The sequence below is a fragment of the Kitasatospora albolonga genome (genome assembly GCF_039535905.1).
Lineage (GTDB): Bacteria > Actinomycetota > Actinomycetes > Streptomycetales > Streptomycetaceae > Kitasatospora > Kitasatospora albolonga.
The window spans coordinates 1-57,671 of sequence record NZ_BAAAYB010000155.1; the positions used below are offsets into that span (position 1 = coordinate 1).

The window sequence follows — 57,671 nt, forward strand, 5'->3', positions numbered from 1 at the left end:
GGGAGCGGGCGTTGTCGTTGAGCACGACGACGACCCGTCGCTGCGGGGCGGCACCGAGGTCGTCGAGCGCTTCCAGGGCCGGACCGCCGGTGAGGGCGCCGTCGCCGACGACGGCGACCACCGCCCGCCCCGGTTCGCCGCTCAGCGCGCGGGCCCCGGCGATGCCCACGGCGTACGAGAGGGCGGTCGAGGCGTGGCCGCCCTCGATCACGTCGTGTACCGACTCGGCACGGCTGGGGTAGCCGGAGAGCCCACCTGCCCGGCGCAGGGTGCCGAACTCGTGCTGACGGCCCGTCAGCATCTTGTGGACGTAGGCCTGATGGCCGGTGTCGAACAGCAGGGTGTCGTACGGGGAGCTGAAGACCCGGTGCAGGGCGATGGTCAGTTCCACCGCGCCGAGGTTGGAACCCAGGTGTCCTCCGACGGCGGTGACCCGGTCGATCAGCAGGGTGCGGATCTGCTCGGCCAGCAGCGGGAGGACACCGGGGGCGAGGTCCTTGAGGTCGTCGGGGCCGTTCAGCCCGGCGAGCGGGTCCGGCAACCGACGGTCCGGCAGCCTGGTGAGGGTGGTGGGCGCGGTCACGGCTGCGGGTCCCTTCCTGGTGCGGCGGCCGGAGGGCGAGGCCTTCCCCGGCGGTGCTCACAGCCTCCGTCGGGTGATCAGGGCGGACAGGGCGCGGAGCTCCGCCGAGTCCTCGTCCGAGGGCAGTACGGAGTCGAGCGTGTCGAGGGCGCTCAGCAGGTGCCGTCGGGCCCGGTCCTGGGCCCACATCCGGCCGCCGGCCTCCTCGAGTACCTGGGTCGCCCGCTCCACCTCGGCCGCGCTGAGCGGACGGTCGACCGAGTAGAGCGCGCGCAGCCGGCGCGCGGGCTCGGTCGTCATCGCCAGCGTGGCGACCACCGGCAGGGACTTCTTGCGCACCCGCAGGTCGGCACCGACGGGCTTTCCGGTGACCGCCGGGTCGCCCCAGATGCCCAGCAGGTCGTCCACCAGCTGGAAGGCCAGGCCGAGTTGACGGCCGAACGAGTCGAAGGCCGCGACGACTCCGGGAGGCGCGCCGCCACTGAGGGCACCCAGCGCGCAGGACGCCCCGAGCAACGCGCCGGTCTTGGCCTCGGCCATCGTCAGGCAGTCGTCCACGGAGACCGTCGCGCGCCGTTCGAAGGAGCAGTCCAGATGCTGCCCCTCGCAGAGCTGGGCCACCGCGACGCCCAGTCGGCGCAACGACTCGGCCAGTTGCGGATGCTCGTGCCGGGCGAGCACCCGGGGCGTCATCGCCAGCATGGCGTCACCGGCCATGATGGCGTCGGCCGTCCCGAACGCCTTCCAGGCGGTGGGCCGGTGACGCCTCGTCTCGTCCCGGTCCACCACGTCGTCGTGGACCAGGGAGAAGTTGTGCGCCAGTTCCACGGCCGCGGCTGCGGGGACCGCGTCCTCCAGCCTTCCCCCCACGGCCTTCGCGGCCGCCAGGGCCAGGGCGGGACGGAGGGCCTTTCCGGAACCGGTCGCCCGTTCCACGCCCTCCGCGTCCCACCACCCCAACTGGTATCCGGAGACCAGGAGCATCCTCGGGGGCAGCTCGCCGAGCGAGGAGCGCAGGAGGTTGTCGGCGAGATCACGGGCCCGGTCCAGGAGGAAGCCGGTCCGATTCTCGTGCTGGTCGGTCCAAGTCGTGGCCATCACAGTTCCCTTCCCGTCGTTGTCGGTGCCCTGGTGGCAGGTGTGCTCCCACCGGTGCGAGCCCGTCGCCCGCCGCGCCGCCGGTCGGCGACGGCAGGGAGGCGAGGGGCCGACGGCGGACCCGAGGGTGCCGTCGGCCCCTGCCGTGCTCGCCGGTCGACGCCGGCGGCCGGTCAGATCCGGTCGGCGGCGATCAGCAGGTACTGGAAGCTGCCGTCCTTGTAGGAGCTGAGGAAGGCGTCCTCGATGCCGGTGGTGACCGAGGAGTGGGTGCGCAGCTCCCAGTAGGGGATGGTGGCGGGGGTGAGGTTCTCCACGTGCACCGGGACGAGACGGTTGGCGGCCATCGCGGCGAAGTACTCGGAGCGGGCGTGGATGTTGCACTCGTAGTGCGCGTTGATGGTGGAGACCGCCTTGGAGGGCTGTCCGTAGACGTCGTTGTAGCAGCCGGTGATGGTCACGTAGCGGCCGCCGCGGGCGAGCAGCGCCGAGTGTGCGGCGAACAGGTCCTTGAGGTCCACGTACATGGTGGACTCGTTGTTCCAGATGGCCTGGTAGGCCCCGGGGGTGAAGCCGGTGTCGAGCATGTTGCCGACGTGGTAGCGGACCTTGTCGTCGATGCCGAGCTCGCGGGCGCGGCGGTTGGCGAAGTCGACCTGCTTGGAGGAGAGGGAGATGCCGTCGGCGTGGCAGCCGAAGGCCTGGTGGGCGAGGACGGAGGTGCCGCCGCGGCCGCAGCCGGCGTCCAGGATCCGCTGTTCCGGCTTGACCTCGCCGAGGTGGTGGATCAGCAGGTGGGCCTGGGCGGTCTCCAGGCGGTGCATCTCGTTGATGATCGCCTGGTCCCGGTCCGTCTCCGGGGTCTCCAGGACCGACCAGTCGACGTCCCCGACGCCGTAGTGGTGGTGGTAGAGGCCGTCGACGTCGCCCAGGCGCAGGTTGACGGGGCGCTCCTCGGCGTTCCAGTAGGCGGCGATGTCCTGCTGGTAGCGGCTGTGCGGGGTGACGGTGGTCATGAGGTGGTGTTCCCTTCGGTGCCGTGGGTGAGAGGAGAGGGGCGGAGGTCGGTCCGGGGAGGTGGCAGAGGTGGTGGCCGAGCCGGCGACGGCGTCGGTGATCGTCGGACGTTTGGCAGGAGTCGGCCGACGCGCGGTCAGGTACTCCCAGGGGGACGGGACCCGCCCGTCGGTCTTCCGACCGAACCCCGCCGGGGCGGGATCCCCGCGGCGGTGGTTCCACCTCGGCTCATCGGGCCGGTTCCACGTGCGCCCCACCCGGGTCGAGCGCAGGAGTTCCGTGCTGCTCGCCCGGGGACTGCGGGCCGCAGTGGATCCAGTAACCCACCGCCTCCGCCCGCCGGGTACGGACGGACGGGGCCGCGCTTGTTGAACCCGTTCCGGTGTTGAACGCGGTCCGCGAGGCCTCCGCCCGCCGGAGGAAATGCCGCCGGTATTCCCGGGTGGTGTGGCGTGCGCGAATCCGGCTCGGTGTGATGATCATTCGGATTTCGTTTTCGCGCTCCGCCGGATTCGCCTGGGCGACTGCCGATGCCGACTCGGCTGTCCCATGATTTCGGCGGTGCCATATGCGCCAATGATCACCAAATCTGGCATATGCAGAACGAATGGGACAAGAATGCTGAACCGGAACACCCGCTCCGGAGTTGCCGGGTTTCCTCCCTCGAGGCCACGCAGTCGCGGCACCGGTACGACGGCCCCATCGCCGTACGACGGCCTCGCTCCCGGCTCCGTGAGCGGTCCTGCCGCCGCCTTCGACCTCGCCATCGCCGTCCACGACCAGGACGCCGAGAACGTCGCGGACGTCATTCGGCGGCTCCGGGCCTCGGCCCATGCCGGCCATGCGGCCGGCTGCTGCGAACAGCAACTGAACATCCTGCTCACCGACGCGCTCACCCAGGCCGGTGTCCAGGCGAAGGACATGGCTGGCACGATGCCGGCGGCACTCCTGGCCGAGCGCATCGAGCAGTACCTCACCGTCCTGGCCTACCCTCCGGAGACCGACCGGGCCGTGACGGGCCTGGTCTCCGGTGACCTCGATCCGCTGCGGCAGCTGCGGGGTACCTGCGGGCTGCTCGCGAGGGCGGTGTCCGCCGTGGGGCTCGGTCTGGTGGTGTGGTCACCGTCGCGCCACCGGGGGCTGCTGGAGGCCGAACGGGCCCGCTTCATCCGCCAGTTGTGAGGGGAGGTCGGACCTGATCGGTCCGCGGCGGCGGGCCGGTGCCCCGCCCGGCCGAGGTCGGCGTTGTGGGCCGGGGACCACCTCTACACTCCTCGCCCCTGCCGGCCCGCGGTGGTCAGTGGGCCAAGCGCAGAGTGGCGCCCGGGGTGGTGCGGTAGGCGGCACGGTAGGCGCTCGCGAAGTGACTGGAGTGGGCGAAGCCCCAGCGCATGGCGATCTCGGTGACGGTGGTGCGGCGGGGGTCGGCCGCGAGCAGTTGGCGATGGGCGGCGGCCAACCTGATGCGGCGCAGGTGCGCCAGTGGCGTGGTGTCCAGGTGTCTGCGGAAGGCGTACTGCAGTGCCCTGGGGGTGACGTGGGCCGCGGCAGCGAGCTGGGCGAGTGACAGGTCCTGGTCCGCGTGGGACTCCATGAACGCGATGGCCCGGCGGACGGTGGCCGGAGTGGCGTCGATGCTGTCGGCCGGGCGGCGGGCGTCGCGGGCCGCGTGCGGCAGGGCGGACAGGGCGACCGCGGCCAGATGGCGGGCGGCCGTGCCCACCAGGAGCTCGTGCGCGTCGGCGCCAGGTGCGTCGAGCACGTGGTCGCGCACGTACGCGATGGCACCGGCCAGCCGCCGCCCGGCGGCCGCGTCGACCGGCCGGTCGCCGGTCAGCCGGACCGGGCCGTCGCCCGGGGCGGTCGGTGCGACGTCGTCCAGCAGCGTGGTGTCGAAGAGCACGAGCGTGTATTGGGCGGCCCTGACCTCGCCGCGGTACGGCTGGTCGGGTGGGGCGACCAGGAAGGCGTCCCCGGGGCCGTACACCTCCTGGCGCCCGCCGGACCGGACCTCCAGCGTCCCGCTGTCCATGCCGGCGAGGCAGATCCGGCCCAACTCCCGTGCGTCGTAAGCCATCGGGTACCCGATGGCGAGCCGGTCCACCGTCATCGGGCCGACCGCTCGCCGGTCGATCCGCACCCTGCCGTTCTCGACCGGCCCACCGATCCGCATCGGGGTGTAGGCCAGCGACAGGAACGCCTCGGTCTCCTCCGGATCCACGCTGTCGAAGCGCAGGGACTGACCCACCATCATCAACCGCCAACGAGCTCGTGCTTCCTCGGGTCGCTCCTTCGTTGCGCCTGGCCACGTCGAGCAAGCGGAATGTAACAGAAGGTGCCGGTCCGGGGCGGCGGCCGGCGGGGCAGGGGCACCGTCGACAGGAGCGCCGTGTTGACGGGGGTCGGGTTCGCCCCTGCCCGGAACGGCCCTTCGCGTGCCTTGTCCTCCGGGCTGATAGGGATATATGCGTGCTGGTCCGTGCGAGGGGAAGATTTCGTGCCTGCGTACTGGGTGCCAGGGTCGGATGGCGATTCCTGGTGTCATTTTCCGTGGACGCCCATGGGTGGAGAAAGCCGGATTCTGACACGGCTCTGTGCCGCGCGGCTGGTGGCTCGACGCCTCTTTGTGCCCGCGAAAGGGCGGCCGAGGTTCCGTTTCCGTCCAATTCCTGGAGAAGGAAAAGAATGACGAAATCGCGTACGTCCGTCGCCCGCGCGTCCCGGAGCCGGCGGGCCGCGCTCGTCTGCGCCGTCGCGTCGCTCACCCTCGCGGGCACCGGCGGGACCGCCTACGGCTTCTGGTGGTCCGGGCCCCCGGCCGGCGTTCCGGGGCAGGGTGGTCACCGGGCGGCCGTGCCGCCGCCGATCAAGATCATGCCGATGGGGGACTCCATCACGGAGGGCTGGGGCACCACGGACTGGGGCGGCTACCGCAAGCCCCTGCTGCCGTTGCTGCACCGCGCGGGGTACGACGTCGACTTCGTGGGATCGCGGCGCAGGGCCGAGAACACCGACAGCGGAGACCCCGACCACGAGGGGACTTCCAGCATCCGGATCGAGGCCCTGGACGCCAATGTGAACAGGGACAATCTGGTCGGCAGAGCCGCACCCGACTACGTGCTCCTGCACATCGGCACCAACAACATGACGACGGGGTCCGACGGAGTCGCGGGGCTGCTGAAGACCCTGATCGGGGACGTTCGGAAGCAGGCGCCGAATGCCAAGATCCTGGTGGCGTCCATCATTCCGTACACGCACCTCGGCTGGCGGCCGACGGAGAGACCGAAGTACAACGCCGAGCTGAAGACGACCGTCGAGGCACTGGCGCAGACCGACAAATCCATCATCTACGTCGACATGTCCAATGCCGTCGACCCCGCCACGGACCTTCCCGACGCGCTGCACCCGAACGCGAACGGCTACGCGAAGATGGCGAAGGTCTGGGCCGACGCACTCGCACCGGTGCTGCCCGCACCCTCCGGCGGCCCCATCCTCCAGGACAATCCGCACTTCCAGACCGTCCGCGCGGTCCCCGCCGCGCCGAGCGCGCTCGGCGTCAACCTCTGGTCCAACCAGGGCTCGGCCATCACCCGGGCCGAGCCCGGTTCCGACCTCAACGCGGTGGCGCCGACGGTCGGCAAGGGCATCAGCACGACCTTCACCACCAAGCCCGACGCCCCGGTGACCGTGACCTACCGGGTCAAGAGGAGCGCCGGCCAGGCACCGGGCTGCACCAGCTCGGTCGACCAGCTCCGCCTCCAGCCTTCCGCCGGCCCCGCGCAGGACGTCACGGCGACCAGCGACTGGACCGACCACTCGTTCACCTTCACCCCGACCTCCACCCAGGGAAGTCTGAACATCACCGCCCTGGGCGGCGCGAGCGGAGCCTGCGGTCCCCTCGTCACCAGCGTGATCGCCCGTCAGGACACCACGCCGTCGCCCACTCCTACGCCGTCGCCTACGCCGACTCCCACGCCGTCGCCTACGCCTACTCCCACGCCGTCGCCTACGCCGACTCCCACGCCGTCCCCAACTCCGAAGCCGACCCCTTCGCCCACGTCGCCCCAGCCCGTGAAGCCTGTCGTCGCCCCCACCGCAGCCCCGGACGGCGGCTCCCGGCACACTGACGCGCACACCCCGGCGGCCAGGGACAAGTACAAGGCGCAGTCCGCCGGTGGTGCACTGGCGGTCACCGGCACGTCCGCCGGGCTCGCGGCCGGAGTCAGCGGTTCCCTGATCGCTCTGGGTGCTGTTCTGGTCCGGCGTTCCCGGCGGAGGAACGAGACGAACGACCACGGCGCGTAGCCCTCGGCAGAGGAGCGCGGCGCCGTCTGCGCGCCGTCCGGGCTGGTGCCAGCGCATGGCAACCGGCCCGGACGGCGCGGGTGGTCGACCCGGCTACGCCGGCTCGGGTTCGAGGCGGGCGCGGGAGCGCAGGAGGGTGCCGTAGCGGGGGGCGTGGAGGTACCAGTCGGCGATTCCGGTGACGAGGTGCTGGTGGGTCCCGTTGCCGGGTGTGTGGGGTGCGGGGTCAGCTGGTGCCGGTGGCGGGTTGTGTGCTGGTGCGCCGAGCGGGTGGCCCGGCCGGGCCGCGAGGACGGAAGCGGCCCCGCAGGCCCGTGGCGCCGGCGACCACCGTCACGCTCCTTCCGCCGTACGGTGGCTCGCGGCGGCGACCATCCCGCTGTGGACCGTCACCGTCCTGACCCGTCGTCAGGGCAGCAGGTGGGACGCGCATTCGGCGAGGGCGGGGTCGTCGTGGGTCCGGACGGCGGGCAGCCAGCCGTGGCCGCTGGGGATCTCCGGGAGGAGGACCCGGAACCAGCGGTCGTTCCCGACGCCGGTCTCGTCCGCGACGCGGTCGCCGTGGTAGACGACGCAGTCGGCGGTCAGGACGTCCCGGTGCCAGACCCGGTGCTCCGTCACCACGTTGGAGGCGTCGTACTTCCGGAGCGGGTCGCGCGCCAGACCCAGACTGCACGACCTGAGCCGCTCGCTCTGCTGCTGGCAGGCCGTCTCGATGTTGAAGACGGTCACGGGAGCACTGGCGACGGTGGTGGGCCCGTCCGCCCGCTCCCACGGTGCCAGCAGAGCCACTGCCAGACCGGCTGCCACCGCGGCGGCGAGGCCGATCAGCGGCAGCCGCCGACGCCACCGGCCGGCACCGCCACGGCCGGTCCGGGCGGCGGCCCGGACCCGGGGGAGCAGTGCTTCGGCACTGTGCCAGCTGCGTTGGGCCGGATCCGCGACCAGACAGTCCGCGAGCACTCCGAGCCACCGCTCCGGGACCTGTCGGTCGAGCCTGAGCGGAGCCTGCCCGGCCGCGTACTCGTGCAGAGCGGTCTGCCGGGCGGCCGGGGTCGCGCCCGGGAAGGGCAGCGAGCCGCCGGTGAGCAGCTGATGGGCCGTCACCCCGAACGCCCAGACGTCCAGACCTGTCCGGACGGTGACCCCGCGCTCGCCGAGCGGTTCCGTCCACCGCTCCGGCGGCAGGTAGTCCGGCGAGCCGACCGGCGGGGCGTAGCCGTGGGTGCCCTCGATCCGGGCGGCCAGGCCGAAGTCCGCGAGGCGGACCGAACCGTCCCGCGCGAGCAGGATGTTGGCGGGTTTGAGGTCGCCGTGCACCCAGCCCGACCGGTGCAGGTGCGCCAGTGCCTCGCAGACCTCCACGAGGATCCGTCCGGCCTCGGGCAGCCCCGGGTCCCCGCCCTCCTCGGTCCGCGCGGTACGAGCGGCCAGCGCCTCCGACAGGCTGGTCGCGGCACGCTCCATCACCAGTACCACGGCGCCGTCCAGCACGGGGTGGTCGGGATCGGAGACGACGACGGTGTCGAGCAGCCGGATCAGCCCCGGGTGGGCCGCCTCCCGGCCGAACTCCACCTCGCGGGTCGCGGTCTCCGACAGCTGTCGGGCCTGCCGGGGGGCCATGCCCTGCGTCGAGAAGACCTTCAGAGCGGCCTCGGCCGGCATGCCGGTCCCCTCCGCGCCGCGCCAGCGCGCGGCGTGCACGGTGGCCCAACTCCCGGCCCCGATCAGCTCGGTGACCTCCCAGTCCCCGATCCGGTAGCCGGCCGGCACGGCCTCCTCGGTGCACTTCCTCTCCGTGATCATGCCGCTCTCCCCTGCGGGGCGATCGACTCCGGTCCACCGGCGAAGTCCGCCGGAACGGTCGGGCACGGGCCGGCCAGCAGCCCGAGGTGCGCCTCGTGGACCAGGCCGAACCGCAGTGCCGCGTTCACCAGGCCCTCCCTGCGCCAGTCCAGCCGTTGTCCGGCGTCTCCCGGCCGCTTGATCCGCAGTTTGTGACGCGCGAGGTAGTCCAGGTGGAAGCTGACGGCCTGCTCGGTGAGCCGGCCCGCGGCCGGGTGGCGCTGCAGCCGCTCCGCGACCTGCCGCGCGGTCGGGATCGCGGCCGTGGACTCGTCCCGCAACCGGGCCTCGCAGAGAGCGGTCAGCACCAGGAAGTACACCGCCGACTCGTCCAGCGAGAACGGTGTCAGTGTCGCGGCCCCGTCGAGCCCCGCGTCGGCACCGCCTTCGAGGTAGGCGTGGGCGGGCGCGAACACCTGGAACGCCACTGGCTCGGTCCGGGTGGGCAGCACGACCCGGGCGAACTCGAACGGCACCGGGGCCCGCAACCGTCGGGGCGCCACCCGGAAGTACTCGCCGGCTCCCTCGGGGTTCTCCACCAGGTAGCTCTGACCGCTCGTCAGATTGCTCAACTGCCAGTAGTCCTCGGTGGCGCGGAGTTCTCCGGCGAGCCGGGGCACGGCCGGGTCGGCCAGCTCGATGTCGACCGGACAGCCCGGGGCGCCCCGGCCGAACCGGACCGTCCGTCCCGGAGCCACCTCCACCGTCACGGGCGTGCGCCCGTACTGCCCTGGCACGTGTACGAGCACGCTGGCCACAGCCCCTCCAAATTTCCGCCGGATGAACCCGAAATGCCAGGTCAGGGCATAGGTGCCGGCTGATCCCTGCTCGGGAGGCGCGACGGTACCACCGGTGGTCCGCGGTCAGGAAGGTCAATCCGGTGCGGCGAATGGTTCGGGCTCGGCCGATTGGTGCGGCTCTTGGCGTGTCCCCCGCCACACCCGTGAGGTGCCGTCGATCGGCGGGGTGGGAACCCCGTCGTCCGGCGGGGGTCGGGCGGGGCGCGAAAGGCCCGTTCCCGGAGAGCGGGTGCTCTCCGGGAACGGGCGGGCAACGACGGGATCCGGGGTTCAGCAGTTGGGGATGTCGGTGCCGTTGTTGTCCTTGGCGACGTCATTGCCCCAGCGGCTCAGGTACAGGGCCGAGACGTACTGGTTCTGCCACGGGCTGCCGGTGTCCAGGTCGGTGCGCAGCCACCAGTGGTTGTAGTCCGAGCCGTTGCGCGCCTCCGGACCCCACACCCGGCAGTACACGAAGTTCGTCCCCGCGTTCAACGTCCCCGTCCGCGCGCCACTGCCGGCCTGGGCGTAGCCCGGCGCCGCGGCGAAGGTGTCCACCCAGAACTTCCCACCACCGGTGGAACCCCCGCCCCCACCCGCACAGTTGGGGATGTCGGTGCCGTTGTTGTCCTTGGCGACGTCGTTGCCCCAGCGGCTCAGGTAGAGGGCCGAGACGTACTGGTTCTGCCACGGGCTGCCGGTGTCCAGGTCGGTGCGCAGCCACCAGTGGTTGTAGTCCGAGCCGTTGCGCGCCTCCGGACCCCACACCCGGCAGTACACGAAGTTCGTCCCCGCGTTCAACGTCCCCGACTGCCCACCACCACCCGGCTGCTGGAACCCCGGAGCAGCCGCGAACGTGTCCACCCAGAACTTCCCACCACCGGTGGAACCCCCGCCGCCGCCACCGCCGCCACCGCCGCCGCCACCACCGCCGCCACCACCGTTGTCCGGCGGGGTCGGGCTCGCGCCGGAGGACAGCTTGGCAGCGTACCCCCGGTCACCGATCAGGTTCTCCATGTTGACGGTGGAGGTCTGCCAGGTGCGCGGCACGCTGCTCCAGCGGGCCCGCTGGTTCGGGTCGGGGTTGGTCGGGTCGTTGCCCCGGCCCTCCGCGCTCGGGTCGGCCACGATCACGCCGTTGCCGTAGTCGGTGTAGCCGACGATCGTGACGAAGTGCGTGAGGTCGGCGCCCGGCAGCGGGTCCGGGTAGTTGGTGGGCTTCGCCACGCCCTGGTTCAGCTTGGTCCGCGTGACGATGATGTTGGCGACCAGCGGGTGCCCGTTGTCGATGCTGTGCACCAGGTCGTTCTTGAAGTCCGCCCGCGAAGCCGGCCCCGGCGGGTAGGACATCATCCGGTAGTCGTAGTCGGCCGCCCGCCGGTAGTCCGGAGCGTAGCGGTTGAGCGCGTTGACCACCCGGGTGATGTCCCTGGTCCCGTTGTCCGTGGTGCCCATGTCCCGGGCGTACGTGGTCTGGCTGTGCGGGGTGTCCCCCAGCCACCCCTTGAAGGCCATCTGCACGGCGGCCGGAGCGCACCAGCTCGGCGTCTCCTGTCCGTACCAGGTGTACGGCACCACCGACGTGCCGGGCGTGCCACCCCCGTTGTCGGGCGGCAACTGTGCCTGCGCCGCCGGTGTGCCCATCAGTACCGCCGCGCCGGCCATCAGGGCGGTGGTGCCCACCGCCAGCGCTCTGCGGAGTCTTCCTCGCACGAGGACGTCCCTTCGTTCACGATCCGGTTCTCCGTTCCGGCCGTTCAGACCGTCGGGGCCATGAACTCTCGAACGACCGGATTCCCTGCGGCAGTTGATCCGCCGGGTGTCGGATCCCGAGCATGGGGCACCGGCGGGTGAAGGGGTATCTACGACCTCCTAGGGAGGTGGCGGCCGCCCCTCTATGACCTGGTAGGTACCGGGCCGGGAGGCGGTCGGGTTTGCTGACCACCGACACCGGGAGCGGGGTCCCCCGACGGACCGGACGGAAGCGGCTCCGGCGTCCGGCGCTGCCCCGGTGGTGGCAGCGCCGTCACCTTCAGGAGAGAGAACCATGGAACGGACACATCGCGGCAGGGGCCTGCAGGCCGCCACCGGAAACGTACCGGCCGATCCGCGTCGACGGATTCGAGGGATGAGCCCGACGGCATCGATGCCCGAGGGCCTGCGAGGCCTGCTGCGGCTGGCACTGCTCCCGCTCCTCGCGATCGCCCTGCTGCTGCCCGTGCTGGTGGCCGGCCCGGCCCACGCTCAGATCCCACCGAGTGAGGGCGGATCCGCTCCGGGCGGACCGATCAGCCGGAGCGAGGTGCTCGCCAGGGCGGAGGGGTGGTACGCGTACGAGAAGAGCCTCAAGTACGACTCGGACCAGTGCTACCTCACCGGGATCGGGACGATCCGCAACGACTGGCAGGGGGTCGGTGGTTGCGAGCAGCGGGGGTACTACCGCACCGACTGCTCGGGCTTCGTCTCGATGGCGCTGAACCTCGGCCACAGCTACGCGGTGGTGGAACAGGGCTCGTCGCTGACGCACCCGTCACTACTGACCAGGATCGACAAGTCCGACCTCCTGCCCGGTGACCCGCTGGTGCACCTCGACTCCGTGCACGACAAGCGGCACGTGCAGCTCTTCGACATGTGGACCGACGGCTCGAAGAGCAGCTACTGGGCCTACGACTTCGGGGCGACACCGATCAAGCACAAGGTCTACTCGTGGGACGGCTCCTGGTTCACCCCGTACCGCTACAACAAGATCGTCAATGACACCACGGTCCACTTCCTGCCGCCGGGCAGCTCCGTGCCGCCGGACGTGGACGTCCGCAACATCCGCTACTCCGTGATGAAGAACGACGACATCGTGCAGGTCGGCGGCGGTTCCTCGGGCGCCGGTGGGAAGTTCTGGGTGGACACGTTCGCGGCTGCTCCGGGGTTCCAGCAGCCGGGTGGTGGTGGGCAGTCGGGGACGTTGAACGCGGGGACGAACTACGTGTACTGCCGGGTGTGGGGTCCGGAGGCGCGCAACGGCTCGGACTACAACCACTGGTGGCTGCGCACCGACCTGGACACCGGCAGCCCGTGGCAGAACCAGTATGTCTCGGCCCTCTACCTGAGCCGCTGGGGCAATGATGTCGCCAAGGACAACAACGGCACCGACATCCCCAACTGTGCGGGTGGGGGCGGGGGTTCCACCGGTGGTGGGAAGTTCTGGGTGGACACGTTCGCGGCTGCTCCGGGCTACGCCCAGGCCGGCGGTGGCGCGCGGACGGGGACGTTGAACGCGGGGACGAACTACGTGTACTGCCGGGTGTGGGGTCCGGAGGCGCGCAACGGCTCGGACTACAACCACTGGTGGCTGCGCACCGACCTGGACACCGGCAGCCCGTGGCAGAACCAGTACGTCTCGGCCCTGTACCTGAGCCGCTGGGGCAATGACGTCGCCAAGGACAACAACGGCACCGACATCCCCACCTGCTGAACCCCGCCGAACAGCGCTGACCAAGCGTCAAGGACCGCGGCGGCCCCGATCCAACGACGGTGGCTGCCGCGGTCGCAGCGCGCCGATCGACGACGCGGTGAGGGCTACCGATCCGCGCCGGACTTGGCGAGGTTGGCGGGCGGTACCGGTGACCGTTCCGGCGCGGGTGTCCCTCGGCGCTGTCGGCACCGGCCGCGGTGGGTTGCCCGCCCGCATCCCGGGCCGTCACGCCGTGGTTGCGCCGGTCGGAGCAGTGGAGCGGTCGGTCCCGCGACCGCCGGGTGGGAACGGTCGTTGGTGCGGACGTGATGACCGACTCTGAATCCGCTGCCCTGGCTTCGGCCGGGGTGGTCGGGCGGATCGCCGCCTTCGACCTCGCGCTGGCCGTCCTCGAACAGGACGGCCCGGCGGTCGCCCGTGTCATCGGGCGGCTGCGGACGTGCGGGCAGGCCGAGCAGGCGGCGCACTGCTGCGAACTGCACCTGAACGCATTGCTGACCCGCGCGCTCCAGCAGGCGGGGGTGCCGGCGGGGGCGGTCGCCACGTCCATGCCGGCCGAGGCCCTGGCAGAACGCATCTCCACACTGCTGGACTTCCTGTACTACCCGGTGGAGACCGAAGAGGTCGTCGCGGCCTTCGTCGCCGGTGACCTCGGGCCGCTGCGGGGCTTGCGGGGCACGCCCGGCCTGGTGGCCCGGGCTGTCGCGGCGGTGGGTCTCGGCCTGGTCGTCCGGTCGCAGTCCAGGTTGAAGGCTCTGCTGGAGGCCGACCGGGCTCGGCACGTCCGTCACCAGGAGTAGAACGGCCAGTGCCCGCCGGGCCGGTCCGCCAGGTCCATGCGCCTGCGTCAGCAGGAGCTCACGCCGGTCGTGGGTCAGACGCCGTGACAACCCGGCGCGCTCCCACGGCACGGTCTTGAGCCGGGGCCGCAACGTCACCCACCCCCCTTCGCACTCGACTCCGTTGGGCTTCGCCGCTCCGCGGGACCTGCGCCGACGTGACGCCGGGGACGGCGTCGTACCGGCTCCCGGGACAGCGCGGCGCGACGTCCGCCGCCCGCCGCGACACTGTCCCGCCACCGAGATCGCCGGCCGACGACTCCTGAGCGGAGCGTCGGCCCGCCCGGGGGATCCGGCCGGGCCGCGGAGCCCCCGGATGCAGGAGTGCCGCGTCGCCGTCGTGCTCGTTGAGACTCCCGTGAACGCCGATCCGCCGCTCGCTCCGTGGGAGCAGAACCGATCCGCCCTCGCCCGTGCAGGTGGAGCATGAGGAGCGGGAGCCTGTTGCGAGCCGCAGGCCGACCCAGGTCCGAGGCGGGCTGCGCCGTGCCGGTGATGCTGCGCCTGGTGCCCTCCCCGGGGGAGCGCGTACGACTTCCCGGTCACCTGCGCTACGCCGCGGCCGACCCCTACGCGGTCCGGCTCGACTGCTGGGCCGGACCGGGGGCCGAGGCGGTCCGGTGGACCTTCGCCCGGGAACTGCTGGCCACGGGTCTGCGCGAGCGGTCCGGCGTCGGGCGGGTGACGGTTTCGCCGCCCACCGCCGTCCACCCGGAGCACCTCGTGATCGTACTCAGGGGCTCCGCGTCCACTGCGGCCCTGCTGGTACCCGCAGCGGTGGTGCGGGAATTCCTCGCCGTGACGGAGCGTCTGGTGCCCACCGGTACGGAACACCGGTACGCGAAGCGCGCGTTGCGGCTGCTGCTGGGGCCGAGCCGGTCCGTCATCGACCGGACGCGGCCCTGCGGCTGGGCGGGGCGCCGCCGAGCGCGGGCAGGTTCCACCACGACGGGCGCCGCCGCGGGCCACCACCCCTCCGACGAGGTCGCGCCGTCCGCGGGCCGGCACCGGGGGAGGTGAGCCGGGCCGGGGTGCCCGCGCGGGCCCACCGGTCGGCGGGCACCCCGGCCCGGCCCGCGGACGGCAGTACGGCGTGGGCGCCGCTTCGTGGAGCGAGCGTGTGCGCGCCGACGGCGCTCTCCCCGGCACGCCCGCAGCGCCATCGCGCGAACGGTCGTCAGGGAAGCGGGCGGACGGCGTCGAGGCAGGCGGTGACCACGACCTCGACGCGGGTGCCGTCCAGGCCGGGGCGGCGGCCGAGGCCGTGGGTGACGCGGGCGCGGACGGCGCGGGCGGTGGCGGCGGCCTGGTGGCCGGGCCGGACCGCGAGCCAGACCTCGACCGTGGCGGGTTCGGTCGGGCGCAGGCGTACCCCGGCGGCGGTGCCGGGCCGGGAGGTCAGACGGTCGGTCAGGCGGGGGCTGAGGTAGGCCACGCCGGGGAGGCCCGCGACCCAGCCGGCGATGTCGGCTTCGAGCGCGCGGCGTTCGTCGGGGGTCATGAGGCACCGTCACTCTCGGGGAGGAGGTCCCGGACCGTGACGTCGACCCGGCGCAGTTCGAGGCCGAGGCGGACGGCGGCGGCCTCGGTCACGGCGGACCGGACCAGGGCGGCCGTCTCCGGGAGGGGGCGGCTGAGGTCGGCGAAGACCTCGACCGCCGCGAACAGCGGGCCGGGCGCCAACCGGCGTGAGGAGAAGGTGAGTTGGCCGCGCTGCTGCGGCGCGTCAAGGGGGGCGATGCGGCAGCTGCCCGCGCACACACCGGGGAGCGCGTCGACGGCGGAGCGCAGCACGGCCGCCGCCGCCGAGCCGGTGACCCAGTCGTCGCCGTCCGGGTCGAGCGGGACGAGCGGGCCCGGGCGCAGTTCGGTCCGGACCGCGGTCATCAGCCGTTCGAGGAAGGCCGGTTCGTCGGGGAGGTGCAGGTCCTCGTCGAGCGCCGCACGCACCGTCAGCTCCAGACCCTGCCGGGCGTCGAGGGCGGCCGCGCAGTCGGGGCAGTCCTCGTGCCCGGGGGCGGGACGGCCGTTCTCCCAGAGCAGGGCCAGGTCGGCGCCGCAGGTCAGGGTCTCGGAGCCGGCCGCGTCGGAGTCGGCCGGGTCGAGGTCCGCCGGATCGGCGCCGGCCGTCGCGGCGTCGCGGCCGTCGGGGTGGTCGGCGTCGTCTAGCGCCATGGTGCCATCGCCTCCGTCAACTGTCGGCGGGCCCGGAAGATCCGCCCGCGTACTGCCGGTTCACCGATCCCCGTCACCTCGGCGATCTCGTCGTAGGTCATGCCGTGCAGTTCGCGCAGCACCCAGCATGCCCGCTGCTCCGGGGTGAGGGTGGCCAGCGCGGCGCGCAGACCGTCCACCGAGGCGTGCGACTCGGCCGCCCGCTCCGGCAGGTCGGCCGGGTCGGTGCTGGCCGGTTCCCGCGCCTCGTCCAGCGGCACCTCGGTGCGGCGGGCCCGCAGCGCGTTCAGGCAGCGGTTGGTGACGATGCGGTAGAGCCACGTGCCGAAGGCGGAGTCGCCGCGGAAGTCGGGCAGCTTGCGCCAGACCGCCAGACAGGCCTCCTGCACCTCGTCCTCGGCGGCCTGCCGGTCGTCGAGCATCCGGGTGGCGAGGGCCAGCATCCGCGGGGTGTGACGGCGCATCAGTTCGGCGAAGGACTCCTGGTCGCCGTCCCCGGCCCGGGCGGCCAGCACCTGGTCCGGCAGCGCGGCGAGGGAGGGCCCGGGTCGGGCCTGAGGGGTCGGTGGGGACTCGGGCATGGCGGATCCGTCGCTCCGGGAGGTGGTCGTCGCGGCAGGCGGGCGGGGCGTCGGCCGCCCCATCCGGGCAAACGCCCACCGGCGTCAGCGGACACGGGTGGACGGCGTCTGCTCCTCCTCCTCGTCCTCGTCCGGGAGGTGGACGTCGACCACGTTGATGTTCACCTCCACCACCTGGAGGCCCGTCATGCGCTCGACGGCGCCGATCACCTCCTCCCGGACCTCGGCGGCGAGGTCGGCGATGGCGACGCCGTACTCGACCACCAGGTCGAGGTCGACGGCGGCCTGCTTCTCCCCGACCTCCACCTTGACGCCCCGGGTGACGCCGTTGGAGCGCCCGCCCGGGACCCGGTCGCGCACCGCGCCCAGGGCGCGGGTGAGGCCGCCGCCGAAGGAGTGGACGCCGTCCACCTCCCGCGCGGCCATGCCGGCGATCTTGCCGACCACCTGGTCGGCGATGGCGGTACGGCCTCGCTCACCCGACGGCGGAACCGGCCGAACCTGCGGTGCGGACTCGGCGGGGCGGACGTCCTTGCGGGCGGTGGTCTCGGTGACGGACACGGTGGCCTCCGGTGCTCGTGGTGGTGGGTCGCCGTCTTGGACAGCGGGCGGCGCGGATTCCTCACGCGGGGCGCGGGAGGAATCCCGCGCTCCGCCCGTCCGGGGGAGCCGGAGGCCGGGTCCGTTCGAAAGGTTCGGAGCGACCGCGTGAGGAATCAGCGTCCGCCGGTGTCGAACCAGGCACCGGAGCGCGCACGGCGCACCCCGTGGAAGGAGAGCACCGCCATGACGACCCTGCTGCCCGTCGTTCGGGTCGACCACGTCCACCAGGGCTGCGCCGGCCCCTGTGAGCAGTTCCACTGCGCGGTCGAGCGCCGCGACGGCGGCCTGTACCTCGCCCCCTGCGGTGACCTCGACGTCCTGACGCTGCCCCAGCTCGCCGACCCCCTGTGCCTGATCGGGCCGGGGACGGCGTGGGTGCGGCTGGACCTGTCCGGGGTGGGCTTCATGGACAGCAGCGGCCTCCGGCTCCTCACCCGGGTGCGCGAACGCTGTGCCCGGGCCGGAGCCCGGCTGGAGGTCTGCGGGCTGCGTCCCGGACACCGCCGACTGCTGGCCCTGCTCGACTACACCCTGCCCGGCCAACGGCCGGCCGACGCGCCGCCGGAGCCGACGCGGCCCCGGAGCTGACGCACCATCGGAGGAGGAACCGCCGTGTCCCACACCCACACCGGCCTGATCGCCGGCCTCGCCCTCGGCCTCGTTGCGGCGTTCGGCGGCTTCACCGCCTTCCTGCTGGTCGCCGCCCTCGGCACCCTCGGTCTGCTGCTCGGCAGGTGGGCCGACGGCGGCCCCGGCCCCGCCGAACTCCTCCACCGGGGGGAGCGGCGATGAGCACCAGGTCCACCTTCGCCCCGCCCCGGGAACGCGGCGGACTCCGGATCACCGACCGGGCGCTGTCACGGATCGCCACCCGGGCCGCCGCAGGATCGGCGGCGTCCGGCGCTGTGACCTCCCGTGGCCGGGTCCGCCGCCACCGGGCCGGCGCCGACGCGGCGCTCCGACTCGTCCTCCGCTACCCGGGACCGCTGGCGCGGGAGGCCGGGCAGGCCGTCCGGGCGGCGGAGCGGGCCGCCGACGCCCAGGCCGGCGTCCGGCTGCGCCGCACCCGGGTCCGGGTGGTGTCCCTGGAGCCGCAGGACGGGGCACCCGGGCTGCCGCCCGGACCCGTCGCTTCGGCCGGGCACCCCACCGCACCCGCCAGGGCCCGCCGCGCCGCGCACCGGTGGACCGCCCGCCGGATCCCCGCCGCCGTGCTGTCCACCGTCGGGCTCCTCGCGGCGACTGCCTGGTGGTCGGCCCGGGTACGGGGCGTGCCCCACCCGGCCGCCGTGCAGCGGGTCCTGGACCAGCTCGCCTCGGCGCGGGTGGGCGGCCTCCCGGTGCTGGCCGCCGCCGTGGCGGCCGGGATCCTCGGGCTCTGGCTGGTGCTGCTGGCCGTGACCGGCCGTCGGCCGTCCGGCTGGCGGCTGCCCGCGGCGCGCGGCACGGCGGTGGTCGAGGTCGACCGGAGGCTGGTCGAGCGCGAGGTGCGGCAGGCGGTCGGAGCGCCCGGCCGGTTCCGGGTCAGGGCCGCCCGGACGGTGCGGATCACCGTCCGGGCCCCGGTCCCCGCCGACACCGTACGGGCGGCCGCCCGGGACGCCTACGCCCGCCTCGGCTTCGACGGCCCGCCGCGGACCGTCGTCCGCGTACCCCGGCCCACCGGCCCGGCCGCCCGTACCGGCACCCGCGACCACAGCACGGAGGAATGATGCGACGCACCGTCAACCGCGCGGCCCTGGCCCTGGCCGGACTGGCCCTGCTGGCCGCCTCCGGAACGATCCTGTCGGCCGCGGCCGGTCTCCTGTCCACAGGCGCCGAGCCGTCCTGGCTGCCGCGCACCCCCGACTCCCCGCTGCTCACCCCACAGCTGGCGAACGAGCTGTCAGTGGAACGGAGTTGGGACCATCCGGTGGCCCTCGCGATCGCCGCCGCCGGGCTGCTCTGCCTCGTCCTGCTGCTCGCCCAGCTCCTCTCCCGCACCCCGTCGACCCTGCGCCTGCGCACCGGCGGACCGGGCACGGGGGACCTGCGCACCACCGCGCTCACCGAGGCGGTCCGAGCCCGTGCCCTGCTCGTCCCGGGCGTGGCCGATGGCGTCGCGCGGCTCACCCGCGGCCGTCGCCCGGCCCTCGAACTCACCGTCAGGCTGGCCGGGCCGACCGCACCGGCCGCCACCGTCGACCCACTGCTGGCCGTCCTCGCCGAGGCGGCCGACAGCACCGGGCTGCCCCTTCGGCTGCGGTTGCGCCTCGCCCCGGCCCGCATCGGACGGCGGCACCTGCGGTGACTCACGGCTGACGGATGATCAGGACCGGCCGGAACCGGTACCGCTGGGCGCAGGACCGGTGCGGGCGCCCGCTGCGGGATCGGACACCGGGCTCGTGGTGGACGCGGCCGAGCACGCCCTCGGCGGTCCCGGCCGTCGGAACCGGCCGCGCCGTCGGGACCGGTCACATCGGGTACGGAGGACCGAACGGGCGGCTTCCGCACCGCTGCGGCGCGCCGTTCGGGGACCGGGCCGCCTCGGGCGCGAGGGTGGGCACGTGCTGAGGCCCACGCGATGATGCTCGTGCTGTTGCTGTTGCTGCTCTCCCTCGCGACGGTCGAGATCGTCTGGCTCGGGTCGCAGGGACGGCACCGTGGAGCGCGTCAGGTGCTGCGTGACGGCTCGAAGCCGGTGCTGCCCGCCCGCCACCGCCGGGATCGCCACGGTCCCGACGCCGACGGGGAGTTCGGGGGGACCGTCCGGCCGGGGAAGGAGACCGTGCGGGTGGACGCGTGGCGTGTTGCGGGCTCCGGCTCCGTAGGGCTCGGCCACACTGGGCGCCACTACCGGTGATCCGACCCGAGGAGGGTCCGCATGGCCGTTGCCGTCCGCCTGGCACAGCGCCCCGCGGCCGACGAGTTGCTCGGACGCAGCCCGCTCGCCGCGCTGGTGGGCGTCCTGCTGGACGAACGCGTCCCGCTGGACTGGGCCTTCACGGCACCGCTGTTGATCGCTCGGCGGTTGGGGACGGACGGCCTGGACGTCCGGCGGATCGCCGCGTGCGACCCGGGGCGGTTCGCCTCGCTGTGCAGGGCCGACCCGGCGGTCCACAGCCAGCCGGCCGCCATGGCCAGGAAGGTGCAGCACCTCTGCAAGGCCCTGGTCGCGCGCTACGACGGTGAGGTCACCGGGCTCTGGGCCGGCGCCCGGAGCGGGGCCGAGGTCTACGACCGCCTCCTCGCCCTGCCCGGGTTCGGCCCGCAGAAGTCGCGGGTGTTCGTGGCGCTGCTCGGAAAGCGCTACGGGATCAGGCCCGAGGGCTGGCGTGAGGCGGCCGGCGTGTACGGCGAGGACGGCGTCCGCCTCTCGGCCGCCGACGTCACCGGACCGGAGTCCCTGGCAGCGGTCATCGCCGCCAGGTCGGCGATGCGGGACGGCGCGAGGCGGGCGAGGGCGGCGGCCACGGCTCGCTGAGCCGGAGGACGGGGCGAGGTGTCTCCCGGTCGGGCCGGTGTCCCGGACGTGGGCCGACCGGGGTTCACACCTTCGTGTGCATCCCGCCCGGTGGGGCCGACGGCGGGCCGGGGGGCCACGCGTTTCCGTCCGGCCCACGGGCCGGGGTCCGTCGGCGGACGCGTGGTGCGGCCGGATGACGTAACGGCCCGTCAACCACCCGGCGGTTGCCCGGGCGCGAGCGGGCCGATCTGGGGTACAAGTGTCCGGCCCGGCCTCCAGCGGGGCCGCCGTCCGCCCGTCGTGGAAGTGTGCCAGTGCGTCGAGAACCCGTGGTCCAGTCGCTCGCCGCGGCGCTGGTGGCGCCGTACCCGCCCGAAGTCGAGGCCCACCTCGAGTACGTGGCGGCGGACCCGTACGCGGTCCGGCTCGTGCTCGGCACCCGGTGTGCCCTGAACGAACCGCCGGTGACCTGGGTGTTCGCCCGGCAGCTGCTGCTCGACGGGCTGGATACCGTTGCCGGCCTCGGCGACGTGCGAGTGTGGCCGCGGACTCCGGAGCGGACGGCGTTGGAACTCCGGTCGGCGGACTGCTGCGCCGTCGTCGACATCGAGACCGCCGGCATCCGGGCCTTCCTGGGCCGCAGCCTCCGCCGCGTCCCGTCCGGCGCCGAGGGCCGCCTGATCGACTGGCAGGCGGTCGTCGCCGAACTGCTGGGCCGCCGCGCCTGATCCGGGCCGCCGCGGCCGGTGCGGGCACCGTCCGGAGTGCGTGTCGGGGGCGAATGCCGGGACGACCGACGGGTGTCCCTCCGCACCGGTCGTCCCGATGTGCCGCCCTCCGGCCGCCGCCCTGTGCCGTGGGGGCGGTCAGCCGACCGGGCCGGGAGAACCGGCCCGGAGGCACTCGCGCTGCTCAACGATTCCGCGTGGTCGAGGTCACGGCGGAAGGCCGGCCGGACTCCGTTCGGACGCGGTGGGGGCGGCCGTTCGCAGTAATTCCGCGATATTTGCGCCGAATGCCCCCGATCCCTCTTCCGGGTCGAGGGCATTCGGCTGCCGTCCATTTCGGTGCGGGCTCAATGAGCGTCCGTCAGATGGGCGAAAAGAATGACATTGCTGGTGTATTCGTGCTCGGCCCGGTCGAATCGTCCGCCGCAGGTGATGACGCGCAGTTCGGCGGCCTGGGTGGGGCCGTAGACCAGCGCGTTCGGAAAGGACTTCCGGGGGAAGGTGCGGACCTCGTCCACGGTGAACACCGCCGTGCTGCCGTCCAGCCGGGTGACCTCCACCAGCGCTCCCGCCTTCACGGTGGACAGCGCCCAGAAGACCGCCGGGCCGTCGAGCGTGTCCACGTGCCCGGCCACCACTGCGGCGCCCTGGGCACCCGGGGTCGCGGAGTCCCGCAGCCAGCCCGCCGTGCCCGGCATCGAGTACGGCGGCAGCTCCGGACGCCCCTTGTCGTCCGAACCGAGGGCCAGCAGCGGCGCCGCCACCCCGATCGCGGCGATGGTGAGCCGGATCGGCGTGGACGGGGCGAGCGGGGCGTGGCCGCCGCCCGGTGTCGGCCGGCCGTCGCCCGTCGAAGGGGTGGCCTTCCGAGGCGTGGTGGGGCCGGCTTCCGGTCGTGGGGCGCCCGTGCCCGGAGCGGCCGAGGGTCGGTCCGCGGTACGTGCGCCGTCGCGGAGCACGGCGCCGACCAAGGCGGTCAGGAGCAGTGCGCAGGACAGGGCGGCCATGGCCGGCCGGACGCGGCGCGACCGCCCGTCAGGCACCGTTCACGGTGCGGCCCCGCCGCCGCCTGACGAGCCGCACCACGGCCGTCCCGGCCGCCCCGCCGGTCAGCGCGAGCGCCCCGTACCCGGCCAGGCCGGGCTCCGGCCGCCCCCTCCCGTCCTTGAAGCCGCCGCCGGCGGCGGGGGCCGCCGGGTCCGCGACGGTGACGGTGCCGACCGCGACCGGATGGCCTTGGCAGGTGGCGGTGACGGGGTAGGTGCCCGGGGCCGCGCCGACCGGGAGGGTGAGCTGGCCGCCGGTGCCGCCCGGCGGGAGCTGTACGGGGTCGGGGAGCACCGGCGAGGTGACGGTGGTGCCGGGGCAGGCGGTGCCGGTGTTGATCTGTACGGTCCCGCCGGGGCGGGTGACGGGCGGGTCGACGGTCATCGGCGCGGGGGACGCCACGACGGGCGAGGCACCCGGGTCGGCCGGGTCGGCCGGATCACCCGGGTCGGCGGGGTCGCCCGGGTCGTCGGTTCCGACGGGTGCGACCTGGGCCGGGCCGCCCTGCGCCGGGCCGGTGGCCGTGGCACTGGGGCTCGGCTTCGGTGGCCGGGGCTTCGGGGTCTCCCCGCACTGGGCGGGGTGGACCGCGCACCAGCCCGGCGGCATTCCGTCCCTCGGTGCCGCGAATGCCGTACCGCCCGTTCCCAGAAATGCTGCCGTTACCGCTGCACCCGCTAGTCCCATGGCGATCTTCGCCATCACATCGGTTCCTTTCACAGCCGAAGGCCGGGTCTGACCCGAAGTCACACCCGGCTCCGGCGCGAACAATTACGAAAATGGTGACGGAGAACGGCCTGCCGAGAAACTCGGCGCCTCCGGCCGAAGGACGAGTGGCACCCGCCTGGACTTACCGTTCAACCCGCTCGGCGCAGCATTCGCACACATCCCGTCGTGGACGGTCGGCCGACGGAGCGTCGGGAGAGCTGGGAGCGCGGTCGGCTGAGCCGTGCGGGTGGAGTTGCCACGACGCATCAGATCATGATCGGACGAATCGCCTCCGAGGCGCTACCCCTGGTCATGACGTGGTCCGTCATGACCGGGTTGATGCCTTTTCAGGTGCTGTCAGAGAGGATCACGGCGCCGGGCGGGCTGCGCCGCGGTGCGGACCTTCGGGTAGTGATGCCTCGAAAGGGAACCTGCATGCAGAGGTGGAGAGCGGCCACGTGGAGGGCACTGACCCCACGTCGGATCGCGATGGGGACGACGATCGTCGTCCTGTTGAGTTCGACGGCGGCCGGCCTGGCCTACGCCGCGCCGGTCACGATCGGTGCCAACGCCGCGGTCGTCCGGGACGGATCGGGCGAGTTCACCCTCTCCGACGGGCCGGGCCTGGACAGCGATCCGGCCAACGGCATCGTCCGGACCAATGACACGATCTCCTACCAGGTCGAGATCCAGGCCCTGCGCGGGACGGCCGAGCGGCCGCGGTTCACCGTGCAGGCGCCGCCGAACACCAAGTGGACGGTACTCCCGGACAAGTGCACCGGCGCCGGGTCGGGCATCAGTGCCGGCGGACTGCTCACCTGTGTGCTGCCCGACATGACCGCGCAGACCCAGCAGGTCCCGCTGGTCCTCCAGGTGCTGGGCACCGCGAAGAACGGCGACAAGCTCAACATCTCGGTCAACGCGACGGCCGACAACTCCGACAGCGCGACGGGCACCACGGCCCAGTCGCAGGAGACCACGGTCAGCGCGCTGCCGAAGTACAACCTGATCAAGGACGGCAAGTACGCCTACACCGACCGGCCGGCGGTGGGGCCGAACGGCGAGGCGGGCCGGGTCCAGACCATGCCCATCGTGGTGGAGGCCAGGACCGTCGACCCGAGCCGGGGCGACTTCAGCAAGCTCGGGCAGGAGACCCTGGTCTCCCCGATGACCTTCACGGACGACCTCAGCAAGCTGCTGAACGGCGACCCGACCACGGGCGCCCGGCTGTACACCTGGGACGCGGCGAACCCGGCCTGCGGCACCAACGACGCCACCATCAGCAACGCGCCGTACGGCCGCACGGGCATGGGCGACGCCACCAACAGCACGGCGAACAGCGGCACCTACTCCTGTGTCCAGGGCGCGCCGGGCCAGAACGTCCAGGTCACCATCACCGGTGCCAACAGCACCCCGGACAGCTACCCCTCGAAGGGCGCGGGCGGGGCCGACCTGGCCAAGAACTCGGGGGTGATCAGCGCCGGTTTCCTGCGGATCTGGATCCCGCAGACCGAGATCGACGCCACCACGGCGAAGTTCGGCGGCAGCGCCCTGCTGACCGACACCTACACCGACTTCTCGCCGACCTCCACCAGCGGCCAGACCAACTACGGCACGGGCGGCTCCGAGCCGTTGGAGGACAACTCGCAGCAGATCGGTGTCAACGGCACCGGCACCTTCGGCAAGGAGTACGAGTCCTTCAACGGCGGCCCGCCCGGTACCGCGCCGAAGAAGAAGGACAACAACGCGCTGGTGACCCCCGGCACGATGGTCCGCTCGCACATCTTCATCAACAGCCCCGACAACGCGGACAACCCCAACTTCATCGCCTGCGACGTCTTCGGCGACGGCAACCAGCACATCAGCAAGGCCCCGGCGGGCAACGGGCTGAACGCGACCGGGCAGTACGCGGCAGCAGTCCCGGGCACCCCGGCCGTCACCATCGAGTACGCCGCGTACCAGAACACCGTGCCGGCCACCGCGCTCGCCCGGCGGCTCGACCCGACCGGTGCAGGCGCCCAGCTGAGGCAGACCTGCGAGGATGCGGACGGGCCGTGGTTCGACAGCCCGGAGAAGGTCGCGGGCGGTGTGGCCGCGGTGGGCAAGGTGCGGTTCAAGACCTCGCTGGCCGCAGGAGCCGGCCGTGACTTCTACACCTTCCTGACGGTCAACGACAGCGGTCTGAGCAAGGGTCAGATCGTCCGCAACGCGGGCGTGTTCAAGCCGCTGAGCGGCACCTGGACCCGCGACACCCGGTCGGCCTACGCCCCGGCCGTGGGCGGCGTGATCGACCCCAACAAGAACTACGCCAGCGGCAACCTCGCCGATCACCTGATCATCACTCCCGTGCTCGCACGGGTCGACAAGAAGACGGTCGACCCCGGGGCGGACGCCACGAACACCCCCGACCAGCAGCGTCAGGTCCTCAAGGGGCAGACCTTCACCTTCGGTCTGTACCCGTCGCTGAAGTCGAACGCGGCGGTGCCCAACGCGCAGGACGTGACGATCGTCGACACCCTGCCGAAGGGCTTCACCTACGTCGCGGGCAGCGCGTCGGTCGCCGAGCAGTCCGCGGTCAAGAACGCGGACGGCAGCACCACGATCACCTGGGTGCTGCCGGCCCAGCAGGCCAACGCCGTCATGCTGCCGATCACCTACAAGGTCTCGACGGACGCGGACGCGCCCGAGGGGTCGTACCTGAACACGGTGAAGATCTCGGCCCCGGACGACACCAGCGACGAGGCCCTGCGGACCGCCAAGCGCTCGCTGGCCATCGTCGCCGGCACCGGCGTCACGGTGGTCAAGAGCACCGACACCCCGAAGGTCCCCCGGGACACCGACCTGCCGTGGAAGCTGACCTACAGCAACCCGCAGACCCTCGCCCTCCGCGGCGTCGACATCATCGACGAGCTGCCGTGGGTCGGCGACGGGCGGACACCGGCGACCAAGTTCTCCGGGACGCTCGCCTTCAAGTCGCTCACCCCGGTGCCGGACGACCCGCAGGTCACGCTGGAGTTCACGGCGGCGACCCACGGGACGATCAACCCCGACCCGGCCCACGCCACCAACAAGCCCGGCGGCGCCACCAAGTGGTGCACCCGGACCGACTTCGGTCAGGCCGGCTGCCCGGCCAACGACACCGCCGTCACGGCCGTCAAGGTCAGCGACCCGCGGGTGCTCGCCCCGGGCAAGTCGCGTGACCTGGCGCTGGTGCTGACGCCGAAGGGCAACGTCGGCAAGGACATCTACACCAACAACTTCAGCCTCCACGCGCGGGACCTGGTCTTCCCGGTCATCTCCAACGACGTCCCGATCGAGGTCCCGGACGAGCCGACGCCGACTCCGACTCCCACGCCGGAGCCGAGCCCGACGCCGACTCCGACTCCCACGCCGGAGCCGACCCCGACCCCGACTCCGACTCCGGAGCCGAGCCCGACTCCGACTCCGACTCCGGAGCCGAGCCCGACTCCGACTCCGACTCCCACGCCGGAGCCGACCCCGACTCCGACTCCCACTCCGGAGCCGACGCCGACTCCGACTCCGACCCCGACTCCGACCCCGACTCCGACTCCGACCCCGACTCCGGAGCCGACCCCGACGCCGACGCCGAGCCCGTCTCCGAGCCCGAGCCCGAGCCCGTCTCCGAGCCCGAGCCCGAGCCCGTCTCCGAGCCCGAGCCCGAGCCCGAGCCCGTCTCCGAGCCCGAGCCCGAGCCCGTCCCCGAGCCCGAGCCCGTCGCCGAGCCCGAGCCCGTCTCCGAGCCCGAGCCCGTCGCCGAGCCCGAGCCCGTCTCCGAGCCCGAGCCCGTCGCCGAGCCCGAGCCCGTCTCCGAGCCCGAGCCCGAGCCCGAGCCCGAGCCCGTCTCCGAGCCCGAGCCCGTCGCCGAGCCCGAGCCCGTCGCCGTCCCCGTCGGTGACGCCGTCCCCGAGCCCGACGCCGAGCGTGCCGCCGCGTCCGCCGCGTCCGCCGCTCCCCGACACCGGTGTCCCCGCGTTCTGGACGGCGCTGACCGCCATGTCGCTGCTCGCCGGTGGATGGGCGGCCTTCACGGTCAGCCGCAAGCGCAAGAACCAGGAGGGCTAAGCACCTGACCCTAGGGCCGGGGCGGGACCACGAGATCCGTGGTCCCGCCCCGGTCGTCTGCTTTCCGGGGCCTGCAGCATGGTTGATGACGCTTGTTCAGCTGTGGCCCAGGGGCATCCACCACGTTCAGGTCTGGGCTTGGCGCTCGAGCTCCTCGCATCACGCCCCTACTCCCGCTGTACAAAAGGAAGTTGACGGCCCCGGGTGCCATGTCGTTCGCGGCGCGGTCGGCGCCGGTGGCGGCGATGATGCGCCGGGCCGATTCCGCCTGGGCATCCGTCAGGTCGGGGCGGCCGGGCAGCAGGTGGAGTCTGGTGGCCTGCGTTGGCGTGGCCCGTTGCAGGGTGAGGGCGATCAGCACGGTGGCCTTGCCCTCCCTGAGGTCGTCGATGACACGCTTTCCGGTCACCGCAGGGTCGCCGAAGACGCCGAGGAGGTCGTCCCGGAGCTGGAAGGCCTCACCGAGGGGGATCGCGAAGTCCGAGAGGGAGCGCAGGAGGGCGTGGTCGGCTCCGGCGAGGGCGGCGCCGAGTTGGAGTGGCCGCTCGACGGTGTACTTGGCGGTCTTGTAGCGGACGATGGTCATCGCGGTGTCGATGCTGGGGTCGGTACTTCCGCCGTGGGTCAGGTCGAGGTACTGGCCGAGGGTGAGCTCGGTGCGCATCGCGTGCAGCAGCTCCTGTGACCAGAACATGGCCAGGTCTCCGACGAGGATCGTCGCTCCTTCGCCGAACCGGTCGGCGGCCGGTGTGCCGGGCGGGTGCTGGGATGAGTGAAGGGCTTGGACGGTGGGCCGGTTGCGGCGCGTTGCGGAGTGGTCCATCACGTCGTCGTGGATGAGGCAGAAGGCGTGGAAGAGCTCGAGGGACGCAGCGAGGTGGAGTGCGGCCGCGGGGCCGCCCGGAGCGCCCGCGGCGTGCCAGCCGAGCATCGCCAGCAAGGGGCGCAACCGCTTTCCCCCGGCCGTCAGGAAGTCCTGGAGCGGCCGTACCAGGTCGGGCAGCCGCCCGCCTTCGGTGATCGTGCGCGCCTTCTCGGCCAGGAAGGCGGTCAGGGTCTCCTCCACGGCGACGCGCAGAGAGGGGAGGTCGAGCTCGTGGGAGGGCGGGGGGACGGGCATGGGCAGAGCCACGACGGCCTCCGTGCCGGGTGGAGTTGCCGGGTGCCGGACCAGTGGCCGGTCAGGTCTTGTGTCGGCGCAGGGCTTGGTCGAGGCGGTGCGCGGCTCGTTGTCCGCTGAGGAGGCTGGAGTTGGTGTCGGAGACCGCGAAGTAGTCGCCGGCGAGTTGGACGGGCGAGCTCGGGTCGATGGCGCGGGTGAAGTCCCTCAGCCGGTGGAAATCGCCCGGGCGCGGCGCGATCAGGGCCGTGTCCCACCGTTGGACGTGGCACACGGCCTGGTGGCGGCGGATGTGTGCGGCCATGGCGGGGGCCACCGATTCGATGTCGGAGAGTGCCTTCGCAGCGACGACGTCGTCCGCGAGTGTGCGGTGGCGGTGGATCCAGTCGCGCCGGTAGAGCGCGGAGACGATGCCGGCGCCCTCGGGCGCGCGGTTGGGGGCGAGGCGGTGGTTGACCACGATGGCGGCGAGGTCCGGGTTCTCCCTCGTGGGCACCATCACGAACGTCGCCCGTTCCGCAGGCGGCCGTGTCAGCCCGAAGAAGACGCTGACGGCGGGCTCGTGGCGGACCCCGTCCAGGTAGCGCCGCTGCTCTTCGGGCAGATCGGGGTGGATCGCCGGCACCGCGGCAGCCGGGACGGCGAGGACGACACCGGCTACGCTGCGGGTGCGGCGCTCGCCCCCGGAGGTCTCCCAGGCCACCTCCAAGCCCTTGCGAGTACGCGCCACCGCGTGCACCTCGGCGCCCAGGACGACGTCGAGGCGTTCGGCGAGCAGCCGGGGCAGGTCGTCGATCCGGCGGTCCATGTTGAAGGTGTCGCTGCCCAGGGCGGACTGGAGCGGAGGGAAGACGGTGGCGGCGGAGAGCCGGTCGGGGTGGTGGAAGTACCAGGCCGAGACCAGGGGGTCGACGAAGTAGTCGAACAGCTCGCGGTTGAGGTGGCGCCGGCCGTACTCGGTCACCGTGCCCGTGTCGAGCGGGGCCAGTGCGGCGAGGTCGCCGTGGCCGAAGGCGGACCGGACCGAGTGCAGGTCGCGCAGCAGCCGCAGGGCGCTCGGCTTCGCGCGGTGGGGGATCAGGTCGGTGCGCAGGAGGTCCCGGGCAGCCCGGTGGCCGTTGAAGTGGTGGACCTTCCCGCCGCGGATCACGCCGAACAGATCGGAGGTCCTGATGACGTGTGCGGTCAGCCCGGCCGATCGGATGAGGCCGCGCATCGCTGTGTAGTTGTCCGCGAGCCAGCCGGCGCCGACGTCCAAGGCGTACCCGTCACGCTCGATCGTGTGCATGCGACCGCCGACTCGCTCACCGCGCTCCAGGACGGTGACCCGGTGGCCAGCGGATCGGAGCTGGACGGCGGCGGCCACGCCGGCGATGCCCGCGCCCACCACGATTACCTCGGCGTCATCGGACGTCATCGGGTTTCTCCCGTCGGTGAGGGGTGTGTCCGCCGGTGCGGCCGGTCGCCGGCCACGGTCGCGGGTTGGGCGTCGATGAGGCTTCCGACGCCGACGGCGAGGTAGGTGCCGCGCCACCACTGCTCCATCACCAGGGCCGCGACGGCGGTGCCGTAGGCGCGGCTGAAGCCGTTGGTGTGGCCGGAACGGACCACCCAGGCGAGGTGGTCGCAGTAGGTGCGGTCCATGTGCGCCAGGAAGGCCGGGGCTGAGATGCGCCGCTCGCGCAGCAGCCCCGGCACCACGATGCCGTTGTCCACCAGCCCCATCGGCAGGATGCCGCTGTCGACGGCGTCGCAGACGGCGGTGTGCAGGTCGACGGTCCCGGTGAACTCCCGTCCTTCGACCGTGACGCGGTAGGGCAGGGGCCTGCGGGGGACGCGCAGCCGCGTCGGGTTTGCGGGGGTGGTCGGGTACAGGTCGGGGGTGTAGCAGTCGGCGACCTGGCCGGCCCGGGCGAGCCGGCCGCTGTCGATGCGGTCGGCCAGGTGCGCAGCGAGGGCGTAGTAGCGCCAGACGTCCTGGCGGTGGTTCACCAGTTGCCACATGCAGGTGCCTGCGGTGAGCACGCAGCCCGCGTAGCGGTCCGGCCGGATCCGCCCCTCGGGCGTCCACTGGGCGTTGAGCATCCAGACGGTCCGCTCGTGGGCGGCCAGCAGGTCGGGCAGGGCCACCGAACCCCGGGTCAGCGCGAGGACTCCCTGGTTGCACTCGTCGTAGCGCAGGTCCGGGCCGAGGTCGACCCAGTCGTTGACCAGCCGGGTGAGCATCATGTCGTCCCGACCGGCCGGGCCCTGGGCGAAGGAGAGGTAATGCCCGAAGATGCCGCTGTCCGCCGCCGTGTAGTCGCGCCACAGGTCGCGGTCCCGGTGTACCCAGGTCGACAGCCCGTCGGTGGTCACCTCGCTGAGCGCCGCCTCGTGGCGGCGTTTGGCGTCGAAGTACGCCAGTGAGCACATCGTGTGTTCCCGCCGTACCAGCAGCTCAGCAGCCGCGTCCGGCAGGTCCCACAGGGCGAGCACGTCCTGGACGAAGCGCCCGGGAGGTCCCGCGAGCGCGGTGTCGACGTTGTACTCGAGGTAGAAGTTGTAGTCGAGGAGGGCAAGGTAGTCCTGCCGCCAGTCGTCGTACTCGCCGGACAGCAGCCCCATCCACCAACTGCCGGCACCGACCGTCGGGTGGCCGGCGAAACCCCGTAGTCCGAAGTCCTCCATGACCGACTGCCAGGGCCTTGCTGTGCAGTACGCGAACTTCGACTTCGTGCAGCGGCCGCCGTTCGCGCCGCCCTGGGCCCGGGCGAGGATGGCCCCGGCCTCGTCGTCGCCCGTCCGCAACGGCACGCGCGCGAGCGGAGCGGCGGGGTCTCGGGGACCGCCGACGCGCGCGGCCCGGCGGATGTCCATGACGGCGGCCAGGACCGCCTCGGCCCGGGTGAACATCTCGGCGCACTCCCGGGAGGCGCGATCGAACCGCGCACCGTGCCTGCCGGGGTCCTCCGCCAGTGCCCGGAGCGCTCGCTGCGGATCGTAGACCGGGCCGGACCGCTCCGTCACCGGCTGTGCCGGAGTGCGGGCCGTTCGGCTGACCCGTTCGACGTGGTCCGCGAGGAACGACTCCGCCGACCGCCGTCGGGCCCACAATACGTCCAGCTCATCCCGAGGGTGGTCGCGGCGCTCGCGTGCCGCAACGGGGCCCGTCTGCATGCACGGGTCGTGGACCCGCAGGGCCAGCTCCGCCAGGGAGCCAGCCGAGTCGCGTCGGTGTCCAAGGCATACCACAGGTACCACCGTCCTGTCGGGTTACGGGAGTTGCGGGCATAGGCGGCCGCCGCGAGCCTGGCCGGGCCGTAGGAAACGGGCCTCGCCGAAGACCGCCGCAGGACCGCCGCAGAGGAGAAGACGGGCGGGCGGTCGACGGAGGATGAGGGGCACGGTGTGCGAGCACCCAGGGACGCCTGGCGGGGGCCAGCAGGGCGTCCGTTCAGGTCTTCCGTCACCGCCGGGAGCATCGCGTCGGCGTACAGGTGGTCAAGGGTCGCCGGGGCAGGGCCGACGGCTGGACAGAGGTGCATGGCGGCTGCTCGCAGCACGTCTGTCCGGTCCACGTCGGCGACATCAAGAGTGCCCCGCATGGCCACAGCGACGCCCTGACGCACCATCACGACCGTGCACCGGATGGAGGCGGTGGAAGACGTCGGGGCGGAGCTCGGAGACGCCCGCCAGCGACTGCCTATCGCCGCCGACCTGGTGAACTCCTTTGTTGAACAACTAAATTCGTTGATCGTGCACTGGTGAAAGCGATCGGATTGGACACGCTTGGCCGGAAGGGCGGTGTAGTTCTCGGCAGGCGGTGCGCAGGGTGTCGGCGACCAGTTCGGTCCGCAGGCGCTCGGCCCGGCGCGTCAGACGTGCGACACGGCGTCGGCTGCACAGCTCGCCGTCGCGTTGGAGGGCGGCGTGAACACGCCTGCTGGACCGTCGCCAGCAGTGCGGGCTGGGCCCACTCCTCGCGGCGACCGGCGTTGAGGGTTTGGACGGCGGCCGAGAACAGCGGGTCCCCGGCCAGCATGGCCGCCAGCAGGCCCTTGACGGACCAGGGCGCTGGACGGGCGCGGCGCAGTGGGGCATGGTCGGTGACGTCTTCGTGGATCAGGCTGGCGCTGCGGCCGAGTTCGACAGCCACCGCCGCAGGAAGGCCGTTGGCCCGTGAGCGGATCAATGGCTCCACGAGTGCGGCGGCTCGGGAGAGGACCTGCGTGCTGGAGCGGGGCTGGGGTCCATGGGTCAGCCCCTTCCTGCCGGACGGATCGGGTCGGTCACATTTGTGCCACGGCGCGGTCTCCCACCACAAGCGGCGCTCGTCGTGCACCGGAGGAGTGAACTGCACAGGATGCGTCTTGAAGTCGCTACCGGACGTCTTCTGCTCGTATGGGTTCCAATGGGGCGATGGTGAGCACCATTGGAACCCGCTTATGGCGCAAAGCGCCTTCGAATCGCGAACGCGGTCGCCTGGTCAGGGGCGCGCGGGTGGCGCGTCGCGCCGTAGCCGTACTGATCCCATCGGATGAAAGACGACCAGGTCGGACCCGTCGGCGGCAAGTTCCGGTGCTGACGCGGGATCAACTGAGACCATGCGGAGAACCATCCCCCGGGGCCTGGCCCGGACAACGCGGCTGGCGACGGCCCTCAGCATGCTGTGCGGCACGCTGCTGAGCGGCACGATCGTCGCCACACCTGCGCACGCGGCGATCACCTTCAGCAAGACGGTCGACAAGACCGCTCCCGCCCCGGGGGAGCAGGTCACCTACACGCTCTCGTACACCTGCTCCACGAGCGAGTGCGTCAACGGGGAGATCGTCGACGCCCTCCCGCCCGGGATGGAGTTCGTCGGGTGGACCCCGGACGCCTCGACGGTCGACATCGCCGGGTCGACCGTGCCGCCGGCCGGGACGGTGGGGGGCGAGGCCAGGATCAAGCTGGTCAGCCCGCTGGCACCGGGAACGACGGCGACGGTGAAGGTGGTGCTCAAGTACCCCAACTTCACCACGGCCAACGGCCAGAAGGCGACCAACACCGCGACCTTCACGGCCGACGGCGAGCAGCCGCAGAAGGGTGAGGCCACCACCACGGCGGTCGTGCAACCCAAGTACGACGTCAGCAAGGGCGTCCAGTCGAGCAGCCAGGACGGACGGACCGTCACCTACCAGTTCGGGGCCTGCTCCAAGGACGGGGTGCCCAACGTCGACCTGGACACCAGCCGGCTGGTCGACACCCTGCCGCCCGGCGCCGTGGGTGGACCTGGCCCGCTCGCCCGGGTGGACGGAGAAGCCGGCGGGCAGCAACACCTGGGAGTACGACAACGGCGAGTTCCGGGCGGGCAACCACCAGGCGGGCTGCCGCTACCCCGGCGCGCTGGTGGTGCAGTACCCCGAGGCCTCCTTCCCCAACGGCACCACCACCAAGAACACCGTCACCCTCAAGGGCGACCCGCTGGGCCCGGACCCGGAGCAGGACCTCTCCACCGCCGAGGCGACCACGCCCGTCTTCCAGCCGCCGGTCACCGGCGTGGTGGTCGGGGCGTCGAAGGTCTGGGGCGCCACCGTCACCTCCGGTGACCTCAACTCGATGAGCCTGTTCCCGAGCAACAACGCCGGCCCCGTCACCAGCCTGGTGATGACCGACCCGGGCTCGGGGAGCAACCCGGCCGACCTCTTCAACTGGCTGGTGCCGCAGAGCATCCAGCTCAACCCGTGGAACCCGACCTCCATCGTCCTGACGTTGGAGTACAAGCTCAACGGCGACCCCGCCTGGCAGACCTTCAACGGACCGGCCTTCAACGGTGCGGCCGCCCGGCGGGTGACCTTCGCCGACGGTGCCGGTGACCCGGCCAACGACGTGCTGGGCATCCCGACCGGGCGCTGGCTGGACGGTCTGCGGTTCAGCTGGAACGGCCCGATCCCGGCCGGCTGGAGCCCGGGCAACGCCGTCCAGTTCCTCTCCCAGGTGATGTACACCGGCCACAACGGCGCCACCGCGCCCACCCCGCTGCACAACTGCATCGACGTGGTCGGCACCGACGCCTCGGGCGTGAAGGGAACCGCCAACGCCTGCGCCGACACCACCGTGAAGGCGGGCACCAACCTGGGCGCCGCCAAGACCACCGTGGACGGCGGGGTGACGTCGCCCGGTGGCCACGCCACCTTCCAGGTGGTCCCGTTCAACCGGACCGGCCGGGCGCTCGACAAGCCCTTGGTGCTCTTCGACCTGCTGCCTCCGGGCATGGTCTTCACCGAGGGCAGCGTCCGCCCGGACCCGGGCTGGAACCAGAGCAAGGCGCCGGACTCGGTCAGCGTGCTGCCCGGCAAGGACGGCCGACAGCTGATCAAGATGGTCTGGAACCCGCCGGTCCCGGACCAGACCTACCTGCACGAGGACCGCGCCTACCGGGTGCTCTTCGACGCCCAGGTGGCAGGCAGCGCGAAGCCGGGCACGGTGACCAACGAGGTCTTCGTCACGGTTGACGCCCCGTCACCGCCGGTCACCTGCGTCTACTACGGCACCGACAGCTCGGTGCCCGACGCCAAGGACCTGAACGGCAACGGCGACACCACCGAGAAGCTCTGCCGGGCGAGCTCGAACGTGCAGATCGACGTGCCCGCAGTCCTGCGGGCGTACAAGGAGGTCAAGGGCGACAAGGACGCCGACTACGGCTCCTCCGGGACCACCTCGCCCGGCGGCGACATCTCGTACCGGATGACGGTGCGCAACGACTCGCCCGAGCCCGTGACCGAGTTCCTCGCCTACGACCGCCTGCCCACCCCGGGCGACGGCTACGTGCTCAACCCGAACACCGGGCGCGGCTCCTCCTGGACCCCCTCGCTCACCGTGCCGCTGGCGAGCAGCGACCCGACCGTGGTGATCGAGTACACCACCGACCCCAACCCCTGCCGGCCGGCGACCTTGCCGACCACCCCGGCGGACGCGCCCTGCAACTCCGTTGCGAGCTGGACCACTTCGTTCCCCGGTCCGGGTGCGGCCACCTGGTTCCGGATCCGTCGACCGGGGGCCCTCGCCCCCGGTGCGAGCTTCACGCTGACCTGGTCGATGGTGGCCTCGGTGGACGCTCCGGACGCCGGGTTCGCCTGGAACAGCTTCGCCTACACGGCGACCAGCAACGACGGCAAGCCGCTGCTGCCCGCCGAGCCGGCCAAGGTCGGCATCGGCGTGCAGTGGCCGCCGACCCCGCCGAACTCGCTGGGCGACTTCGTCTGGGACGACGCGAACAAGAACGGCCTGCAGGACGCGGGCGAGCCCGGCGTGCCGGGTGTGAAGGTCACCCTGATGGACGGCCAGGGCCGGGTCGTCCGGGACAAGGGCGGCAAGCCCGTCACCACGGTGACCGACGCCGCCGGCAAGTACCTGTTCGCCAAGCTGCCGAACGGCACCTACGGCGTGCAGTTCGACCTGACGACCATCCCGGTCGGCTGGTCGGTGACCACCCGGGCGGCGGGCGACGCGGCGAAGGACTCGGACGCCGACCCGGCGACCGGGCTGACCCAGACCGTCGCCCTCACGGGCGGGACGGACCACATGGACCTCGACATGGGTCTGGTCAAGCCCCCGCAGCCCAACTCGCTGGGCGACTTCGTCTGGGACGACAGCAACCGCAACGGCGTGCAGGACCCGGGTGAGCCCGGGGTGGCCGGTGTGACGGTGTACCTGCTGGACGGTGCCGGCCAGAGTGTCCTGGACGCGAACGGGAAGCCGTTCAGTGCGGTGACGGATGCGAGCGGGAAGTACCTGTTCGCGAAGCTCCCGAACGGGACCTACGGCGTGCGGTTCGACCTGACGACCATCCCGGCCGAGTGGAAGGTCACCCTGCGCGGAGTGGGCGACCCGACGAAGGACTCGACGCGGACCCGACCACCGGCCCTGACCCGCACTGTCCAACTGCCGGGTGGGACTGACCACTTGGACCTGGACATGGGTCTGGTGAAGCCGCTGCCGAACTCCCTCGGCGACTTCGTCTGGGAGGACCTCGACAAGAACGGCCTGCAGGACCCGGGTGAGCCGGGCGTGCCGGGCGTGACCGTGTACCTGGTGGACGAGACCGGGAAGAACATCCTGGACGCGAACGGGAAGCCGATCAGCACGGTGACGGACGCCGGTGGCAAGTACCTGTTCGGGACGCTGAAGGACGGCCGCTACGGCGTGCGGTTCGACCTCTCGACCGTGCCGGCCGGTTGGACCGTGACGATCCCCCGGGCGGGCGACCCGACGAAGGACTCGGACGCCGACCCGAAGACCGGGCTGGCCCCGGCGGTGTCGCTGGCCGGCGGCGCGGAGTTCCTCCAGTTGGACATGGGCCTGATCCGGCCGGTGCCGCCGACTCCCACGCCGGACCCGACTCCCACGCCGGACCCGACCCCGACCCCCTCGCCGTCGCCCACCGTGGACCCGACGCCGTCGCCGACCCGGCCGACGACCCCGACCGCGAGCCCGACGGGGAAGCTGCCGGACACCGGAAGTGACACCCCGTCCGGTCCGCTGGGCGCGCTGGCGGGAGTCCTGGTCCTGCTCGGTGTGCTGCTGACGGTCCGTCGGAGCGGCCGCCACGGCTGACCGTAGGTGATCCGAAGGCGCGAGGCGCCGCCGGAGCTCGGGCCGGACCACCGGCCGGGCTCGCGGGCGGCGCCTCGTGGCATGTCCGGGCCGGTGCGCTGAACGAGTGCATTCCTGCTGGTCAGCGGAGTGCTGCGGCGCGCCGACGAGGCCTCTGATCCGATCAGGCATTCATATACAAAAACCACCGTATGCCTTGGTCTGGACAGAAACGGGAACTCGATGGTCGGCAGAGTGAAGCGCCTGATCGCGATGGTTCTGGCCTGTGTGCTGGCCACCTTCGCCTCGCCGTTCTCGTCCGCGGCGGTCGCGCCGGTGCACCGCGCTCCGGCGGAGACCCGGGCGGCGGCCGGTGCCTGTGCGGCGAAGACCTCGGGCTACAACCAGTGCCAGGTCTTCCGCAGCACCGGTTCGCTCCAGACCTTCACGCCGCCGGCCGTGGCGACCGCTGTCCGCTTCCACCTGTGGGGCGGCGGCGGTGGCAACGGCACCGGTGCCACCTCGGGGTGGGGTGGCGGCGGTGGCTACACGCTGGGGAGCGTCTCGGCGCCGCTGGCGGCGTCCTACTCGATCAACGTGCCCGCCGGGGGCGGCGGGGTGTCCAACGCGGGCGGCGGCGGTGGTGCGGCCTGGGTGAAGGACGCGTCCGGCGCGCTGCTGCTGGTCGCCGGTGGCGGTGGTGGCGGTGGCCGGGGGGTCACCGGGTTCGTGGCGGGCGACGGCGGGGCCGGTGGTGGCGCCAACGGCGCGACCGGCGGCGACGGTGCCGGCGGTGTCAAGGGCGGTGCCGGTGCGGCCGGTGCGGTCGGCGGCGCGGCGGGCAACGCCGGTACCCGCGCCGGCAAGGCGGGCGGGGCCGCGCCGCTCGGGGCCGGCGGTGCGGGTGGTACGGACGGGAGCGTCGGCACCAGCAGTGCCGGCGGCGGCGGGGGCGCCGGCTACGCCGGTGGCGCGGGCGGCGACGGTGCGATCGTGACCCAGGCCGGTGGCGGCGGTGGCGGCGGCAGCGGCTTCGTGGACACCACGAAGGTCCCGGACGGCACCACCACGGCAGGGTCGGGGAAGACCCCGGCCGGGACGGACGACCCGTTCTACGACGGTGACAAGTACGGCGATCCGAAGACGGCCGGTGCGGTGGTGGTCGAATGGGCGATCCCGGCCGTGCAGATCACCTCGCCGGGGGACGGCGACACCATCGGCACCGACACCGAGTTCACCGGCACCGGTGCCCCGGGCGCGACCGTGACCCTGACCCGCGGTACGTCGACCAGTGCCATCGGCACGGCGACGGTCGGGGCCGACGGTCGGTGGACGATCGTCGCCAACGGCCAGAGCACCAGCGCCACCCCGGTGGTCTACAAGGCGTCCCAGACGCTGACGTCGGGTCAGACGCCCGTCACCAACAGCATCTCGGTCACGGTGGTCAGCACCGGCCTGATCGACAAGGGCAAGCCGGTGACGAGGATCTCCAACGCCCTGGCGGGCCGCTGCCAGGCCGACTACAACGGCACCTCCCAGTTCTGGTCCGGCGGGAGCGGGCCCAGCTGCAGCTCGGCCCTGAGCATCGGGACCTCCCTGGTCTCGGGGGGCTGGTTCAACGGAGCCAGCTCGCTGACCGGCGTCAGCCAGACGCCCACCACCGGCACCGGAAGCGCGTCCGATCCGTACAGCATGACGACCGTGTACTCGGCCGGGAGCGGGATGCGGCTGTCCCAGGAGGACTCCTACGTCAACGGCCAGAACGGTTTCCGGGTCGACGTCACGGTCGTGAACACCGGCACCACCGCGCGGACGGGAACGTACTACCGGGGCGGTGACTGCCTGCTGGCCGGAGTCGACCAGAGCTACGGGGCGGTGCTCCCGGCGGCTCCGGGGATGGGCAACGGCATCGCGTGCGTGAAGAACTCGGACGGCACCGGCCAGGCGATGATGCTCGTGCCGCTCACCGCCGGCAGCACGTACGCCGAGGGGACCCCGACCAACGTCCGTGACCAGGCGTCGGGTGGCAAGCCCATGCAGAACACCTGCCGGTGCACGGAGAACCTGGACAGCGCGATGGGCCTCTCCTGGCCGTACTCGCTGGCGCCGGGCGAGTCGAAGACCTTCAGCTTCGTCACCTACTTCCGTCCGGCGGACGTCAAGGCGATGACCGCGGAGAAGACGGTCTCACCGGGCAAGGTGAAGCCCGGGGACACCGTCACCTACACGGTGAAGTTCACCAACCCGAACACCTACCCGGTGACCACCTTCGGCTTCACCGACACCCTGGACGCCCGGCTGGACTACGTCGCTGGTTCGACCTCGGGGACGGACCTCAACGAGCCTGTGGTGAACGGTTCCCAGGTGGGGTGGGGAACCTTCACCACGCTGGCCGCCGGAGCGTCGTACACCTTCACCTTCCAGGCGAAGGTGAAGACCACGGCGACCCTGGGGACCGCCACCAACGACTTCTCCGGCGACGGCATCACCACCCTGTCCAAGGTGGCGCCGCTCTTGATCGCGCCGCCGGCGAACCTGACGGTGACCAAGACCGTGGACCGGACGGCGGTGCTGATCGGTGGTCAGGTGGTGTTCACCGTCACGGTGAAGAACGACGGCCCGAACGCGGCGGCCAACGTCGTGCTCACCGACCAGCTGCCGACCGGGCTCACCTGGGTGTCGGACGACTCGGCGGGCAAGTACGACCGCACCACCGGCAAGTGGACGGTCGGCGCACTGGCCAAGGACGCCACGGCGACCCTGAGGATCACGGCGAGGGCCGCCCAGGAGGGCGACTTCCTCAACGCCGTGACGGCGGTGACCTCGGACACCACCAACGGCACGGTGCTGTGCACCGACGCCTCGACCCCGTCGACCTGCCCGAGCGCCCGGGTCACCGCGCGCTCCAGTGACCTGGTGATGGCCGCGGCGACCTCCCCGAACCCGGTCGTGCCCGGCGGCACCACCACGGCGACGCTGACGGTCACCAACAATGGCCCGTCGACCACCGGGTCCGCGGCGACGGTGACCTTCACCCTGCCGCAGCGCACGACGCTCGGCGCCCCGCTCCCGGCCGGCTGCACGGCGGCTGCTGACGGCAGGTCGGTCAGCTGCACCGTGGCCACGGGTCTGGCGAAGGACGCCAAGGCCGTCTTCGCGGTCCCCCTGGTCGTCGACTCCGGTGCCCCGCTCGCGACCGCCCTCACCGGTGGCTCGGCGGTGGTCGCCCTCACCGACGACCCGAACACCGCCAACAACACGGCGGCCGTCCCGCTCACGACGGCCGCCAAGGGCTCGAACGACCTGGCGATCGCGGCGACCTCGCCGTCCGCCCCGGTGACCCCCGGCACGGCGGGCACCGTGACCGGAACGGTCACCAACGGCGGTCCGTCGGACACCACGACGGCCTCGACGGTGACGTTCACCCTGCCCGCCCGCACGACGGCCGCCGCGACGCAGCCCGCCGGGTGCACGGTGGCCGCAGACCGGAGGTCCGTGACGTGCACGATCGCGGCCGGGCTCAAGAACGGGGCCACGGCCTCCTTCGCGGTCTCGGTGGTGGTCGATCCGGACGCGCCGCTCGGCACCGTGCTGTCCGGTGGCACCGCAGCGGTCGCGAACGCCGAGGACCCGGTGGCGACCAACAACTCGGCCGCCTTCACCGTGACGACGGCGGCGACCGGATCGGCCGACGTCTCGATCACGAAGAAGGCCGCGGGCAGCGCGCTCGTCCCGCCCGGCGGGACCTTCGTCTACGACATCGTGGTGACCAACGCCGGCCCGTCCCAGGCGACCGACGTCGTCGTCACGGACACCCTCCCGGCCGCGTTGAAGTTCGTGTCGGCGGACTCGGGCTGCACCGCCTCGGGGCAGGTGGTGACCTGCCCGGCGATCGCGACGCTGAACCCGGGAGCGAAGGGGACGGTCAAGGTCACGGTGCAGCTGGACCCGGCGTACGCGGGGGACGGCAAGGACGTGCGGAACCAGGCCGTGGTCAAGTCGGCCACAGCCGACCCGGACCAGTCCAACAACACGTCGGACGCCTCGACGGGTGGTCTGCCCGGACCGGGGCCGGGTCCGAATCCGCCGGCGCCGGTGAAGGCTGACGTCGCGATCGTGAAGAAGCCGGTCGGCGCCGGGGCGGTCGCGCCGGGTGAGTCGTTCGACTACACGGTCACGGTGACGAACAACGGTCCGTCGGATGCTGCGGGTCTGGTGGTGTCGGATGCCCTGCCCGCAGTGCTGAAGTTCGTTTCGGCGAGCGACGGTTGTACGGCGAGTGGTCAGCAGGTGACGTGCCCGAAGGTGGCCACGCTCGCGGCGAAGGCGTCCAGGACGTTCACCATCAAGGTGCAGCTGGACCCGGCCTACACGGGTGACGGCAGTGACGTGCGGAACCAGGCGAAGGTCGCGACGGACAGTGCGGATCCGGACCTGAGCAACAACACGTCCGACGGTTCGACCGGGACGCTTCCCGGTCCGGACCCCGGGCCGTACCCGCCGGCGCGGGTGAAGGCGGATGTGGCGATCACGAAGAAGGCCACGGCGACTGCGTTGGTGGCTGCGGGTGAGTCGTTCGACTACACGGTCACGGTGACGAACAACGGTCCGTCGGATGCTGCGGGTCTGGTGGTGTCGGATGCCCTGCCCGCGGTGCTGAAGTTCGTTTCGGCGAGCGATGGTTGTACGGCGAGCGGTCAGGACGTCACGTGTCCGAAGGTGGCGACGTTGGCGGCGAAGGCGTCCAGGACCTTCACCGTCAAGGTGCAGTTGGACCCGGCGTATTCCGGTGACGGGAAGGATGTGCGGAACCAGGCGAAGGTGGCGTCGGACAGCGCGGATCCGGATCTGTCGAACAACACGTCTGATGCGTCGACGGGTGGTCTGCCGGGTCCTGGTCCGGGGCCGAATCCGCCGGCGCCGGTGAAGGCGGATGTCGCGATCAGCAAGAAGCCCGCGTCCGCCACTCTCGTGTCGGCGGGTGAGTCGTTCGACTACACGGTGACCGTGACGAACAACGGTCCCTCGGATGCCACGGGTGTGGTGGTGTCGGATGCTCTGCCGTCGATGGTGAAGTTCGTTTCGGCGAGCGATGGTTGTACGGCGAGTGGTCAGCAGGTGACGTGCCCGAAGGTCGCGACGTTGGCGGCGAAGGCGTCGAAGACGTACACGGTGACGGTGCAGTTGGACCCGGCGTACGCGGGTGATGGCAAGGATGTGCGGAACCAGGCGAAGCTGGTGACGGACAGCGCGGATCCGGACACGTCCAACAACACGTCGGATGCGTCGACGGGTGGTCTGCCGGGTCCTGGTCCGGGGCCGAATCCGCCGGCGCCGGTGAAGGCCGATGTGGCGATCACCAAGAAGGCCACGAGCACCACGTTGGTGGCCCCGGGTGAGTCGTTCGACTACACGGTCACCGTGACGAACAACGGTCCGTCGGATGCTGCCGGACTGGTGGTCACCGATGCTCTGCCGTCGATGGTGAAGTTCGTTTCGGCGAGCGACGGTTGTACGGCGAGCGGTCAGGACGTCACGTGTCCGAAGGTGGCTACGCTCGCGGCGAAGGCGTCCAGGACGTTCACCGTCAAGGTGCAGTTGGACCCGGCGTATGCGGGTGATGGCAAGGATGTGCGGAACCAGGCGAAGGTGGCGTCGGACAGCGCGGATCCGGATCTGTCGAACAACACGTCGGATGCGTCGACGGGTGGTCTGCCGGGTCCTGGTCCGGGTCCGAATCCGCCGGCGCCGGTGAAGGCCGATGTGGCGATCACCAAGAAGGCCACGAGCACCGCGCTGGTGTCGGCGGGTGAGTCCTTCGACTACACGGTGACCGTGACGAACAACGGGCCGTCGCAGGCTTCCGGCCTGGTGGTGACCGACAGCCTTCCCGCAGTGCTCAAGTTCGTCTCGGCGAGCGACGGTTGCTCGGCCTCCGGCCAGGACGTGACGTGTCCGAAGCTGGCGACGCTCGCCGTGGGTTCCTCGAAGACGTACACGGTGACGGTGCAGTTGGACCCGGCGTACGCGGGTGATGGCAAGGATGTGCGGAACCAGGCGAAGGTGGCGTCGGACAGCGCGGATCCGGACACGTCCAACAACACGTCGGATGCGTCGACGGGTGGTCTGCCGGGTCCTGGTCCGGGTCCGAATCCGCCGGCGCCGGTGAAGGCGGATGTCGCGATCACCAAGAAGGCCACGAGTACCACGTTGGTGGCCCCGGGTGAGTCGTTCGACTACACGGTGACCGTGACGAACAACGGTCCGTCGCAGGCGTCCGGGCTGGTGGTGACCGACAGCCTTCCCGCAGTGCTCAAGTTCGTTTCGGCGAGCGATGGTTGCACGGCGAGCGGGCAGGACGTCACCTGCCCGAAGGTCGCGACGTTGGCGGCGAAGGCGTCCAGGACGTTCACCATCAGGGTGCAGTTGGATCCGGCGTACTCCGGTGACGGGAAGGACGTGCGGAACCAGGCGTCGGTGGCGTCGGACAGTGCGGATCCGGATCTGTCGAACAACACGTCGGACGCTTCGACGGGTGGTCTTCCGGGTCCTGGTCCTGGTCCGGGTCCGAATCCGCCGGCGCCGGTGAAGGCCGACGTGGCGATCACCAAGAAGCCCGCGTCAGCTGCGCCCGTGGCCCCCGGTGAGACGTTCGACTACACGGTCACGGTGACGAACAACGGTCCGTCGCAGGCCTCTGGTCTGGTGGTGACGGACAGCCTTCCCGCGGTGCTGAAGTTCGTTTCGGCGAGCGATGGTTGTACCGCGAGCGGGCAGGAGGTGACGTGTCCGAAGCTGGCGACGCTGGCGGTGGGTGCGTCGAAGTCGTACACCGTCAAGGTGCAGTTGGACCCGGCGTACTCCGGTGACGGCAGCGATGTGCGCAACCGGGCGAAGGTCGCGACGGAGAGCCCCGACCCGGATCCCTCCAACAACACCTCTGACGGGGCCACTGGAACCCTTCCCGGTCCGGGGCCGAATCCGCCGGCGCCGGTGAAGGCGGATGTGGCGATCACCAAGAAGGCCGCAGGCACCACGTTGGTGGCCCCGGGTGAATCCTTCGACTACACGGTCACGGTGACGAACAACGGTCCGTCGCAGGCTTCTGGTGTGGTGGTGTCGGATGCTCTGCCGTCGATGGTGAAGTTCGTTTCGGCGAGCGATGGTTGTACGGCGAGCGGTCAGGACGTCACCTGTCCGAAGCTGGCGACGCTCGCGGTCGGTGCCTCGAAGACGTACACGGTGACGGTGCAGTTGGACCCGGCGTACGCGGGTGATGGCAAGGATGTGCGGAACCAGGCGAAGGTGGCGACGGACAGCCCTGACCCGGACTCGAGCAACAACACCTCCGACGCTTCGACGGGTGGTCTTCCGGGTCCTGGTCCGGGTCCGAATCCGCCGGCGCCGGTGAAGGCGGATGTCGCGATCAGCAAGAAGCCCGCGGCGGCTACGCCCGTGGCCCCCGGTGAGACGTTCGACTACACGGTCACGGTGACGAACAACGGCCCGTCGCAGGCGTCCGGGCTGGTGGTGTCGGATGCGTTGCCGTCTATGCTGAAGTTCGTTTCGGCGAGTGATGGTTGCACGGCGAGCGGTCAAGATGTCACCTGTCCGAAGCTGGCGACGCTCGCTGTGAGCACGTCGAAGTCGTACACCATCAAGGTGCAGTTGGACCCGGCGTACTCCGGTGACGGCAGCGATGTGCGGAACCAGGCGAAGGTCGCGACGGAGAGCCCCGACCCGGATCCCTCCAACAACACGTCGGATGCGTCGACGGGTGGTCTGCCCGGTCCGGGCCCCGGCCCGAACCCCCCGGCGCCGGTGAAGGCCGATGTCGCGATTACCAAGAAGCCCGCGTCAGCTGCGCCCGTGGCCCCCGGCGAGACGTTCGACTACATGGTGACCGTCACGAACAACGGTCCGTCGCAGGCTTCCGGCCTGGTGGTGACGGACAGCCTGCCTGCGGTGCTGAAGTTCGTTGCGGCGAGCGATGGTTGTACCGCGAGCGGGCAGGAGGTGACGTGTCCGAAGGTGGCGGCGTTGGCGGCGAAGGCGTCGAAGTCCTACACACTCAAGGTGCAGCTCGACCCGGCCTACTCCGGCGACGGAACCGACGTCCGCAACCAGGCGAAGGTCGCGACGGACAGTGCGGATCCGGACCTGAGCAACAACACGTCCGACGGTTCGACCGGCACTCTCCCTGGTCCGGACCCCGGGCCGTACCCGCCGGCGCCGGTGAAGGCGGACGTGGCGATCACCAAGAAGGCCACGGCGACTGCGTTGGTGGCTCCAGGTGAGTCGTTCGACTACGCGGTGACGGTGACGAACAATGGTCCGTCGGACGCGTTGGGTGTGGTGGTGTCGGATGCTCTGCCGTCGATGCTGAAGTTCGTTTCGGCGAGCGATGGTTGTACGGCTTCCGGGCAGCAGGTCATGTGTCCGAAGGTCGCGACCTTGGCGGCCAAGACTTCCAAGACGTACACGGTGACGGTGCAGTTGGACCCGGCGTACTCCGGTGACGGGAAGGATGTGCGGAACCAGGCGAAGGTGGCGTCGGACAGCGCGGATCCGGACACGTCCAACAACACGTCGGATGCGTCGACGGGTGGTCTGCCGGGTCCTGGTCCGGGTCCGAATCCGCCGGCGCCGGTGAAGGCGGATGTCGCGATCGCCAAGAAGCCCGCTTCGAACGCCCCGGTCGCTCCTGGCGAGACGTTCGATTACGCGATCACGGTGACGAACAACGGTCCGTCGCAGGCTTCCGGCCTGGTGGTGACGGACAGCCTGCCCGCGGTGCTGAAGTTCGTTTCGGCGAGCGATGGTTGTACCGCGAGCGGGCAGGAGGTGACGTGTCCGAAGCTGGCGACGCTGGCGGTGGGTGCGTCGAAGTCGTACACCGTCAAGGTGCAGTTGGACCCGGCGTACTCCGGTGACGGCAGCGACGTGCGCAACCGGGCGAAGGTCGCGACGGAGAGCGCCGACCCGGACACTTCCAACAACACCTCTGACGGGGCCACTGGAACCCTTCCCGGTCCGGGGCCGAATCCGCCGGCGCCGGTGAAGGCGGATGTGGCGATCACCAAGAAGGCCGCGGGCACCACGTTGGTGGCCCCGGGTGAGGCGTTCGACTACACGGTCACGGTGACGAACAACGGTCCGTCGCAGGCGTCCGGGCTGGTGGTGTCGGATGCGTTGCCGTCTATGCTGAAGTTCGTTTCGGCGAGTGATGGTTGTACGGCCTTGGGCCAGCAGGTCACCTGTCCGAAGGCGGACACGTTGGCGGTGGGTGCGTCGAAGTCGTACACCGTCAAGGTGCAGTTGGACCCGGCGTACTCCGGTGACGGCAGCGATGTGCGGAACCAGGCGTCGGTCGCGACGGAGAGCCCCGACCCGGATACCTCCAACAACACGTCGGATGCGTCGACGGGTGGTCTGCCCGGTCCCGGTCCGGGTCCGAATCCGCCGGCGCCGGTGAAGGCCGATGTCACGATTACCAAGAAGCCCGCGTCCGCTAGTCCCGTGGCCCCCGGCGAGACGTTCGACTACACGATCACGGTGACGAACAAGGGCCCCTCGCAGGCCTCCGGGCTGGTGGTGACGGACAGTCTGCCCGCAGTGCTGAAGTTCGTTTCGGCGAGTGACGGTTGCTCGGCCTCCGGCCAGGACGTGACGTGTCCGAAGCTGGCGACGCTCGCGGTCGGTTCCTCGAAGACCTACACCGTCAAGGTGCAGCTCGACCCGGCCTACTCCGGTGACGGCACCGACGTGCGCAACCAGGCGAAGGCCACGACGGACAGCCCCGACCCGGACACTTCCAACAACACCTCTGACGGGGCCACCGGAACCCTTCCCGGTCCGGGCCCGAACCCGCCCGCCCCTGTGAAGGCGGACGTCGCGATCACCAAGAGGCCGGTCGGGTCCGCGCAGGTGGCCCCCGGTGAGACCTTCGACTACGCGGTCACCGTGACGAACAACGGTCCGTCGGATGCCGCGGGTGTGGTGGTGTCGGATGCTCTGCCATCGATGGTGAAGTTCGTTTCGGCGAGCGATGGTTGTACGGCGAGCGGTCAGCAGGTGACGTGCCCGAAGGTGCCGACGTTGGCGGCGAAGGCGTCGAAGACGTACACGGTGACGGTGCAGTTGGACCCGGCGTACTCCGGTGACGGGAAGGATGTGCGGAACCAGGCGAAGGTGGCGTCGGACAGCGCGGATCCGGACACGTCCAACAACACGTCGGATGCGTCGACGGGTGGTCTGCCGGGTCCTGGTCCGGGTCCGAATCCGCCGGCGCCGGTGAAGGCGGATGTCGCGATCGCCAAGAAGCCCGCTTCGAACGCCCCGGTCGCTCCTGGCGAGACGTTCGATTACGCGATCACAGTGACGAACAACGGTCCGTCCCAGGCCTCCGGCCTGGTGGTGACGGACGCCCTGCCCGCTGCCCTCAAGTTCGTTTCGGCGAGCGATGGTTGTACGCCCTCGGGTCAGCAGGTGACGTGCCCGAAACTGGAGACTCTCGCTGCAAAGGTCTCCAAGACGTACACGGTGAAGGTGCAGTTGGACCCGGCGTACTCCGGTGACGGCAGCGACGTGCGCAACCAGGCGAAGGTCACGACGGACAGCGCCGACCCGGACACTTCCAACAACACCTCCGACGGGGCCACTGGAACCCTTCCCGGTCCGGACCCAGGGCCTTACCCGCCGGCGCCGGCGAAGGCGGATGTGGCGATCACCAAGAAGGCCGCAGGCACCACGTTGGTGGCCCCGGGTGAATCCTTCGACTACACGGTCACGGTGACGAACAACGGTCCGTCGCAGGCCTCGGGTGTGGTGGTGTCGGATGCGTTGCCGTCGATGCTGAAGTTCGTTTCGGCGAGCGATGGTTGTACGGCCACTGGGCAGGACGTCACCTGTCCGAAGCTGGCGACGCTCGCAGTCGGTTCCTCGAAGACCTTCACGGTGACGGTGCAGTTGGACCCGGCGTACGCGGGTGATGGCAAGGATGTGCGGAACCAGGCGAAGGTGGCGACGGACAGTCCCGACCCGGACTCGAGCAACAACACCTCCGACGCTTCGACGGGTGGTCTTCCGGGTCCTGGTCCGGGTCCGAATCCGCCGGCGCCGGTGAAGGCGGATGTCGCGATCAGCAAGAAGCCCGCGGCGGCTACGCCCGTGGCCCCCGGTGAGACGTTCGATTACGCGATCACGGTGACGAACAACGGTCCGTCGCAGGCTTCCGGCCTGGTGGTGACGGACAGCCTGCCCGCAGTGCTGAAGTTCGTTTCGGCGAGCGATGGTTGTACGGCCTCGGGCCAGCAGGTGACGTGTCCGAAGGTGGCTGTGCTCGCGGTGGGTGCGTCGAAGTCCTACACGGTCAAGGTGCAGCTCGACCCGGCGTACTCCGGCGACGGCACCGACGTGCGGAACCAGGCGAAGGTCGCGACGGAGAGCCCCGACCCGGACCCGAGCAACAACACCTCTGACGGGGCCACCGGAACCCTTCCCGGTCCGGGCCCGAACCCGCCCGCCCCGGTGAAGGCGGACGTCGCGATCACCAAGAGGCCGGTCGGGTCCGCGCAGGTGGCAGCCGGCGAGACCTTCGACTACGCGGTCACCGTGACGAACAACGGTCCGTCGGATGCCGCGGGTGTGGTGGTGTCGGATGCCCTGCCCGCGGTGCTGAAGTTCGTTTCGGCGAGCGATGGTTGTACGGCGAGCGGTCAGGATGTCACGTGTCCGAAGGTGGCGACGTTGGCGGCGAAGGCGTCCAGGACCTTCACCGTCAAGGTGCAGTTGGACCCGGCGTATGCGGGTGATGGCAAGGATGTGCGGAACCAGGCGAAGGTGGCGTCGGACAGCGCGGATCCGGACACGTCCAACAACACGTCGGATGCGTCGACGGGTGGTCTGCCGGGTCCTGGTCCGGGTCCGAATCCGCCGGCGCCGGTGAAGGCGGATGTGGCGATCACCAAGAAGGCCACGAGTAACACGTTGGTGGCCCCGGGTGAGACCTTCGACTACGCGATCACCGTGACGAACAACGGTCCGTCTCTGGCATCGGGTGTGGTGGTGTCGGATGCTCTGCCGTCGATGCTGAAGTTCGTTTCGACCAGCGACGGTTGCTCGCTCTTCGGCCAGGACGTGACGTGTCCGAAGCTGGCGACGCTCGCGGTCGGTACCTCGAAGGCGTACACCGTCAAGGTGCAGCTCGACCCGGCGTACGCGGGTGACGGGAAGGATGTGCGGAACCAGGCGAAGGCGGCGACGGACAGCCCTGACCCGGACTCGAGCAACAACACCTCCGACGCCTCGACGGGTGGTCTGCCCGGTCCGGGCCCCGGCCCGAATCCGCCCGCCCCGGTGAAGGCGGACGTGGCGATCACCAAGAAGGCCACGAGCGCCACGCCGGTGGCCCCCGGTGAGACCTTCGATTACACGATCACCGTGACGAACAACGGTCCGTCGGATGCCGCGGGTGTGGTGGTGTCGGACGCTCTGCCGTCGATGGTGAAGTTCGTTTCGGCGAGCGATGGTTGTACGGCGAGCGGTCAGGACGTCACGTGTCCGAAGCTGGCGACGCTCGCGGTGGGTGCGTCGAAGTCGTACACCGTCAGGGTGCAGCTCGACCCGGCGTACTCCGGTGACGGCACGGACGTGCGCAACCAGGCGAAGGTCGCGACCGACAGCCCCGATCCCGACACTTCCAACAACACCTCCGACGCCTCGACGGGTGGTCTTCCGGGTCCTGGTCCGGGTCCGAATCCGCCGGCGCCGGTGAAGGCGGACGTGGCGATCGCCAAGAAGGCCACGGCGACTGCGTTGGTGGCTGCGGGTGAGTCGTTCGACTACACGGTCACCGTGACGAACAACGGTCCGTCGCAGGCGTCCGGGCTGGTGATGACCGACAGCCTGCCGTCGATGGTGAAGTTCGTTTCGGCGAGCGATGGTTGTACGGTGAGCGGTCAGGATGTCACCTGTCCGAGGCTGGCGACGCTCGCGGTCGGTTCCTCGAAGACGTACACCGTCAGGGTGCAGCTCGACCCGGCCTACTCCGGTGACGGCACGGACGTGCGCAACCAGGCGAAGGTCGGGACGGACAGCCCCGACCCGGACCAGAGCAACAACACCTCCGACGCCTCGACGGGTGGTCTGCCCGGTCCCGGCCCCGGCCCGAACCCCCCGGCGCCGGTGAAGGCGGACGTGGCGATCACCAAGAAGCCGGTCGGCAGCTCCTCGGTCGCTCCGGGTGAGTCGTTCGGCTACGAGATCACGGTGCGGAACGACGGTCCGTCGGATGCCTCGGGTCTGGTGGTGTCGGATGCTCTGCCGTCGATGCTGAAGTTCGTTTCGGCGAGCGATGGTTGCACGGCATCGGGGCAGCAGGTCACGTGCCCGAAGCTGGTGAAGCTCGCGGCCAAGGCGTCCAGGACGTACACGGTGGCCGTGCAGCTCGACCCGGCCTACTCCGCTGACGGGAAGGACGTCCGCAACCAGGCGAAGGTGTCGACGGACACTGCCGACCCCGACCTGAGCAACAACACCTCTGACGCCTCGACGGGTGGTCTGCCCGGTCCTGGCCCCGGCCCGAACCCCCCGGCGCCGGTGAAGGCGGACGTGGCGATCACCAAGAAGCCCGCGTCCGCTACCCCCGTGGCTCCCGGCGAGACCTTCGACTACACGGTCACCGTGACGAACAACGGCCCGTCTCAGGCCTCTGGTCTGGTGGTGACGGACAGCTTGCCCGCGGCACTGAAGTTCGTTTCGGCGAGCGATGGTTGCACCGCGAGCGGGCAGGAGGTGACGTGCCCGAAGGCGCCTGTGCTCGCGGTGGGTGCGTCGAAGTCGTACACCCTCAAGGTGCAGCTCGACCCGGCCTACTCCGGTGACGGCACCGACGTCCGCAACCAGGCAAAGGCCGCGACCGACAGCCCCGACCCGGACACCTCCAACAACACCTCCGACGGATCGACCGGAACCCTCCCCGGTCCGGGCCCCAATCCGCCCGCGCCGGTGAAGGCGGACGTCGCGATCACCAAGAAGCCGGTCGGCACGGGCCTGGTGGCCCCCGGTGAGACCTTCGACTACGCGATCACGGTCACGAACAACGGTCCGTCGCAGGCCTCCGGCCTGGTGGTGACGGACAGTCTGCCCGCGGTGCTGAAGTTCGTTGCGGCGAGCGATGGTTGTACGGCGAGCGGGCAGGAGGTGACGTGCCCGAAGGTGGCGACGCTCGCGGTGGGGGCGTCGAAGACCTACACCGTCAAGGTGCAGCTCGACCCGGCGTACTCCGGTGACGGCAGCGACGTGCGCAACCAGGCGAAGGTCGGGACGGACAGCCCCGACCCGGATCCGAGCAACAACACCTCCGACGCCGCGACCGGCACCCTCCCGGGCCCCGGTCCCGGGCCGAACCCGCCGGCTCCGGCCAAGGCGGACGTCGCGGTCACCAAGAAGCCGGTCGGGTCCACCCAGGTGGCCCCCGGTGAGACCTTCGACTACGCGATCACGGTGACCAACGCCGGGCCTTCCCGGGCCACCGACGTACGGACGACCGACGCACTGCCGGCACCCCTCGCGTTCGTCTCCTCGTCCGACGGGTGCACCGCAGCCGGGCAGGACGTGACGTGCCCGACCCTGCCGACCCTGGCGGTGAACGGAACGCGGACCTTCACCTTCACCGTGCGGCTGGACCAGGACTACGAAGGGAACGGCTCGGACATCGGGAACATCGCCAAGGTGACGGCCGGCACGGCGGACCCGGAGCTCGCGAACAACTCCTCGGCCGCGGCCGGGCTGCCCGGCGGGAAGCCCCGGCGGGGCGAGGCCGACCTCGCGGTCGACAAGTCGGCCGGCGGGAGCGCGGTGGTCCCCGGTGAGACCGTGGACTACACGATCACCGTCACCAACAACGGGCCCTCGTCGGACGGGTACAACGTGGTCCTGACCGACCGGCTGCCCGCGGCTCTGACCTACGTCTCCTCCCAGCCGGCCGGCTGCACGGTGGAGGCCACCACCCGGACGGTCACCTGCCCGGCCCGCGGCCGTCTGAAGGTGGGTCAGAAGATGACCTACGTGCTCACCGCACGGCTGGACGCCTCCTACCGGGGTGACGGCACCGACGTCGTCAACCGGGCCGTGGTGCACGCCGACAACATCGACCCCAACTCCGCCAACGACGGTGACGACGCCCCGCTGCCGGACAACGGGCGCCCCGCTCCGCCGAAGCGCGACATGGCGGCGCGGGTCACCCTCTCGCAGGAGACGGTGGTGCCCGGCGAGACGGTGAAGCTCATCGCGAGGATCACCAACAACGGGCCCTCCACCCACCACGGCGAGGCCACCTTCACGGTCACCCTGCCCGAGGAGCTCTCCTTCGCCCGGGCGCTGCCCGGCCACTGCACGGCGGTCGGTGCCAAGCGGGCCGTCTGCAAGCTCCCCGCCGGGCTCCTGCCCAAGCCTCGGAACGGTGCCGGCGATCCGGCGGTCGGTGTCCTGGAGACGGAGTTCGAGGTACGGGTCTCCCCGGAGGCCCAGGCCGGGCGGACCCTGACGGAGCGGGTCCGGGTGACCGATCCGGCGGACGGACTCGCCGAGAACGACGAGGACGTCTACGCGCTCCGGGTCGGCACCCCCGTGGCCGACCTCGCGCTGACCAAGTCCGCCGCCTACCCGGTGGGCAAGGACCGGGTGGACGCGGGCGACACCTTCACCTACACCGTCACCACCACCAACAACGGCCCGTCGACCGCGATGGGCGTCCGGGTGACCGACCCGCTGCCCGCCGAGCTCGCGTTCGTGTCCTCGCCCGACGGGTGCGGCGCGGACGGACGGACCGTCAGGTGCGGTCCGGTGGCCCGGCTGGCGCCCGGTGAGAAGGCCGTCCACCGCGTCCTGGTGACGCTCTCCCCGCGCTACGCCGGGAACGGCCGGGACGTGGACAACATCGCCACGACCGGCTCGGAGACCTTCGACCCCCGCCCGGCCGACAACAGCAACAAGCCGGGCACCAACGGGCCCGACGGCGGTCCGCTCCGGACCGTGCCGGCCGGACCGACGCCGAAGCCGAAGCCGGGGCCGCTGCCGGACACCGGAACGGCGGTCGCAGCCGCCACCACCGCCGCGACGCTCCTGCTCCTGCTCGGGCTCGCCTGCACCGCCGTGGTGCGGCGCCGCTCGCGCCGAGCGGGGGAGTGAGGACGGTGGCAGGACGGAAGGGCCGGGCACGGCCGAGCGGCGGCACGGCGGTGACCCGGACGGATGACCGGCGCGCGGCACGAACGGCCGGACGGGCCGGAGCGCCTGTCACCCGGGCAGAGTCACTGACGGTCCGTCAGCACGTTCCGTGCGGCGCATGCTCCAGGAGGTCGAGGTATTGGTGAGTTCCAGCCGACGGCGGACGGCGTCCCTGGCCGTCGTCGCCCTACCGGCGGCCGTGTGGTGCGGGGCCGCCTCCGCCGAGACGCCGGCACCCCCGCCGGCGGCGGCACCGGCGACCGCACCGGTGCTGGTGTCGATCGACGCGGGCGGCGGGCAGGCACGGGCCGGCGGCACCCTCGACTACACGGTGCGGGTCCGCAACGAGAGCGACCGGCCGATCGCGGCGGCCGAGGTCTACCAGATGCTGCCGGCCACGCTCCAGGCCGGTTCGGTGGGGGAGGGCGGCCGGATCGACGCCACCCAGGTCACCTGGACCGCCGAACTGCCTCCCCGGCGCGAGGTCACCCTCACCCTGACCACCAAGGTCGGGGAGCGGACCACCGGCGGCGACAAGCTCGTGACCACCGCCTGCGTGCGCACGGACCCGGGGCAGCCGCTTGCCGGTTGCGCCTCCAGCCAGGTCGCCTGGGCTCCGGAGGACGGAGGAAGGGGCGGAGCCGCACCGTCCCGGCTCCCGATGATGGCCGGCGCGGCAGCTGCGGTTGCCGTGGCCGGGGGCGTGTTCCTGCTGCGCGGGCGTCGTCGGCGCCGACGGTCGGACCCGGTCGCCGAGAGCGGTTGACCTCCACTCGGCCGGGGCGTCGTGCACCGGCCGCCGGGGTCGGCCCGCCGCAGTAGGACGGCTGCCGACCCTGCGTCGAGCACGGTGTGCGGGGGCGGTGTGGCGGCGCGTCCGTCGGTGGACGCACGGCTAGGGTCGGTCCGGTGATCCAACCCAACCGACCGGTCCTCGCGTTCCTCGCAGCCCTCGCGATGCTGGTGCCGTCCGCCCAGGTGCACGCGGCCGGAGCCTCAGGGCCCAGGTGCCCGAACGGGGCTCCGGCGCCCGTGCCGACCGGCACCTACGTGGTGCCGAGCCTCGCGTCCTCCTGGACCGCGGAGGACTGGGTGGCGCAGCTGCGGGCGCTGGACGATGTGGGGATGAACGAGGTCTACGTGCAGTGGGCGGCCGACAGCACCTCACGGCTCGTCTACTACCCCGGGTCGAGCCTCGGCTGGAAGACCGTCAGCGCCCCCGACGGCTCGGTGGAACTCGACAACCTCTTCCGGGCGGCGGACCTGGTCGGACGGGAGCCGGGGCGGCATCCGGTCCGCATCCACCTCGGCCTGACCGCGAACGAGAAGCTGTGGTGGCGTCAGCGGCCGTCCGACCCGGGCTGGTTGGTCACCGAGGCCGAGAACTCCCGGCGGGTGGCGGCCGACCTGTGGAACCTCTACGGCAGCCGGTACCCGGGGCTGCTGGCCGGGTGGTACCTCTGGCCGGAGGTGCAGGCCCCGCTCTGGACCACCCCGGAGTACCTGGCCGCCTTCGAGGAGTACGTGCGCGGGGTGGCCACCTCGGTGAAGGCCCTCTCGGCCCCCGGCGCGCCGCTGCCCGTCCTCATCGCCCCGTTCTACGGAGGCGAGTTGACCGAGGAGGGGCTGCGCACCTGGACCGCGCTCTGGCACGGCGTCCTGACCCGGACCGCCCCGGCGATCGACGCGATCGCGATCCAGGACGGCGGCGGCACCGGGCGCTCGCCGGCCGACATCGGCCGGCTGTTCGCGGCGGCCTCCGAAGGGCTCGCCGACCTGCCCGTCGCGATCTGGAACGACGCCGAGACCTACGACCCCTTCGACGGCGACGACCTGCCGATCCGGACCCTCGCCGAGAACCTGTGCGCGAGCAGGGCTTCCCGCTACCTGACCTTCGCGGCGAACCACCTGCTGCCGACCGATCCGGCCAGGATCACGTACCCGGCGGCCAACTCGACCTACCTCGCCTACGCCTCCTGGACCCGGGGCGAGGCCGCGTCTCCGCCGCCGGCGTTCCGCGGCGGGCTGCGCTCCGTCGCCGCCGGGCACGGCACGGTGCGGCTGTACTGGGACGCCGCGACCAGCAAGGCACCCGGTGGTGTGGCCGGGTACCGGATCTGGCGCGACCGGGAACTGGTGGAGATCCTCCGCGAGCCGAAGGCCCGTGGGTTCACGGACCGTCAACTGGCCTCGGCCACCCACTCCTACCGGGTGGAGGCCTTCGACGCCTTCGGCGGCACCACGGCGAGCGGGGCGTCGTCGGTGGTGGTCCCCGAGCGCGAGGAGCTCGCGGACCTGGCCGTGCGGCGTCCCTACCTCATCGAGGGGTGGGGCCAGGCCAACCACCCGGACGACGGCTCCCGCCTGACCGACGGGCTGCACGGCCCGCTCGACCCCTTCGACCCGGCCTGGGTCGGTGCCGACCTGCTCGACGACGACCCGGCCCAGTGGTCGGTGACGGTCGACCTCGGGGCCGACGCGCCGGCGGGCAGGTCGGTCGGCGCCCTGTCGACCGGCTGGCTCCAGGCGCGCGACACCGGGATCTTCCTGCCGACCGCGGTCGAGTACGCGGTGAGCGCGGGCGACGGTGCGCCGTGGACCACGGTGGGACGGGTCGAGCGCCCGGCCGTCCCGCACCGGCCGCTGGTCCAGGACTACCGCCTGGACCTGCCGGTCCCGGTGACGGCCCGGTACGTCCGGGCCACGGTCACCGGGAACGGCATCGGCTCCTGGGCGCTGACCGACGAGATCGAGGTACTGGGCCGGGGCCGGACGCCCTGAGTGCGGCGGAGGCCGGCCCCGGCTGCCGTCCGGGTCAGCCCGGGAGCCGCCGGAAGAGCGGCCGCGGCAGGTGGCGCAGCACCGACATCACGACCCGCAGGACGGAGGGGGCCCAGACGGTGGAGGCACCGTGCAGCAGCCCCTGCACGGTGGCGGTGGCCACGGCGTCGGCGGTGGTGGCGAACGGGGCCGGCTTCATGCCCGCCGTCATCCGGGTGCGGACGAATCCGGGGCGGACCACCATCACCCGGGCCCCCGAGCCGTGCAGCGCGTCGCCGAGGCCCTGGGCGAAGGCGTCGAGCCCGGCCTTGGCGGAGCCGTAGATGAAGTTGGCGCGCCGGGCCCGTTCCGCGGCCACCGAGGAGAGCACCACCAGGGTCCCGTGGCCCTGCCGCCGCAGCTGCCGGGCGCAGACCAGGCCGGCGGAGACCGCTCCGACGTAGTTGACCTCGGCGACCCGGGTCGCGGCCAACGGGTCCTCCTCGTCCCGGAGTTGGTCTCCGAGCAGGCCGAAGGCGAGCAGCACCACGTCGACGTCGGTCTCGGCGAAGACCTTGCCGAGCGCGCTCTCGTGGTCCTCGTAGTCGGTGGCGTCGAAGGCGATCTCACTGACGATGGCCCCCCGGTCCGCCAGCTCGGCGGCGGCGGCGGTCAGCTCGGGGGAGGGGCGTCCGGCCAGGTAGACCCGGTCGGTGCGGCGGCCGACCAGAAGGCGGGCGGTGGCGAGGGCGATCTCGGAGGAGCCGCCGAGGATGAGCAGGGACTGGGTGTCGCCGAGGGCGTTCTTCATGAGCTGGTGGCCTGACTGGGTACGGGGACGGGGAAGAGGGGTCCGGATGGCGGCCGGGCGGTTCACAGGGCCAGCCGACGGGCGAGGTCGGAGGTGAAGACGCCGTTCGGGTCGAGCGCACGGCGCAGGCTCCGGAAGTCGTCCAGCCGGGGGTACATGGCCCGCAGGGTCGCGGGCCTGAGGCGGGAGTCCTTGGCCAGGTAGACCCGGCCTCCGGCCTCCGCCACCCAGCTGTCGAGCTCGTCGAGCAGCGCGTTCAGCCCGGGCGTGCGGGTGGGGAGGTCGAGGGCGAGCGTCCAGCCGGGCACCGGGAACGACAGCCACCCCGGTCCGGCCGGACCGAAGCGCTTGAGGACGGCCAGGAAGGTGGGGCAGCTCGCGCGGCTGATCCGCTCCACGATCCTGCGCAGCGTCTCCTCCTGGCCGTCCGCCACCACGAACTGGTACTGGAGGAAGCCGGCCGGTCCGTAGATGCGGTTCCAGTCGGGCAGGCCGTCCAAGGGGTGGAAGAAGGTGGAGATGGTCTGGAGCTCGTCCCTGCGGAAGCGCGGGGCCTTGCGGTACCAGAGCTGGTTGAACGCCCGCACCGTGCTGGGGCGCAACAGACCGCCGGGCAGGTGCGGGGCCCCGGGCAGGGAGGACGGACGGAACAGCAGCGGGTCACGCCGGGCCGCCGGCGGCAGTGCCTCGGCCGGTGCGTGGTCGCCGCGGGTGATCACCGCCCGCCCCATCGCCGAGCCCCTGGCCAGCAGGTCGATCCAGGCCACGGAGTAGCGGTAGTGGTGGTCGCCGGACTTCAGACGGTCCATCAGGACGTCCAGATGGCCGACCCGTTCGGTGTCGACGGTCATCAGGGAGGACCGCACGGGCAGCAGCCGGAGGGTGACCG

The 57,671-nt window shown here is 71.7% G+C and carries 35 protein-coding genes and 4 pseudogenes (1 of these 39 running past the window's edge); 19 read left to right on the forward strand and 20 right to left on the reverse strand.

The features are described 5' to 3' along the window. From ABD946_RS40240 to ABD946_RS40250, 3 genes are all read right to left on the reverse strand, one after another. Nucleotides 1–583: 1-deoxy-D-xylulose-5-phosphate synthase N-terminal domain-containing protein (locus tag ABD946_RS40240; protein ID WP_425558816.1), on the reverse strand; the 583-nt coding region annotated here is incomplete at its 3' end. A gap of 57 nt (nt 584–640) precedes the next feature. Continuing rightward, nucleotides 641–1,681, reverse strand: coding sequence for a polyprenyl synthetase family protein (locus ABD946_RS40245; protein WP_345290677.1), 1,041 nt, complete (start codon nt 1,679–1,681; stop codon nt 641–643). A gap of 173 nt (nt 1,682–1,854) precedes the next feature. Continuing rightward, on the reverse strand, nt 1,855–2,697 hold the full coding sequence (locus ABD946_RS40250; protein ID WP_345290678.1) for a geranyl diphosphate 2-C-methyltransferase: 843 nt from the start codon (nt 2,695–2,697) through the stop codon (nt 1,855–1,857). 733 nt (nt 2,698–3,430) lie between these two features. Here ABD946_RS40250 and ABD946_RS40255 point away from each other — a divergent pair. Next, a complete protein-coding gene (locus ABD946_RS40255) occupies nt 3,431–3,880 on the forward strand; it encodes a hypothetical protein (RefSeq protein WP_345290679.1) in 450 nt (149 codons plus the stop codon). Nucleotides 3,881–3,995: 115 nt separating this feature from the next. On the opposite strand, the gene ABD946_RS40260 is transcribed toward ABD946_RS40255, so the two are convergent. After that, a complete protein-coding gene (locus ABD946_RS40260) occupies nt 3,996–4,952 on the reverse strand; it encodes an AraC family transcriptional regulator (protein WP_345290680.1) in 957 nt (318 codons plus the stop codon). Nucleotides 4,953–5,383: 431 nt separating this feature from the next. Here ABD946_RS40260 and ABD946_RS40265 point away from each other — a divergent pair, with 431 nt between their 5' ends. After that, nucleotides 5,384–7,003: an SGNH/GDSL hydrolase family protein gene (locus tag ABD946_RS40265; protein ID WP_345290681.1), complete on the forward strand. Its 1,620-nt coding sequence runs from the start codon at nt 5,384–5,386 to the stop codon at nt 7,001–7,003. Nucleotides 7,004–7,411: 408 nt separating this feature from the next. Here the strand turns inward: ABD946_RS40265 and ABD946_RS40270 are convergent, their stop codons facing one another. The 4 genes and pseudogenes from ABD946_RS40270 to ABD946_RS40285 all read right to left on the reverse strand — a co-directional run. Then, nucleotides 7,412–8,809 carry a serine/threonine-protein kinase gene (locus ABD946_RS40270; RefSeq protein ID WP_345290682.1) on the reverse strand — a complete coding sequence of 466 codons (1,398 nt, stop codon included), beginning with the start codon at nt 8,807–8,809 and terminating at the stop codon, nt 7,412–7,414. Continuing rightward, nucleotides 8,806–9,606, reverse strand: coding sequence for a serine/threonine protein kinase (locus tag ABD946_RS40275; RefSeq protein ID WP_380149538.1), 801 nt, complete (start codon nt 9,604–9,606; stop codon nt 8,806–8,808). The genes ABD946_RS40270 and ABD946_RS40275 overlap by 4 nt, the downstream gene beginning before the upstream one ends. 312 nt (nt 9,607–9,918) lie before the next feature. Beyond that, nucleotides 9,919–10,224 (reverse strand): annotated as a pseudogene (locus ABD946_RS40280) (M23 family peptidase); the annotation flags it as partial. Nucleotides 10,225–10,755: 531 nt separating this feature from the next. After that, a pseudogene (locus ABD946_RS40285) lies at nt 10,756–11,292 on the reverse strand (C39 family peptidase); the annotation flags it as partial. Between the two features lie 1,498 nt (nt 11,293–12,790). Here ABD946_RS40285 and ABD946_RS40290 point away from each other — a divergent pair. The 3 genes and pseudogenes from ABD946_RS40290 to ABD946_RS40300 form a co-directional block, all read left to right on the forward strand. Continuing rightward, nucleotides 12,791–13,096 (forward strand): annotated as a pseudogene (locus ABD946_RS40290) (M23 family peptidase); the annotation flags it as partial. Between the two features lie 308 nt (nt 13,097–13,404). Then, nucleotides 13,405–13,896 carry a hypothetical protein gene (locus tag ABD946_RS40295; protein WP_345290684.1) on the forward strand — a complete coding sequence of 164 codons (492 nt, stop codon included), beginning with the start codon at nt 13,405–13,407 and terminating at the stop codon, nt 13,894–13,896. Between the two features lie 483 nt (nt 13,897–14,379). Then, complete coding sequence (locus ABD946_RS40300) at nt 14,380–14,955, forward strand: SsgA family sporulation/cell division regulator (RefSeq protein WP_345290685.1); 576 nt, start codon at nt 14,380–14,382, stop codon at nt 14,953–14,955. Nucleotides 14,956–15,112: 157 nt separating this feature from the next. On the opposite strand, the gene ABD946_RS40305 is transcribed toward ABD946_RS40300, so the two are convergent. The 4 genes from ABD946_RS40305 to ABD946_RS40320 all read right to left on the reverse strand — a co-directional run bounded on the left by ABD946_RS40305 (nt 15,113) and on the right by ABD946_RS40320 (nt 17,252). Beyond that, nucleotides 15,113–15,436, reverse strand: a complete 324-nt coding sequence (locus tag ABD946_RS40305; protein ID WP_345290686.1) for a hypothetical protein — start codon at nt 15,434–15,436, stop codon at nt 15,113–15,115. Continuing rightward, complete coding sequence (locus ABD946_RS40310; RefSeq protein ID WP_345290687.1) at nt 15,433–16,110, reverse strand: hypothetical protein; 678 nt, start codon at nt 16,108–16,110, stop codon at nt 15,433–15,435. The genes ABD946_RS40305 and ABD946_RS40310 overlap by 4 nt, the downstream gene beginning before the upstream one ends. Next, nucleotides 16,101–16,691 (reverse strand): RNA polymerase sigma factor, encoded by a 591-nt coding sequence (locus tag ABD946_RS40315; protein WP_345290688.1) that lies wholly within the window; start codon nt 16,689–16,691, stop codon nt 16,101–16,103. The genes ABD946_RS40310 and ABD946_RS40315 overlap by 10 nt, the downstream gene beginning before the upstream one ends. Before the next feature lie 84 nt (nt 16,692–16,775). Beyond that, complete coding sequence (locus tag ABD946_RS40320; protein WP_345290689.1) at nt 16,776–17,252, reverse strand: Asp23/Gls24 family envelope stress response protein; 477 nt, start codon at nt 17,250–17,252, stop codon at nt 16,776–16,778. Between the two features lie 225 nt (nt 17,253–17,477). On the opposite strand from ABD946_RS40320, the gene ABD946_RS40325 reads away from it, so the two are divergent. The 7 genes from ABD946_RS40325 (at nt 17,478) to ABD946_RS40355 (ending at nt 21,467) form a co-directional block, all read left to right on the forward strand. After that, nucleotides 17,478–17,882 carry an STAS domain-containing protein gene (locus ABD946_RS40325; RefSeq protein WP_345290690.1) on the forward strand — a complete coding sequence of 135 codons (405 nt, stop codon included), beginning with the start codon at nt 17,478–17,480 and terminating at the stop codon, nt 17,880–17,882. Nucleotides 17,883–17,906: 24 nt separating this feature from the next. Continuing rightward, a complete protein-coding gene (locus ABD946_RS40330) occupies nt 17,907–18,086 on the forward strand; it encodes a hypothetical protein (protein WP_345290691.1) in 180 nt (59 codons plus the stop codon). Continuing rightward, the gene (locus ABD946_RS40335; RefSeq protein ID WP_345290692.1) at nt 18,083–19,006 is read left to right on the forward strand and encodes a hypothetical protein; all 924 of its coding nucleotides are present in this window, start codon (nt 18,083–18,085) and stop codon (nt 19,004–19,006) included. The genes ABD946_RS40330 and ABD946_RS40335 overlap by 4 nt, the downstream gene beginning before the upstream one ends. Then, a complete protein-coding gene (locus ABD946_RS40340; protein WP_345290693.1) occupies nt 19,003–19,584 on the forward strand; it encodes a hypothetical protein in 582 nt (193 codons plus the stop codon). The genes ABD946_RS40335 and ABD946_RS40340 overlap by 4 nt, the downstream gene beginning before the upstream one ends. Before the next feature lie 273 nt (nt 19,585–19,857). Further along, nucleotides 19,858–20,136 carry a hypothetical protein gene (locus ABD946_RS40345; RefSeq protein ID WP_345290694.1) on the forward strand — a complete coding sequence of 93 codons (279 nt, stop codon included), beginning with the start codon at nt 19,858–19,860 and terminating at the stop codon, nt 20,134–20,136. A gap of 21 nt (nt 20,137–20,157) precedes the next feature. Continuing rightward, entirely contained in the window at nt 20,158–20,757 is a 600-nt protein-coding gene (locus ABD946_RS40350) for an HhH-GPD-type base excision DNA repair protein (RefSeq protein WP_345290695.1), read from the forward strand. A 296-nt stretch (nt 20,758–21,053) separates the two neighbouring features. Next, complete coding sequence (locus ABD946_RS40355) at nt 21,054–21,467, forward strand: SsgA family sporulation/cell division regulator (protein ID WP_345290696.1); 414 nt, start codon at nt 21,054–21,056, stop codon at nt 21,465–21,467. A 347-nt stretch (nt 21,468–21,814) separates the two neighbouring features. Here ABD946_RS40355 and ABD946_RS40360 read toward each other — a convergent pair whose 3' ends face one another. Next, nucleotides 21,815–22,474, reverse strand: coding sequence for a class F sortase (locus tag ABD946_RS40360; RefSeq protein WP_345290697.1), 660 nt, complete (start codon nt 22,472–22,474; stop codon nt 21,815–21,817). A 28-nt stretch (nt 22,475–22,502) separates the two neighbouring features. Next, complete coding sequence (locus ABD946_RS40365) at nt 22,503–23,123, reverse strand: RodZ family helix-turn-helix domain-containing protein (protein ID WP_345290698.1); 621 nt, start codon at nt 23,121–23,123, stop codon at nt 22,503–22,505. A gap of 588 nt (nt 23,124–23,711) precedes the next feature. Between ABD946_RS40365 and ABD946_RS40370 the strand changes: the two genes are divergently transcribed. Beyond that, nucleotides 23,712–27,305, forward strand: a complete 3,594-nt coding sequence (locus ABD946_RS40370; RefSeq protein ID WP_345290699.1) for a hypothetical protein — start codon at nt 23,712–23,714, stop codon at nt 27,303–27,305. A 10-nt stretch (nt 27,306–27,315) separates the two neighbouring features. Here the strand turns inward: ABD946_RS40370 and ABD946_RS40375 are convergent, their stop codons facing one another. Genes ABD946_RS40375 through ABD946_RS40385 form a run of 3 tightly spaced genes read right to left on the reverse strand, consistent with a single transcriptional unit; the run spans nt 27,316 to nt 31,434 of the window. After that, on the reverse strand, nt 27,316–28,437 hold the full coding sequence (locus ABD946_RS40375) for a polyprenyl synthetase family protein (RefSeq protein ID WP_345290700.1): 1,122 nt from the start codon (nt 28,435–28,437) through the stop codon (nt 27,316–27,318). 49 nt (nt 28,438–28,486) lie between these two features. Further along, on the reverse strand, nt 28,487–29,842 hold the full coding sequence (locus ABD946_RS40380; RefSeq protein ID WP_345290701.1) for a protoporphyrinogen/coproporphyrinogen oxidase: 1,356 nt from the start codon (nt 29,840–29,842) through the stop codon (nt 28,487–28,489). Next, nucleotides 29,839–31,434, reverse strand: a complete 1,596-nt coding sequence (locus tag ABD946_RS40385; protein ID WP_345290702.1) for a hypothetical protein — start codon at nt 31,432–31,434, stop codon at nt 29,839–29,841. The genes ABD946_RS40380 and ABD946_RS40385 overlap by 4 nt, the downstream gene beginning before the upstream one ends. A 612-nt stretch (nt 31,435–32,046) precedes the next feature. Between ABD946_RS40385 and ABD946_RS40390 the strand changes: the two genes are divergently transcribed. After that, nucleotides 32,047–32,175 carry a hypothetical protein gene (locus tag ABD946_RS40390; protein WP_345290703.1) on the forward strand — a complete coding sequence of 43 codons (129 nt, stop codon included), beginning with the start codon at nt 32,047–32,049 and terminating at the stop codon, nt 32,173–32,175. Between the two features lie 187 nt (nt 32,176–32,362). Here the strand turns inward: ABD946_RS40390 and ABD946_RS43250 are convergent. Continuing rightward, nucleotides 32,363–32,767: pseudogene (locus ABD946_RS43250) on the reverse strand (polyprenyl synthetase family protein); the annotation flags it as partial. Nucleotides 32,768–33,011: 244 nt separating this feature from the next. Between ABD946_RS43250 and ABD946_RS40395 the strand changes: the two are divergent. From ABD946_RS40395 to ABD946_RS40415, 5 genes are all read left to right on the forward strand, one after another. Beyond that, nucleotides 33,012–33,995 carry a DUF11 domain-containing protein gene (locus ABD946_RS40395; RefSeq protein ID WP_345290704.1) on the forward strand — a complete coding sequence of 328 codons (984 nt, stop codon included), beginning with the start codon at nt 33,012–33,014 and terminating at the stop codon, nt 33,993–33,995. A gap of 1,489 nt (nt 33,996–35,484) precedes the next feature. Continuing rightward, nucleotides 35,485–37,002 (forward strand): SdrD B-like domain-containing protein, encoded by a 1,518-nt coding sequence (locus ABD946_RS40400; protein WP_345290719.1) that lies wholly within the window; start codon nt 35,485–35,487, stop codon nt 37,000–37,002. 234 nt (nt 37,003–37,236) lie between these two features. Next, on the forward strand, nt 37,237–53,172 hold the full coding sequence (locus ABD946_RS40405; RefSeq protein WP_345290705.1) for an isopeptide-forming domain-containing fimbrial protein: 15,936 nt from the start codon (nt 37,237–37,239) through the stop codon (nt 53,170–53,172). A 181-nt stretch (nt 53,173–53,353) separates the two neighbouring features. Next, nucleotides 53,354–53,977, forward strand: a complete 624-nt coding sequence (locus tag ABD946_RS40410; RefSeq protein ID WP_345290706.1) for a hypothetical protein — start codon at nt 53,354–53,356, stop codon at nt 53,975–53,977. A 143-nt stretch (nt 53,978–54,120) separates the two neighbouring features. Further along, nucleotides 54,121–55,992 carry a DUF4434 domain-containing protein gene (locus ABD946_RS40415; protein WP_345290707.1) on the forward strand — a complete coding sequence of 624 codons (1,872 nt, stop codon included), beginning with the start codon at nt 54,121–54,123 and terminating at the stop codon, nt 55,990–55,992. 34 nt (nt 55,993–56,026) lie between these two features. Here the strand turns inward: ABD946_RS40415 and dprE2 are convergent, their stop codons facing one another. Further along, the gene (dprE2, locus tag ABD946_RS40420) at nt 56,027–56,782 is read right to left on the reverse strand and encodes a decaprenylphospho-beta-D-erythro-pentofuranosid-2-ulose 2-reductase (protein WP_345290708.1); all 756 of its coding nucleotides are present in this window, start codon (nt 56,780–56,782) and stop codon (nt 56,027–56,029) included. Nucleotides 56,783–56,844: 62 nt separating this feature from the next. After that, a protein-coding gene (gene dprE1 / locus ABD946_RS40425) for a decaprenylphosphoryl-beta-D-ribose oxidase (RefSeq protein ID WP_345290709.1) crosses the window boundary here: on the reverse strand, nt 56,845–57,671 show its 3' portion. Its footprint extends 502 nt past the window's final position; the window shows 827 of its 1,329 coding nt (coding positions 503–1,329); its start codon lies off the right edge, out of view — the gene reads right to left on this strand; the stop codon is at nt 56,845–56,847.

Coding starts and splice junctions, on each gene's coding strand:
- ABD946_RS40315 (WP_345290688.1), bottom strand. CDS start 16,691: ATGCCCGAGTCCCCACCGACCCCTCAGGCCCGACCCGGGCCCTCCCTC.
- ABD946_RS40370 (WP_345290699.1), top strand. CDS start 23,712: ATGGGGACGACGATCGTCGTCCTGTTGAGTTCGACGGCGGCCGGCCTG.
- dprE2 (WP_345290708.1), bottom strand. CDS start 56,782: ATGAAGAACGCCCTCGGCGACACCCAGTCCCTGCTCATCCTCGGCGGC.
- ABD946_RS40335 (WP_345290692.1), top strand. CDS start 18,083: ATGAGCACCAGGTCCACCTTCGCCCCGCCCCGGGAACGCGGCGGACTC.
- ABD946_RS40265 (WP_345290681.1), top strand. CDS start 5,384: ATGACGAAATCGCGTACGTCCGTCGCCCGCGCGTCCCGGAGCCGGCGG.
- ABD946_RS40295 (WP_345290684.1), top strand. CDS start 13,405: ATGACCGACTCTGAATCCGCTGCCCTGGCTTCGGCCGGGGTGGTCGGG.
- ABD946_RS40260 (WP_345290680.1), bottom strand. CDS start 4,952: ATGATGGTGGGTCAGTCCCTGCGCTTCGACAGCGTGGATCCGGAGGAG.
- ABD946_RS40395 (WP_345290704.1), top strand. CDS start 33,012: ATGCGGAGAACCATCCCCCGGGGCCTGGCCCGGACAACGCGGCTGGCG.
- ABD946_RS40380 (WP_345290701.1), bottom strand. CDS start 29,842: ATGACGTCCGATGACGCCGAGGTAATCGTGGTGGGCGCGGGCATCGCC.
- ABD946_RS40270 (WP_345290682.1), bottom strand. CDS start 8,809: ATGATCACGGAGAGGAAGTGCACCGAGGAGGCCGTGCCGGCCGGCTAC.
- ABD946_RS40305 (WP_345290686.1), bottom strand. CDS start 15,436: ATGACCCCCGACGAACGCCGCGCGCTCGAAGCCGACATCGCCGGCTGG.
- ABD946_RS40325 (WP_345290690.1), top strand. CDS start 17,478: ATGACGACCCTGCTGCCCGTCGTTCGGGTCGACCACGTCCACCAGGGC.
- ABD946_RS40400 (WP_345290719.1), top strand. CDS start 35,485: ATGGTGGCCTCGGTGGACGCTCCGGACGCCGGGTTCGCCTGGAACAGC.
- ABD946_RS40310 (WP_345290687.1), bottom strand. CDS start 16,110: ATGGCGCTAGACGACGCCGACCACCCCGACGGCCGCGACGCCGCGACG.
- ABD946_RS40340 (WP_345290693.1), top strand. CDS start 19,003: ATGATGCGACGCACCGTCAACCGCGCGGCCCTGGCCCTGGCCGGACTG.
- ABD946_RS40250 (WP_345290678.1), bottom strand. CDS start 2,697: ATGACCACCGTCACCCCGCACAGCCGCTACCAGCAGGACATCGCCGCC.
- ABD946_RS40365 (WP_345290698.1), bottom strand. CDS start 23,123: ATGCCGCCGGGCTGGTGCGCGGTCCACCCCGCCCAGTGCGGGGAGACC.
- ABD946_RS40245 (WP_345290677.1), bottom strand. CDS start 1,681: ATGGCCACGACTTGGACCGACCAGCACGAGAATCGGACCGGCTTCCTC.
- ABD946_RS40345 (WP_345290694.1), top strand. CDS start 19,858: ATGATGCTCGTGCTGTTGCTGTTGCTGCTCTCCCTCGCGACGGTCGAG.
- ABD946_RS40350 (WP_345290695.1), top strand. CDS start 20,158: ATGGCCGTTGCCGTCCGCCTGGCACAGCGCCCCGCGGCCGACGAGTTG.
- ABD946_RS40360 (WP_345290697.1), bottom strand. CDS start 22,474: ATGGCCGCCCTGTCCTGCGCACTGCTCCTGACCGCCTTGGTCGGCGCC.